General features: G+C 68.4%; 55 protein-coding genes (2 of these 55 only partly in view). 20 read left to right on the forward strand and 35 right to left on the reverse strand.

Annotation, left to right across the window (positions count from 1 at the left end):
• The 4 genes from E6A26_RS07990 to E6A26_RS08005 all read left to right on the forward strand — a co-directional run.
• Nucleotides 1-187 carry the final stretch of an NADP-dependent oxidoreductase gene (locus tag E6A26_RS07990; RefSeq protein ID WP_136610660.1) on the forward strand. It extends 731 nt beyond the left edge of the window, so only the last 187 of its 918 coding nucleotides appear in the window; its start codon lies off the left edge, out of view; it ends in the stop codon at nt 185-187.
• Between the two features lie 279 nt (nt 188-466).
• Nucleotides 467-1,444, forward strand: a complete 978-nt coding sequence (locus E6A26_RS07995; protein WP_136610661.1) for a phosphate/phosphite/phosphonate ABC transporter substrate-binding protein — start codon at nt 467-469, stop codon at nt 1,442-1,444.
• 40 nt (nt 1,445-1,484) lie between these two features.
• On the forward strand, nt 1,485-2,327 hold the full coding sequence (phnC, locus tag E6A26_RS08000; RefSeq protein ID WP_136610662.1) for a phosphonate ABC transporter ATP-binding protein: 843 nt from the start codon (nt 1,485-1,487) through the stop codon (nt 2,325-2,327).
• Nucleotides 2,324-4,060: a PhnE/PtxC family ABC transporter permease gene (locus E6A26_RS08005; RefSeq protein WP_234865206.1), complete on the forward strand. Its 1,737-nt coding sequence runs from the start codon at nt 2,324-2,326 to the stop codon at nt 4,058-4,060. Before phnC ends, E6A26_RS08005 begins: the two co-directional genes overlap by 4 nt.
• 13 nt (nt 4,061-4,073) lie before the next feature.
• On the opposite strand, the gene phnN is transcribed toward E6A26_RS08005, so the two are convergent.
• The 9 genes from phnN to phnG are packed head-to-tail and all read right to left on the reverse strand — an operon-like array spanning nt 4,074 to nt 11,238.
• Nucleotides 4,074-4,670, reverse strand: coding sequence for a phosphonate metabolism protein/1,5-bisphosphokinase (PRPP-forming) PhnN (phnN, locus tag E6A26_RS08010; protein ID WP_211129032.1), 597 nt, complete (start codon nt 4,668-4,670; stop codon nt 4,074-4,076).
• Nucleotides 4,667-5,857: an alpha-D-ribose 1-methylphosphonate 5-triphosphate diphosphatase gene (locus E6A26_RS08015; RefSeq protein WP_136610663.1), complete on the reverse strand. Its 1,191-nt coding sequence runs from the start codon at nt 5,855-5,857 to the stop codon at nt 4,667-4,669. The genes phnN and E6A26_RS08015 overlap by 4 nt, the downstream gene beginning before the upstream one ends.
• Complete coding sequence (locus E6A26_RS08020) at nt 5,854-6,651, reverse strand: DUF1045 domain-containing protein (protein WP_136610664.1); 798 nt, start codon at nt 6,649-6,651, stop codon at nt 5,854-5,856. The genes E6A26_RS08015 and E6A26_RS08020 overlap by 4 nt, the downstream gene beginning before the upstream one ends.
• On the reverse strand, nt 6,648-7,373 hold the full coding sequence (gene phnL / locus E6A26_RS08025) for a phosphonate C-P lyase system protein PhnL (protein WP_234865208.1): 726 nt from the start codon (nt 7,371-7,373) through the stop codon (nt 6,648-6,650). Before phnL ends, E6A26_RS08020 begins: the two co-directional genes overlap by 4 nt.
• Nucleotides 7,374-7,375: 2 nt before the next feature.
• A complete protein-coding gene (gene phnK, locus E6A26_RS08030; RefSeq protein WP_234865211.1) occupies nt 7,376-8,179 on the reverse strand; it encodes a phosphonate C-P lyase system protein PhnK in 804 nt (267 codons plus the stop codon).
• Nucleotides 8,176-9,054 (reverse strand): alpha-D-ribose 1-methylphosphonate 5-phosphate C-P-lyase PhnJ, encoded by an 879-nt coding sequence (locus tag E6A26_RS08035; RefSeq protein WP_136610666.1) that lies wholly within the window; start codon nt 9,052-9,054, stop codon nt 8,176-8,178. The genes phnK and E6A26_RS08035 overlap by 4 nt, the downstream gene beginning before the upstream one ends.
• The gene (locus tag E6A26_RS08040; protein WP_136610667.1) at nt 9,051-10,115 is read right to left on the reverse strand and encodes a carbon-phosphorus lyase complex subunit PhnI; all 1,065 of its coding nucleotides are present in this window, start codon (nt 10,113-10,115) and stop codon (nt 9,051-9,053) included. The genes E6A26_RS08035 and E6A26_RS08040 overlap by 4 nt, the downstream gene beginning before the upstream one ends.
• A complete protein-coding gene (gene phnH, locus E6A26_RS08045; RefSeq protein ID WP_136610668.1) occupies nt 10,100-10,747 on the reverse strand; it encodes a phosphonate C-P lyase system protein PhnH in 648 nt (215 codons plus the stop codon). Before phnH ends, E6A26_RS08040 begins: the two co-directional genes overlap by 16 nt.
• Complete coding sequence (gene phnG / locus E6A26_RS08050) at nt 10,744-11,238, reverse strand: phosphonate C-P lyase system protein PhnG (RefSeq protein ID WP_268815270.1); 495 nt, start codon at nt 11,236-11,238, stop codon at nt 10,744-10,746. Before phnG ends, phnH begins: the two co-directional genes overlap by 4 nt.
• A gap of 137 nt (nt 11,239-11,375) precedes the next feature.
• On the opposite strand from phnG, the gene phnF reads away from it, so the two are divergent.
• Nucleotides 11,376-12,116 (forward strand): phosphonate metabolism transcriptional regulator PhnF, encoded by a 741-nt coding sequence (phnF, locus tag E6A26_RS08055; RefSeq protein ID WP_136610670.1) that lies wholly within the window; start codon nt 11,376-11,378, stop codon nt 12,114-12,116.
• Between the two features lie 181 nt (nt 12,117-12,297).
• Here phnF and E6A26_RS08060 read toward each other — a convergent pair whose 3' ends face one another.
• From E6A26_RS08060 to nrdH, 5 genes are all read right to left on the reverse strand, one after another.
• The gene (locus tag E6A26_RS08060; RefSeq protein ID WP_168928700.1) at nt 12,298-13,707 is read right to left on the reverse strand and encodes an IPT/TIG domain-containing protein; all 1,410 of its coding nucleotides are present in this window, start codon (nt 13,705-13,707) and stop codon (nt 12,298-12,300) included.
• Between the two features lie 440 nt (nt 13,708-14,147).
• A complete protein-coding gene (gene nrdF / locus E6A26_RS08065) occupies nt 14,148-15,125 on the reverse strand; it encodes a class 1b ribonucleoside-diphosphate reductase subunit beta (RefSeq protein WP_136610672.1) in 978 nt (325 codons plus the stop codon).
• 37 nt (nt 15,126-15,162) lie between these two features.
• Complete coding sequence (nrdE, locus tag E6A26_RS08070; protein ID WP_136610729.1) at nt 15,163-17,289, reverse strand: class 1b ribonucleoside-diphosphate reductase subunit alpha; 2,127 nt, start codon at nt 17,287-17,289, stop codon at nt 15,163-15,165.
• 20 nt (nt 17,290-17,309) lie between these two features.
• Nucleotides 17,310-17,780: a class Ib ribonucleoside-diphosphate reductase assembly flavoprotein NrdI gene (gene nrdI / locus E6A26_RS08075; RefSeq protein WP_136610730.1), complete on the reverse strand. Its 471-nt coding sequence runs from the start codon at nt 17,778-17,780 to the stop codon at nt 17,310-17,312.
• Nucleotides 17,781-17,832: 52 nt separating this feature from the next.
• Nucleotides 17,833-18,078: a glutaredoxin-like protein NrdH gene (gene nrdH / locus E6A26_RS08080; RefSeq protein WP_136610673.1), complete on the reverse strand. Its 246-nt coding sequence runs from the start codon at nt 18,076-18,078 to the stop codon at nt 17,833-17,835.
• Between the two features lie 395 nt (nt 18,079-18,473).
• Here nrdH and E6A26_RS08085 point away from each other — a divergent pair, with 395 nt between their 5' ends.
• On the forward strand, nt 18,474-19,412 hold the full coding sequence (locus E6A26_RS08085) for a LysR family transcriptional regulator (RefSeq protein WP_136610674.1): 939 nt from the start codon (nt 18,474-18,476) through the stop codon (nt 19,410-19,412).
• On the opposite strand, the gene E6A26_RS08090 is transcribed toward E6A26_RS08085, so the two are convergent.
• Nucleotides 19,363-20,811: an aldehyde dehydrogenase family protein gene (locus tag E6A26_RS08090; RefSeq protein ID WP_234865214.1), complete on the reverse strand. Its 1,449-nt coding sequence runs from the start codon at nt 20,809-20,811 to the stop codon at nt 19,363-19,365. The genes E6A26_RS08085 and E6A26_RS08090 overlap by 50 nt on opposite strands.
• 52 nt (nt 20,812-20,863) lie before the next feature.
• Here E6A26_RS08090 and E6A26_RS08095 point away from each other — a divergent pair, with 52 nt between their 5' ends.
• Together E6A26_RS08095 and E6A26_RS08100 are read left to right on the forward strand one after the other, a co-directional pair.
• Nucleotides 20,864-21,679: a DUF72 domain-containing protein gene (locus tag E6A26_RS08095; RefSeq protein ID WP_136610676.1), complete on the forward strand. Its 816-nt coding sequence runs from the start codon at nt 20,864-20,866 to the stop codon at nt 21,677-21,679.
• A gap of 72 nt (nt 21,680-21,751) precedes the next feature.
• On the forward strand, nt 21,752-22,255 hold the full coding sequence (locus tag E6A26_RS08100) for a DUF2004 domain-containing protein (protein ID WP_136610677.1): 504 nt from the start codon (nt 21,752-21,754) through the stop codon (nt 22,253-22,255).
• A 271-nt stretch (nt 22,256-22,526) separates the two neighbouring features.
• Here E6A26_RS08100 and metE read toward each other — a convergent pair whose 3' ends face one another.
• The 3 genes from metE to E6A26_RS08115 all read right to left on the reverse strand — a co-directional run bounded on the left by metE (nt 22,527) and on the right by E6A26_RS08115 (nt 27,422).
• Entirely contained in the window at nt 22,527-24,884 is a 2,358-nt protein-coding gene (gene metE, locus E6A26_RS08105) for a 5-methyltetrahydropteroyltriglutamate--homocysteine S-methyltransferase (protein ID WP_136610678.1), read from the reverse strand.
• Between the two features lie 25 nt (nt 24,885-24,909).
• On the reverse strand, nt 24,910-25,857 hold the full coding sequence (locus E6A26_RS08110) for a methylenetetrahydrofolate reductase (RefSeq protein ID WP_136610679.1): 948 nt from the start codon (nt 25,855-25,857) through the stop codon (nt 24,910-24,912).
• Nucleotides 25,858-26,213: 356 nt separating this feature from the next.
• Nucleotides 26,214-27,422 carry an ROK family protein gene (locus E6A26_RS08115; protein ID WP_136610731.1) on the reverse strand — a complete coding sequence of 403 codons (1,209 nt, stop codon included), beginning with the start codon at nt 27,420-27,422 and terminating at the stop codon, nt 26,214-26,216.
• Between the two features lie 145 nt (nt 27,423-27,567).
• On the opposite strand from E6A26_RS08115, the gene E6A26_RS08120 reads away from it, so the two are divergent.
• Nucleotides 27,568-28,500, forward strand: coding sequence for an aminoglycoside phosphotransferase family protein (locus tag E6A26_RS08120; RefSeq protein ID WP_136610680.1), 933 nt, complete (start codon nt 27,568-27,570; stop codon nt 28,498-28,500).
• Here E6A26_RS08120 and E6A26_RS08125 read toward each other — a convergent pair.
• The 3 genes from E6A26_RS08125 to E6A26_RS08135 form a co-directional block, all read right to left on the reverse strand.
• Nucleotides 28,466-29,617, reverse strand: coding sequence for a class I SAM-dependent methyltransferase (locus tag E6A26_RS08125; RefSeq protein ID WP_136610681.1), 1,152 nt, complete (start codon nt 29,615-29,617; stop codon nt 28,466-28,468). The genes E6A26_RS08120 and E6A26_RS08125 overlap by 35 nt on opposite strands.
• Before the next feature lie 80 nt (nt 29,618-29,697).
• Nucleotides 29,698-30,807, reverse strand: a complete 1,110-nt coding sequence (locus tag E6A26_RS08130) for an AI-2E family transporter (protein ID WP_136610682.1) — start codon at nt 30,805-30,807, stop codon at nt 29,698-29,700.
• Between the two features lie 138 nt (nt 30,808-30,945).
• Complete coding sequence (locus E6A26_RS08135; protein WP_136610683.1) at nt 30,946-32,370, reverse strand: phytoene desaturase family protein; 1,425 nt, start codon at nt 32,368-32,370, stop codon at nt 30,946-30,948.
• Between the two features lie 98 nt (nt 32,371-32,468).
• Between E6A26_RS08135 and E6A26_RS08140 the strand changes: the two genes are divergently transcribed.
• Nucleotides 32,469-34,160 (forward strand): SulP family inorganic anion transporter, encoded by a 1,692-nt coding sequence (locus E6A26_RS08140; protein ID WP_136610684.1) that lies wholly within the window; start codon nt 32,469-32,471, stop codon nt 34,158-34,160.
• Between the two features lie 20 nt (nt 34,161-34,180).
• On the opposite strand, the gene E6A26_RS08145 is transcribed toward E6A26_RS08140, so the two are convergent.
• Nucleotides 34,181-34,846, reverse strand: a complete 666-nt coding sequence (locus tag E6A26_RS08145) for an alpha/beta hydrolase family protein (RefSeq protein WP_136610685.1) — start codon at nt 34,844-34,846, stop codon at nt 34,181-34,183.
• An 89-nt stretch (nt 34,847-34,935) separates the two neighbouring features.
• On the opposite strand from E6A26_RS08145, the gene E6A26_RS08150 reads away from it, so the two are divergent.
• Nucleotides 34,936-35,688 (forward strand): GntR family transcriptional regulator, encoded by a 753-nt coding sequence (locus E6A26_RS08150; protein WP_136610686.1) that lies wholly within the window; start codon nt 34,936-34,938, stop codon nt 35,686-35,688.
• Nucleotides 35,689-35,703: 15 nt separating this feature from the next.
• Here E6A26_RS08150 and E6A26_RS08155 read toward each other — a convergent pair whose 3' ends face one another.
• The gene (locus tag E6A26_RS08155; RefSeq protein WP_136610687.1) at nt 35,704-36,168 is read right to left on the reverse strand and encodes a PTS sugar transporter subunit IIA; all 465 of its coding nucleotides are present in this window, start codon (nt 36,166-36,168) and stop codon (nt 35,704-35,706) included.
• Nucleotides 36,165-36,395, reverse strand: a complete 231-nt coding sequence (locus tag E6A26_RS08160) for a glucose PTS transporter subunit EIIB (RefSeq protein ID WP_136610688.1) — start codon at nt 36,393-36,395, stop codon at nt 36,165-36,167. Before E6A26_RS08160 ends, E6A26_RS08155 begins: the two co-directional genes overlap by 4 nt.
• Nucleotides 36,396-36,741: 346 nt before the next feature.
• On the opposite strand from E6A26_RS08160, the gene E6A26_RS08165 reads away from it, so the two are divergent.
• On the forward strand, nt 36,742-37,860 hold the full coding sequence (locus tag E6A26_RS08165) for a lytic transglycosylase (RefSeq protein WP_136610689.1): 1,119 nt from the start codon (nt 36,742-36,744) through the stop codon (nt 37,858-37,860).
• 120 nt (nt 37,861-37,980) lie between these two features.
• On the opposite strand, the gene E6A26_RS08170 is transcribed toward E6A26_RS08165, so the two are convergent.
• The 7 genes from E6A26_RS08170 to E6A26_RS08195 form a co-directional block, all read right to left on the reverse strand.
• Nucleotides 37,981-38,244: a DUF4190 domain-containing protein gene (locus E6A26_RS08170; RefSeq protein ID WP_136610690.1), complete on the reverse strand. Its 264-nt coding sequence runs from the start codon at nt 38,242-38,244 to the stop codon at nt 37,981-37,983.
• 93 nt (nt 38,245-38,337) lie between these two features.
• A complete protein-coding gene (locus E6A26_RS08175) occupies nt 38,338-38,673 on the reverse strand; it encodes an STAS domain-containing protein (protein ID WP_136610691.1) in 336 nt (111 codons plus the stop codon).
• Nucleotides 38,674-38,918: 245 nt separating this feature from the next.
• Nucleotides 38,919-39,080, reverse strand: coding sequence for a hypothetical protein (locus tag E6A26_RS17585; protein ID WP_168928701.1), 162 nt, complete (start codon nt 39,078-39,080; stop codon nt 38,919-38,921).
• On the reverse strand, nt 39,080-39,778 hold the full coding sequence (locus tag E6A26_RS08180; protein WP_327407442.1) for a class E sortase: 699 nt from the start codon (nt 39,776-39,778) through the stop codon (nt 39,080-39,082). Before E6A26_RS08180 ends, E6A26_RS17585 begins: the two co-directional genes overlap by 1 nt.
• A gap of 182 nt (nt 39,779-39,960) precedes the next feature.
• Entirely contained in the window at nt 39,961-40,941 is a 981-nt protein-coding gene (locus tag E6A26_RS08185) for a class C sortase (RefSeq protein WP_136610693.1), read from the reverse strand.
• 147 nt (nt 40,942-41,088) lie between these two features.
• Entirely contained in the window at nt 41,089-42,678 is a 1,590-nt protein-coding gene (locus E6A26_RS08190; RefSeq protein ID WP_136610694.1) for a SpaH/EbpB family LPXTG-anchored major pilin, read from the reverse strand.
• Between the two features lie 85 nt (nt 42,679-42,763).
• Nucleotides 42,764-45,649, reverse strand: a complete 2,886-nt coding sequence (locus tag E6A26_RS08195) for a SpaA isopeptide-forming pilin-related protein (protein ID WP_136610695.1) — start codon at nt 45,647-45,649, stop codon at nt 42,764-42,766.
• 640 nt (nt 45,650-46,289) lie between these two features.
• Here E6A26_RS08195 and E6A26_RS08200 point away from each other — a divergent pair.
• Nucleotides 46,290-47,063, forward strand: a complete 774-nt coding sequence (locus E6A26_RS08200; RefSeq protein WP_211129034.1) for a COG4705 family protein — start codon at nt 46,290-46,292, stop codon at nt 47,061-47,063.
• Between the two features lie 114 nt (nt 47,064-47,177).
• Here E6A26_RS08200 and E6A26_RS08205 read toward each other — a convergent pair whose 3' ends face one another.
• Complete coding sequence (locus E6A26_RS08205) at nt 47,178-47,672, reverse strand: VOC family protein (protein WP_407695373.1); 495 nt, start codon at nt 47,670-47,672, stop codon at nt 47,178-47,180.
• Between the two features lie 66 nt (nt 47,673-47,738).
• Here E6A26_RS08205 and E6A26_RS08210 point away from each other — a divergent pair, with 66 nt between their 5' ends.
• Entirely contained in the window at nt 47,739-48,245 is a 507-nt protein-coding gene (locus tag E6A26_RS08210; protein WP_211129036.1) for a GNAT family N-acetyltransferase, read from the forward strand.
• Nucleotides 48,246-48,271: 26 nt separating this feature from the next.
• Here the strand turns inward: E6A26_RS08210 and E6A26_RS08215 are convergent, their stop codons facing one another.
• Complete coding sequence (locus E6A26_RS08215) at nt 48,272-49,051, reverse strand: aminoglycoside phosphotransferase family protein (RefSeq protein WP_136610698.1); 780 nt, start codon at nt 49,049-49,051, stop codon at nt 48,272-48,274.
• Between the two features lie 463 nt (nt 49,052-49,514).
• Here E6A26_RS08215 and E6A26_RS08220 point away from each other — a divergent pair, with 463 nt between their 5' ends.
• The 5 genes from E6A26_RS08220 to E6A26_RS08240 all read left to right on the forward strand — a co-directional run bounded on the left by E6A26_RS08220 (nt 49,515) and on the right by E6A26_RS08240 (nt 54,968).
• A complete protein-coding gene (locus E6A26_RS08220) occupies nt 49,515-50,378 on the forward strand; it encodes a carbohydrate ABC transporter permease (protein WP_136610699.1) in 864 nt (287 codons plus the stop codon).
• 61 nt (nt 50,379-50,439) lie between these two features.
• Nucleotides 50,440-51,765, forward strand: coding sequence for an ABC transporter substrate-binding protein (locus E6A26_RS08225; protein WP_136610700.1), 1,326 nt, complete (start codon nt 50,440-50,442; stop codon nt 51,763-51,765).
• A gap of 26 nt (nt 51,766-51,791) precedes the next feature.
• Nucleotides 51,792-52,724 (forward strand): carbohydrate ABC transporter permease, encoded by a 933-nt coding sequence (locus E6A26_RS08230; RefSeq protein ID WP_136610701.1) that lies wholly within the window; start codon nt 51,792-51,794, stop codon nt 52,722-52,724.
• A 40-nt stretch (nt 52,725-52,764) separates the two neighbouring features.
• A complete protein-coding gene (locus tag E6A26_RS08235; RefSeq protein WP_136610702.1) occupies nt 52,765-54,129 on the forward strand; it encodes an MBL fold metallo-hydrolase in 1,365 nt (454 codons plus the stop codon).
• Nucleotides 54,130-54,182: 53 nt separating this feature from the next.
• The gene (locus E6A26_RS08240; protein ID WP_136610703.1) at nt 54,183-54,968 is read left to right on the forward strand and encodes an HAD family hydrolase; all 786 of its coding nucleotides are present in this window, start codon (nt 54,183-54,185) and stop codon (nt 54,966-54,968) included.
• Between the two features lie 284 nt (nt 54,969-55,252).
• Here E6A26_RS08240 and E6A26_RS08245 read toward each other — a convergent pair whose 3' ends face one another.
• Both E6A26_RS08245 and E6A26_RS18035 read right to left on the reverse strand, forming a co-directional pair.
• A complete protein-coding gene (locus E6A26_RS08245) occupies nt 55,253-55,687 on the reverse strand; it encodes a bleomycin resistance protein (RefSeq protein ID WP_136610704.1) in 435 nt (144 codons plus the stop codon).
• 80 nt (nt 55,688-55,767) lie between these two features.
• Entirely contained in the window at nt 55,768-55,896 is a 129-nt protein-coding gene (locus E6A26_RS18035; protein ID WP_268815282.1) for a hypothetical protein, read from the reverse strand.
• Nucleotides 55,897-56,004: 108 nt separating this feature from the next.
• Between E6A26_RS18035 and E6A26_RS08250 the strand changes: the two genes are divergently transcribed.
• Nucleotides 56,005-56,603 carry the 5' portion of a hypothetical protein gene (locus tag E6A26_RS08250; RefSeq protein WP_136610705.1) on the forward strand. It continues 121 nt past the right edge of the window, so the window shows 599 of its 720 coding nt (coding positions 1-599); it begins with the start codon at nt 56,005-56,007; its stop codon lies off the right edge, out of view.

Here is a 56,603-nt window from a genome sequence, read left to right on the forward strand (position 1 = left end):
CGACGGCTTAGCGGTGGACTTCGTTGTCGAAACTGATCGCGCCGAGCTGGTCGAGATCGTGCAGCGGGTCCGTGACGGCCGACTGCGGACGAACATCGACGGCATCGCGCCCCTCGACCAGGCGGTCTCCGCCCTCAACCCCGCCGTCCGCCGCATGGGAAAGACGATCATCAGCATCCGCCCGTAACACGCGTAGAAGCTGAAGGTGGGCGGCCAGTCCCCCTTCCAACACAATGGCTCTGGATCTCCCACCACAGTTGGAGCCCCCGCTCCCCCTGAGATCGCTCGTAACGCTGTCGTCCCGATCGGCTACCGCGGGATGTATAGATGTATGGACAGGTTTACCTGTTGGTCACTCACCCGTGGCCGCGTTTTACCTCCGGTTCCTTAAGTTCGTCCTGACGCGCACCGGTATCTCACTCCCTATTCATGCACGAGTGCGCTTGAATCGAAGGGATCCATTTCAATGTTCCTGTCTCGCACCAAGCGCCTCGGCGCAGTCGCGACGTTCGTCGCATCGCTCGCGGCCGTGGCGGCCCTCGCGGGTTGTTCCTCGTCCGGCTCGACCTCGGTCTCAGACCAGGGCGCCGACAAGGGCACGTGGGCCAAGGCCGAGGGAACGATCGTCTTCGGCGCCACGCCCGATCAGGCCGGCTCGGACGCCAACGTCAAGCCGATCGAGGACTACATCGCCAAGACGACCGGCTACAAGGTCGAGTACTACCCCACGGCCGACTACACCGCCCTCATCGCCGCCGCGGTCGCCGGCAAGGTCGACGTCACGACGTCGGGCGCGCTCCAGTACGTCATGGCCATCAACAAGGGCGCGAAGCTTGACCCGGTCGCCGCCCAGCTCAACTCGCCCACCGTCAAGGACCCGGGCTACTACTCCGAGGCGATCGTCCCCGCCGGCTCGAGCATCACGAGCCTCGCCGACGCGAAGGGCAAGACGGTCTGCTTCGTCGACCCCAACTCGACCTCGGGCTTCCTCTTCGGCCTCTACCAGCTGCACAAGGCCGGCCTTGACGTCAACGCGACGGGCAAGGACGCCTCCGGCAACCCGACGTTCGCGGACTTCAAGGTGCATTTCGCGGGCGCCCACGACAAGTCGGAGCAGACGGTCGCGTCGAAGCAGTGCGACGTCGGCTTCGCGGAAGACACCATCGCTGAGGCCGGCGCCCAGAAGGGCGAGGTCAAGGTGATCGGCAAAGAGTACGTGCCGGGCGGCCCGTTCTCCGTCTCGAGCACCCTGCCGGCCGAGGCGAAGAAGAAGGTCACCGAGGCCCTGCAGGGCGCGACGCTCGACGCCGTCAAGAGCTCCGGCGTCACCCTCACCCCGGGCTTCTCCAAGGGCTACTTCGGCGTCAAGGCCGAAAATGCCGACTACTACAAGACGATCACGGACCTGTGCTCGCAGATCCCTGCGGCCAAGTGCGCGAAGTAGCGAAGTAGTCGCGGCGTAGTCGACGAGTAGGGACACAGCCATGAACAGCACGACGATCTCTCCCGTGATCCGCCTCTCCGGCGTCAGCAAGGATTTCGGTTCCACGCGGGCGCTGAGCGGCGTCGACCTCACGGTCGAACGCGGGGAGGTCGTCGTGCTGCTCGGTCTCTCGGGCTCGGGCAAGTCGACGCTGCTGCGTCACCTCGACGGGCTCGAGCTGCCGACGCGAGGCGACGTCGAGGTTCTCGGCCGCAGCCTCCCCAAGCTGAAGGCGCACGAGCTGCGCCGCGTGCGCGCCCGCGTCGCCATGATCTTCCAGCAGTTCGAGCTCGTGCCGTCGCTCACGGTGCTCGAGAACGTGCTGACCGGGGCGCTCGCCCGGCTGAAGGGCCCGCGCCTCGGGCTCTGGGCCTACCCGAAGCAGCTCAAGCTCGCCGCGCTGACCCACCTCGACCGGGTCGGCATGCTGGAGAAGGCGTACGAGCGCGCCGACCAGCTCTCGGGCGGCCAGCAGCAGCGCGTCGCGATTGCCCGCGCCCTCATGCAGAGCCCCGAGATCCTGCTCGCCGACGAGCCCGTGGCGAGCCTCGACCCCGAATCCAGCGCGCAGGTCATGCGACTCATCCGCGAGATCGCGGCCGACGACGGACTGACAGTCGTGTGCAGCCTGCACCAAGTCGACCTCGCCCTTGGCTGGGGCGACCGCATCGTCGGGCTGCGCCACGGGGAGGTCGTTCTCGACACGCCCGCCATGGGCCTCTCCAAGAGCCAGGTCATGGAGATCTACGGCCGGGTCGCCACCTCGACCGCGGAGCTGAGCGCGATCGAGAGCGAGCTCAGGGATGCGGAGTTCGCCGCACAGGCAACGGACGGCATCCGTTGACCGCGCTCGACGTCGCCGGGCCGTCCGCGGGGTCGGCGGAGGACGTCGCGGCCCGCGCTCCACGGCGCGCCTTCCCGGCGGAGCGCGCGTGCGCCGTCGTCGTCCTCGTGGCGATGCTGATCTTCTCGGTCTGGTCGCTCTCGATGCTCGACTTCTCGTGGGGGAACATCCAGTCCAGCTGGAATATCGCCGTCAAGGTGTTTTCCCGGATGGGCCCGATCAGCCTCCCTGGACCGGAGGACCTCTTCAGCCTGATCGGCATCACGTTCGGCATCGTGGTGCTGGGCACGCTCGCCGCCTCGCTCATCTCGATTCCGGTCGCCTTGCTCGCCGCGGCCAACACGACCCCGGCGCCGTGGTTGCGCCCGGTCGGACGCGCGATCGGCGTCATCACGCGCGCCGTGCCCGATGTGGTCCTAGCCCTCGCGTTCTCGCTCACTTTTGCGCTCGGGAGCCCGCTCCCCGGCATCTTCGCCCTGGGCATCCACTCGATCGGCATGATCTCGAAGCTGTTCGCCGACGCGATTGAGAATTCCGACGACGGCCCGCGCCTCGCGATCCGCGCCGCTGGCGGCTCGCGCGCGCAGGAGTTCTGGTCCGGGGTGTTCCCTCAGGTCCTGCCCTCGTGGATCGCGACCGCGCTGCATCGTTTCGACATCAACCTGCGCGGCTCGGCGATCCTCGGCTATGCGGGCGTCGGCGGCCTCGGCTACGCCATGAAGGTCGCGTTCGCGGAGTTCCCCACCGGCTACGGTCGGGGCCTCGGGATCGCGTGCGTCATCTTCGTGATGTGCGTGGTCCTCGAGATCGTCTCCTCGACGATCAGGCGCAATCTGCTCGGTGTGCAGCCCCTTGGCAGGGGACTCGGCGACCGGATCGTGCGCGCGGCGACGAAGAACCGGCCCGCCCCGGCCCAGCGAGTGGCCCCTCGCGGCGAGGTCGATGTGCACCGGATGCTGCGCCGCCCGTGGACCCGCGACCGCGTGCGCGACACGAGCTGGACCGCCACGGGCCTTCTTGTCGTCGTCGCTGCGTGGTTCCTCACTGACATCGACTTCTCCCAGGTGCAGTGGCAGTTCGTTCCCCGTACGATCGAGAGCTTCTGGCCGCCGGACCTGGGCTCGTATTCCTTCGCCGACTTCGCGCAGGCCATGCTCGTGACCATCCAAGTGGCGTTTGCCGCGGCCTTGCTTTCGCTCGTGTTCTCCCTGGTCTTCGGCTCGCTCGCGGCCCGCAACGTGGCCCCGAGCGGCGGAGTCCGGAACACGTTCCGCGTCATCCTCGTGATCTTCCGCGGCGTCCCCGAGCTCGTTCTCGCGATCTTCCTCATCATGGTGACGGGCCTCGGGAACCAGGCGGGCGTCGTTGCCCTCGCGTTCGGCGGCATTGGCCTGCTCGGGAAGCTCATCGCCGACTCGTTCGAGGAAGTGCCGAACGGCCCGGAGCGCGCCCTCACGGCCGCGGGCGCAAGCCGGGCGCAGCGCTACCTCGCCGCGACCTGGCCGCAGGGATTGCCGTCGCTCATCGGCAACTCGCTGTACCTCGTCGACACGAATATCCGCTCGGCCACGATCCTCGGCATTGTCGGCGGCAGCGGGATCGGCTTTTACCTGACGAACGCCTCGACAGTGCTCACGCTGCACGGCCAGGTCACGACACTCGTGCTCATGGTGATCGTCACGGTGCTCGCAGTCGAGGGCGTCGCCGCCTGGATGCGGCGCGTGTTCCGCTGACGGTTCGCTGCCGCTACGTGCGCGCCCGCAGGATCGCTGTGACGAGTGCCTGGCCGCCCTCGGCGAGAGTGCCGTCATTGCGGATCTCGACGTCCACCGGGTGGTGGGGCGCGGGGTCGACGCGCGCGAGGCGCTGCGCGATATCGTGCGGCGCCTCGCGTCCACGGCCGCGCAGGCGCTGCGCCCGCACGTCGTCGGAGAGCGTCACCCGCACGACGACGAACCGCTCGTAGCGCACGGCGAGCGCGCCGAGCACACCACGCGAGACGTTGGCGACGACGGCGCGGCCGGCGAGGATGTCGCCGTCGACCGCCGCCGGAATGCCGTAGCCGAGCCCGTGGGCGCGCCACCACACGGCGAAGGCGTTGCGCTCGCAGGCCTCTGCGAACTCCGCCTCGCCGATCGGCTCGTGGTCCTCGCCCGCGCCCGCCGGCCGCGTGATGACGCGGCGCGGGAAGCGCACGGCGCCCTCGTCGAGGCGCTCGCGGGCGTAGGAGAGGAGCGCGTCCTTGCCCACGCCGCTCGCGCCGACGACGGCGAGGAACGCCCCCGGGCCCACGGTGTCCACGCGGTTCTGCACGGGCAGCACCGGGCGCCGCTCGCCGCTCACGAGACCCGAGCGCCTTCGCGCCACACGGCGCGGACGACGGGCACACGGTGGCCCCGAGGCCGTTTCGGGTGCGCCGGCAGGTCGTGGGCGCGCACGCGCACCAGATCGGCGCGGCGGCCCGCTTCAATGGTGCCGCGGTCGTCGAGGCCGACGGCGCGCGCCGGGTTCGACGCGACGAGCTTGGCGCCTTCGTGCAGCGGCAACGCGCCCTCGGCCTCGAGCAGGAACACCGCCTGGAGCGGGCTCGCGGGCACGTAGTCGGACGAGAGGATGTCGAGCAGGCCGGCCTCGAGCAGTTCGGTCGCGGCCACGTTCCCGGACTGCGAGCCGCCGCGCATGATGTTCGGCGCGCCCATGACGATGAGCTGTCCGCGCTCGCGGGCGGCCTGCGCGGCGACGCGCGTCGTCGGGAACTCCGAGATGAGGACGCCGAAGCCTGCCGACTCGTCGACGTGCTCGACCGTCGCGTCGTCGTGGGCCGCCAGCGCAATGCCACGCTCCCTCGCGAGGCGCGCGATCTCGGCCCGGTTCGGCACGGAGTGCACCTCGGCGACCTTCTTGAGCTCGTCGACGTAGGGCAGGAACATCTCGTTCGTGAGCTTGCCCTTGCCGACCATGTAGGTTCGGAACGCCTCCACATTGGCGTACTGGCGCTGCCCCGGCGTGTGGTCCATGAGGGAGGCGAGCCGAACCCCGGCGACCTCGTTGAGCGACTCGAACTCGCTGACCGTGCGGGGAGCGGCGACTTCGCAGCGCACGTGGATGAAGTGCTCGGCGCGCGTCATCTCGGCCGCCGCGGCGTAGCCGATCGCCTCTGCGATCTCCCTCGCGAGCGCGGTGCTGTCGTGCTCGCGCCCGTCCATTGAGCCGATGCGCACGGCGTCGAAGACCGTCGTCACCCCGGCGCCGCTGACCTGCGCGTCATGCGCGAGCACCGCGGGCACGGGGTCCCAATGGGTGCCCGGCCGCGGCTGGATGTGCGCCTCGAGATGATCGGTGTGCAGTTCCACGAGACCCGGCATGAGGTAGTCGCCTTCGAGGTCTTCGCCGGCGCGGGCGGTGCCGACTGTGAGGGCAGTGCCGGCCTGGACATCGGCGATCACACCGTCGCGGATCAGGACGGAGCCGTGCACCACCTCGTCGGCGAGCACGAGGCGGGAGTTGCTGAGGACGGTTTCGCGGCTCATGAGGTTCTTTCTGCGAAGGCGGCGGACGCGTTGTCGAGGGCGAGTTCGGTGCTAGGGACGGCAGACGGTGGCCCAAGCGGATGCAACGAGTGAAGCTCGAACGGCGCCCCGGGCTCCGTCTCGGTGAAGATGGCGAGAGCCTCGATCGGGATCGCCTCGCCCAGGCAATCGGCGAACCACTCGCCGAGGACGGCCTCGATCTCGGCGTGGCGCCGCGGCTCGATGCAGTCGGTGAGCGTGAGGTGGAAGCGGAACTCGTCGAGCACGTACGGATAGCCCCAGCGCTCGAACAGTTCGCGCTGCCGGACACTCATCGCGCCCGGGTTGCGGCGGGCGAGCTCGGCGGCGTTTGGCGGGGCGCGGAACCCGTCGAAGGCCATGACGACGTCGGCGGCGAGCGCGTTGAGCGGCGCGGCGGGAGCGCCGGGCACGAGGGAGAAGAACTGACCGATGCGGGCCAGGGCCAGCTCGGGCAGGGACACCGAAGGACGCGCGGCGGCGAAGCGCGCGACGGCGGCCTCAAGCTCGCCGAGGGTCCGCCCGTCCGCCAGGCGGAAGGGCGCCTTGAGCGTCCCGTGGAAGCCGTAGCGGCGGGCGTCCACCGTGATCTCGTCGACGGCCTCGCGCGTCCAGCCCTCAGGCGCCGCCACGGCAACCGGCGCGCCCCCGACGCTCCGGCCGAGCCAAGCCTCCGCCCGCACCCGCAACAGCGAAGCGGCCTCCCGCAGCGGCGAGCCCGCGCCGTCGTCCGTCGTCGTCCCGGGCACCGCGTAGATGGCGACCCGCCCGTTCACGCCGTCGCCTCGAGGACCGGCGCGAAGAGCTCGACGTCGATGACCCGGTCCGCGACCCGTTCGCGCACCTCGGCGTCGTGGAAGATCCCGAGCATCGCCACTCCTCGTGCGCGCTTGTCGGCGATGAGCTCGACGACGACGTCCCGGTTCCGCGCGTCGAGGGAGGCGGTCGGCTCGTCGAGCAGCAGGAGCGGCAGTTCGGTGATGAAGCCGCGCGCGATGTTGACCCGCTGCTGCTCGCCGCCTGAGAACGTGGCGGGCGGCAGCGACCAGAGGCGCGCGGGGATTGCAAGCCGCGTCAGCAGGGCGGCGGCACGGTCGAGTGCCTCGTCGATGCTCACCCCGCGCTCCACGAGGGGCTCGGCCACCACGTGGATGGCCGGGACCCGCGGCACGCAGCGCAGGAACTGGCTCACGTAGCCCATCGCCTCCCGGCGAGCGGCGAGCACCTGCCGCGGGTCTGCGGCCGCGATGTCGACCGGTTCGCCGACGTTCACCACGACGCTCCCGCGATCGGCCGCGTAGTTCCCGTAGACCATTTTCAGGATCGAGCTCTTGCCGGCGCCCGACGTGCCGCCGAGGACAACGCATTCGCCCGCGTGCACGTCGAAGCTCACGCCGCGCAGCACGGGGAGCTGCTTTCCGTCCTGTAGATGCATGGTGAAGGTTTTGTCGACGCCGGAGACCGCGAGGGTCGCCCCGACTGGGCTGATGCGTGTCACGGTCATCCTTGCAGAATCGAGGAAACGAGAAGTTGCGTGTATGCCGCTTGCGGGTCGTCGAGCACGCGGTCTGTGAGGCCCGACTCGACCACTCGCCCGTCCTTCATGACGAGCGTGCGGTGGGAGATCAGGCGGGCGACGGCGAGGTCGTGCGTCACGATGACGACGGCGAGGCCCAGCTCGGCGACGAGGCTTCGGATCAGGTCCAGAAGGCGCGCCTGGACCGAGACGTCGAGGCCGCTCGTCGGCTCGTCCATGAAGACGAGCCGCGGCGAGACAACGAGGTTCCGAGCGATCTGCAGCCTCTGGCGCATGCCCCCTGAGAATGTCGCGGGCGCGTCGTCGATGCGGTCGGCAGGGATCTCGACGCGCGCGAGCCACTCCGCCGCGGCCGCACGGATTTTGCCGTAGTGCCGCCACCCCGTGGCCATGAGCGGCTCGCCGACATTGCCGCCGGCGCTCACATGCATGCGGAGGCCGTCGGCTGCGTTCTGGTGGACAAACCCCCACTCGGTGCGCCACAGCCTGCGCACGCGGCTTTCGCTGAGCTCGGAAAGTTCGACGACGTCGCCGTCGCCGAGGCGGTAGCGGACGCTCCCCTCACTGAGCTTGAGGCGCTGCGACAGCATGCCAAGGAGCGTCGACTTGCCCGAGCCGGACTCGCCGACGACGGCGAGCACCTCCCCTGGCCAGAGCTCGAAGCTCACGTCCCGGCAGCCGTAGCGCTCGCCGTAGCTGTGCCCCGCTCCCCGCACCTCGAGCAGAGGCCGTCGGTCGGGTTCGAAATGCAGTTGCTCGAGCGTCACGCCCGCGCCTCCTCTAGGTCGTCGATGTGGGCGGAGGCGAGGGCCGCGGCGCGCTCGCAGTGGTCGGTGTCGGAGCACGCGTACATGACGCCGCCGGCGTCGTCGGTAATGATTTCGTCGAGATACACGCCGGTTGAGCCGCAGACGGCGCAAGGCTGCTCGAAGCGCTGCGGCTCGAACGGGTGGTCTTCGAACCCGAGGCTCACGACGTCGGTATATGGCGGCACCGCGTAGATGCGCTTCTCGCGGCCCGCGCCGTACAGGTGCAGCGCAGGGCTCTGGTGGAGCTTCGGGTTGTCGAAGCTCGGCGTGGGCGAGGGGTCCATAAGGTAGCGACCGTTGACCATGACCGGATAGGCGTACGTCGTGGCGATGTGGCCGTACTTGGCGATGTCCTCGTAGAGCTTCACGTAGATCAGGCCGTACTCCTCGAGTGCGTGCATGCGGCGCGTCTCGGCCTCTCGCGGCTCGAGGAAGCGCAGCGGCTCGGGGATCGGGACCTGGTAGACCATGATCTGCCCTTCCCTCAGCACGGCCTCGGGGATGCGGTGGCGGGTCTGGATGATGGTGGCGTCCTCGGTGCACGTCGTGGTGCTCGCGCCCGTCACCTTCGCGAAGAAGGACCGGATGGAGACGGCGTTGGTCGTGTCGTCCGCGCCCTGGTCGATGACCTTGAGGACGTCGTCTCCGCCGATGATCGACGCCGTCACTTGCACCCCGCCGGTTCCCCAGCCTCGCGGCATTGGGACCTCGCGCGAGGCGAACGGCACCTGGAATCCGGGGATTGCGACCGCCTTGAGCAGTGCGCGGCGGATCATCCGCTTGGTCTGCTCGTCGAGATAGCCGACGTTGTAGCCGGGCAGCGCGGTGCTCATGCCTTCTCCTGCCGTTCCGCGTTCAGTTTCCGTACCAAGCCGAGCTCCGCCTGGAAGTCGACGTAATGCGGGAGCTTGAGGTGCTCGACGAATCCCGTGGCTTGAACGTTGTCTGAGTGCTGGATCACGAACTCCTCGTCCTGCGCGGGGGCCACGATGCGCTCGCCGAACTCGTCGGCCCTCAGGGCACGGTCGACGAGCGACATCGACATCGCCTTGCGTTCGGCCCGACCGAAGACCAGACCGTACCCGCGCGTGAACTGGGCGGGAGTCTCGGCGTTCCCCGTGAACTGATTGATCATCTGGCACTCGGTCACTTCGACGCGCCCGAGCGGCACGGCGAAACCCAGCTCGGGGGCATCGAACTCGACCTCGACCTCGCCGACGCGGATCTCCCCTGCGAACGGGTGGGTACGCCCGAAGCCGCGCTGGGTCGAATACGCGAGACCGAGAAGGAATCCCTCGTCGCCCCGGGCGAGCGCCTGGAGGCGCTCGGCCCGGCTCATCGGGAAGATGGTCGGCTCGCGGGTCAGGTCGGCGGGCTCGGGATCGTCGAAGCCCTCGGGCCGCTCGGGTTCCATGAGTGCCTCGGTGCCAAGGAGGTCGGCGACGCGCGGCATCGCCTCGTCGTCGTTCGTAGCGGCCGCTGCGGGACCCTCGCTGCCGCGATCCGCGAAGAGCCGGTGGGTGTAGTCGAAGGTCGCGCCCAGCTGCTGCCCGCCCGGCAGGTCCTTGAAGGTGGCCGAGACGCGCCGCTGGGGCGGAAGCTGCGCCGTGTCGACCGGCAGCGTGTAGCCGAAGCGGTGCAGCGTGGTGCGGTATGAGCGCACGAGCGTGACTGCCTCGAGCACATCGCCCTGCGCCTGAACGATGGCACGCGCCGCGAGCTCCGGATCGTACAGCGAGCCCTCGTTCATGACGCGAGCCACGAGCACCGCCAACTGGCCGCCGACCGCGCCGTGTTCGATGCGCGGGATCCGCTCGTCGCCGCGCCCTTCCTTCGCCAGCAGGGCGTGGGCGTTGGCGATCGCTTTCTCGCCGCCCTTCACCGCGACGTACATTGCTCGGCCTCCTGTCCGTCGGTGGGTGCAGGCGCGAGCCGCGTGGTGCGCGGCAGCGCCGAGATCTCGTCGGCGTCGACGAGCAGAAGGTCGACGCCGCGCGGGAAGACCGCGGTGTTGGCTCGCCACTGCTCGGCGAACCTGCCGTCGGCCCACGGCGCATTGAAGGTCGTGGAGCCGTTGATGCCAGGGCCTTCCGCCGTGAAGCTCCCCATGCCTTGGCACCCGCGCACGTCGAGCACCGCCGTCGTCGACAGGTGTGGCGCTTCGTCGGTGCCGAGCCGCAGCGATCCGAGCGCAGGCAGCGACGCAGGCGCCGCGAACACGAAGTCCGCGGAGGCCGCGCCGACCCGGCGCGCACCCGTGTGGAAGTCGAGCCACGCGGCGACCTCCCGGTCGTCGAGCGCGCCACCGAGCCAGACCGTGGAGTCCTCGTCGAGGACCGTGAGGGCGACGGCGGCGAGGCCGCTGCCGAGCGCGGCCGGCGGGTGGGCTGGCCCGTTGAGAGGGTAGCGCTGGGTCGGGTGGGAGAGGGCGTCGAGGATAGCGCGGAACGCCCGCTGGGCGTCTCGCGTGGCGTCGCTGAAGCCCGGGGCCGGGATCGCGGGCGCGTTGCCCGCCGTGCTCGTCACTCGTGCTCCCGGGAGACCGTGAAGAAGTCGACGAGTGTGCTGCGCGCCTCGGCGTGCCGGGCTGCGTCCCGCTCGGCCTGTTCTCGCTGCAGGGGCACAACGACCTCGGCCATGACGCGTGCTCGCTGGCCCTCGTCGCACAGGAGGCCGTCGAAGATCGCCGCGAGGCGCGCGTGCTCGAGGTCGGTTCCGAGCACGTAGGCGCTGCCCACCGCATCGGCTGCGAGCGGCTCGCCATGGAGTCGGACGGTTGCTCGCGTTACGGTCGCCTCTCCGAGGTTGAAGCGTGCGCCGCCCGCGTCGATGCGACTCCGCACCATCACCAGGCCCGCCTCGGGACCGCGGATCGGCTCGACTGCAGGCCGGGGAGTCCAGTCGGCCCAGGCTGTCCTCAGTGCGTGCGCGCTCGCTGTAGCAAGGGTCCGCATCCAGCTCTGTCGCTGCTGGGTGGCCCCACTGGGTGGCCTTGGCTCTATGGTCTGTGGCTGCACGCCGTCCTCCGAAGTTGTCTAGATCTCTAGATAACTTCACGTTACCTGCGAGCTGCGCTCCGTAAGTGAACAATCCGGGAACATGTGAGGGAACATCGGGGAAACCAATGAGACCGTTCCGATAGGGTGACTACGAGATGACAATGCAGAGCCGGTCGCCCAGCGGGTACTCCACGTGGCGGCTCATCGCCGAAGAGCTGCGCCGCCAAATCGTCGACGGAGCGAGCGCTCCCGGCACGAAGCTGCCCTCCGAGAACGATCTCGCAGAGCGCTTCGGCGTGCACCGGAACACGGTCCGGCAGGCCATCGCCGCCCTGACGGCCGAACAGCTCGTGGTCTCCCGCCGCGGCAGCGGGACCTTCGTGGCCGACCACACCGTGCTCGTGCACCGCATCGGCACGCGCACCCGACTGAGCGACAGCCTCGGGAAGAGCGGGAAGGCTTCTGCGCGGCTGCTCGACTGGGCCCTCGAGCCGGAGCCGCCTGCGCACATCGCCGAGCGCCTACAGCTGAGCGGCCGCTCGGCGCTCCGGCTCGAGTCGATCCGCTCGGTCAACGGCGTCCCGATATCACGCGTCACCCAGTGGTACGTGGCCGAGTTCGTGCCACGGCTTCCCGAGCACTTCAAAGCCGAGGGCACGATCACAGGGGCACTGCGAGCACTGGGCATCGAGGACTACGTGCGCGTGTCCACCACCGTGGGCGGCCGACATGCGACGGCGGAGGAGGCCGCCGAGCTGCTGCTCCCGGCGGGCTCGGTGGTCCTCGTGGTGCGAGCGCTCGACGCCCTGCCCGGCGGCACCCCGCTCCAACTCGGCATCACACGCTTCGCCGCCTCACGTGTCGAACTCGACGTCGAGCATTCGACCTCAGTCTGACTGACGGTCGCACTCGCGCGCATCCCCATCCTCGTCCAGCTCGATCCTCGTCCAGCTCGATCCTCGTCCAGCTCGGCGTCTTACTCCAGTTCCGCGTCGGCCTCGGTGTGGAAGCGAGAATTCCGTTGCTCGGGCTTGCGATTCCTCTGGCTCATCGAGTGCCTTTGGAATTGCGCTTGGGTCAGCGATTCTGGCGCTGGCGCGCGAACAGGACCAGCCCTGCTCCTGCGAGGAGCAGACCGAGGCCCGTGAGGGCGATGCCGAGCGGAAAGTCCTCGCCGGTCGCCGCCAGCGCCGTCGGCCCCGCCGGGGCGGCCGAGGCATTCCCGGACGGCGCCTCCTGGTAGGCATAGCCAACGGGTGCCGAGGTCCCGCCCGGGCCAGTCACGACGACGACTGCCCGGCCCGCCGCGTGCGCGGGCATCGTGAGGGAGATCGTCCGATCATTGGTCACCGTGAATGCCACCGGGGCCCCGTCGACGCTCACCTCGGTGGCGCCGGTCAGAGCGCTCCCGGTGATCACGACCGGGTTCCCGCCGTCCACCGGTCCGGTGCCCGGGTTGATCCCCGTGATGGCGGGAGCCCCGGCATACGTGTAGGCCGCGGGCGCACTGGTCCCGCCGGGGTTGGTGACGGTCACGGAGATCGGACCCGCCGCGTGCGCCGGCGTCGATACCGTGAGCGTCCCGTTCCCGTTCACCGCAAAGTGCGACGCATCGGCCGTGGCACCGGGAGCCAGGGCCGTCCCGCCCCAGTCGAGGGACGTCGCCGATCCCAGACCCGTGCCCGAAACAGTCACCGGCTGCCCACCGGCAACGGAGCCGGCGTCCGGCGCCAAAGCCAGGTTGGCAGGCGCCGCGACATACGTATAAGCAGCGGCGGCCGACCTTCCGTCGAAGGTGCTGACGACGACGTCGACGGATCCGGCCGCGTGCGGCGCCGTGACGAGCGTCAGTGTGCCGTCCCCCAAGACGAAGTGCGATCCGTCGAGGGACCCATATGTTGGCGTGTAGACCTTGCCACCGAACACGACCTTGCTCACTCCAACCCCGTTGAGGTATTGGTCCCCCGTGATGGTCACGGCCTGGCCTCCCGCGACGGGCCCTGCGCTCGGCGCCAGCCAGATCCCACCGTAGGCCACCTGGGCCTGGACCGGCAGGAAGCTGAAGCTCGCCGGTGCGGAAGTTCCCTGCGGGGTGGTCACAGTGACGCCGACAGTCGCCGCGGGATGCGCGAGGGTGACGAACGTGAGCGTTCCATCAGCGTTGGCCGCGAACTGTCCAGCGGAGGGAGCGGGTCCCGTGGCCGGGGAGTACGCCCTCCCGTCAACAGTGACCGCCGTCGCCCCTATGAGGTTGGAGCCCGAGACCGTCACGATCGTGCCGCCGGCCTCCGAGCCCCGACCAGGGCTCAGGGCCGAGACGAGCGGCGTCGCGCTTTGGACATTCGCGCCCACCTGGCCAATCGCGAGCTCGATACCGAGATTCGCTCCTATGCCTCCGGCGAACCGGGCATTCGATGACGAGTCCGCCGGGCTCGCGAAAGCGGCGACACTCGACCCGCTCAGGACGATGGCTGCGGTGGCAATCACGGCGGCCAAGCGAAGGCCATTTCGGGAGCTTGGTCTTCCATCGTGACGTCGCATGCTTCCCCCGTCTCGTGAGGGACTCCGCTTAAGCCCCGGCAAAATCTATCGCACGGGCCGGCCGACGCCGCAGATCCAGCGCAGTGCCTCGGGAATCGCGACGTTGATTGCCAGGGCCGTCACTTCAGGGATGTCGCCGTCCATGCAGGAATGATCCCACGCTGTCAGGCGCCTCCTCTCCCGCTTCGCCTGCGGCCCGACGACTGCCCGATGCGGCCGGGAGGCGCCAAGCGCGTGCCACGCCGAACGGGTACTGATGTTCATCTGTGCTCTCCTCTGTCCATCGGACAGAGGCACGAAAAGAGGCCCGGACCTGCAGAAACCTGCGGGTCCGGGCCTCCCACCAGCCCTGACGGGCCCGGGCTAGATCCGGGGGGGGCTGGGCTCTAGAACGCCCAGTCCTCGTCCTCCGTGTTCACGGCCTTGCCAATGACGTAGCTCGACCCCGACCCCGAGAAGAAGTCGTGGTTCTCGTCCGCGTTGGGCGACAGCGCCGAGAGGATCGCCGGATTCACGTCCGTCACCGACGAGGGGAACATGGCCTCGTAGCCGAGGTTCATGAGCGCCTTGTTGGCGTTGTAGTGCAGGAACTTCTTGACGTCCTCGGACAGCCCCACCGGGTCGTAGAGGTCGTGCGTGTACTGGACCTCGTTCTCGTACAGCTCGAAGAGCAGCTCGAACGTGTAGTCCTTGATCTCCTGGCGCTTCTCCTCCGAGACCTTCTCGAGGCCCTTCTGGAACTTGTAGCCGATGTAGTAGCCGTGCACGGCCTCGTCGCGGATGATGAGCCGGATGAGGTCAGCGGTGTTCGTGAGCTTGGCCCGCGAGGACCAGTACATCGGCAGGTAGAAGCCCGAGTAGAAGAGGAAGCTCTCGAGCAGGGTCGAGGCCACCTTGCGCTTGAGCGGCTCGTCGCCACGGTAGTAGTCCATGACGATGTGCGCCTTGCGCTGGAGGTTCTCGTTCTCGAGGCTCCACCGGAACGCGTCGTCGATCTCCTTGGTCGAACACAGCGTCGAGAAGATCGACGAGTAGCTCTTCGCGTGGACGGACTCCATGAACGCGATGTTCGTGTACACGGCCTCCTCATGCGGAGTGATCGCGTCCGGGATCAGGCTCACGGCGCCCACGGTCCCCTGGATCGTGTCCAGCAGCGTGAGGCCCGTGAACACGCGCATCGTGAGCTGCTGCTCCTGCGCTGTGAGGGTGTGCCACGACTGCACGTCGTTGGAGAGCGGCACCTTCTCGGGCAGCCAGAAGTTGTTCACGAGGCGGTTCCACACCTCGACGTCCTTCTCATCCTGGATGCGGTTCCAGTTGATCGCTTGGACGTGGTCGAGGAGCTTGAGCTTCTCGGGGGTCATGGGAGGTCCTTTCGAACGAAGAGAGAGAAAGCCATCACTACAGCATGCAGCTGACGCAACCCTCCACCTCCGTGCCCTCGAGCGCGAGCTGGCGGATCCGGATGTAGTACAGCGTCTTGATGCCCTTCCGCCACGCGTAGATCTGGGCCTTGTTGATGTCACGCGTCGTTGCCGTGTCCTTGAAGAACAGCGTGAGCGAGAGCCCCTGGTCCACGTGCTGGGTCGCGGCGGCGTACGTGTCGATGATCTTCTCGTAGCCGATCTCGTACGCGTCCTGGTAGTACTCCAGGTTGTCGTTCGTGAGGTAAGGCGCCGGGTAATAGACGCGCCCGATCTTGCCTTCCTTGCGGATCTCGATCTTCGACGCGACCGGGTGGATCGACGAGGTCGAGTTGTTGATGTAGCTGATCGAGCCCGTCGGCGGGACGGCCTGAAGGTTCTGGTTGTAGATGCCGTGCTCCATGACGGAGGCCTTGAGCGCGAGCCAGTCCTCCTGCGTGGGGACGTGGACGTTCGCTTCCGCGAAGATCTCGCGCACGCGGTCCGTCTTCGGCGCCCACTCCTGCTCGGTGTACTTGTCGAAGAACTCCCCCGACGCGTACTTGGAGTTCTCGAAGCCGCCGAACGCCTGCCCGTGCTCCTGCGCGAGCAGGTTGGAGGCCCGCAGCGCGTGGAACAGCACGGTGTAGAAGTAGATGTTCGTGAAGTCGAGGCCCTCTTCCGAGCCATAGTGCACCCGCTCGCGAGCGAGGTAGCCGTGCAGGTTCATCTGGCCGAGGCCGATTGCGTGCGACTTCGAGTTGCCCTCCGCCACGGAAGGCACCGACTGGATGTCGCTCATGTCGGAGACCGCCGAGAGCGCACGGATCGCCGTCTCGATGGACAGCCCGAAGTTCGAGGAGTCCATCGTCTTGGCGATGTTCATCGACCCGAGGTTGCACGAGATGTCCTTGCCGATCTCGGCGTAGGTCAGGTCCTCGCGGTAGACCGACGGCGACGAAACCTGCAGGATCTCCGAGCACAGGTTGCTCATGGTCACCTTGCCGGCCACCGGGTTGGCCCGGTTCACGGTGTCCTCGAACATGATGTACGGGTAGCCCGACTCGAACTGGATCTCGGCGAGGGTCTGGAAGAACTCGCGCGCATTGATCTTCGTCTTCTTGATGCGCGAGTCGTCGACCATCTCGTAGTACTTCTCGGTCACCGAGACGTCGGAGAACGGCATGCCGTACACACGCTCGACGTCGTACGGCGAGAACAGGTACATGTCCTCGTTGCGCTTCGCGAGCTCGAACGTGATGTCCGGGATCACGACGCCGAGGGAGAGCGTCTTGATGCGGATCTTCTCATCCGCGTTCTCACGCTTCGTGTCGAGGAAGCGGTAGATGTCCGGGTGGTGCGCGTGCAGGTACACGGCGCCGGCGCCCTGGCGCGCACCGAGCTGGTTGGCGTAGGAGAAGGAGTCCTCGAGGAGCTTCATGACCGGAATGACGCCCGAGGACTGGTTCTCGATCTGCTTGATCGGGGCACCGTGCTCACGGATGTTCGTCAGGGAGAGCGCCACCCCGCCGCCGCGCTTCGAGAGCTGGAGAGCGGAGTTGATGCCGCGGGCGATCGACTCCATGTTGTCCTCGATGCGGAGGAGGAAGCAGGAGACGAGCTCACCGCGCTGCTTCTTGCCCGCGTTGAGGAACGTCGGCGTCGCGGGCTGGAAGCGGCCGGCGATGATCTCGTCCATGATCTCGGTTGCGAGCTGCTCGTCACCGCGCGCGAGGTGGAGGGCGACCATGCACACGCGATCCTCATACCGCTCGAGGAATCGCTTGCCGTCGAAGGTCTTGAGCGTGTACGACGTGTAGAACTTGAACGCGCCGAGGAACGTCTCGAACCGGAACTTCTTCTTGTACGCGCGGCTGAACAGCTCGCGGATGAAGTTCATCGTGTACTGGTCGAGGGTCTCGCGCTCGTAGTAGTCGTTCTTGAGCAGGTACTCGAGCTTCTCATCCAGGTCGTGGAAGAACACCGTGTTGGTGTTCACGTGCTGGAGGAAGTACTGACGCGCGGCGTAGCGGTCGGCTTCGAACTGGATCTTGCCGTCCTCGCCGTACAGGTTCAGCATCGCGTTGAGCTCGTGGTAGCCCAAGCCCTTGTACTTCGCGGGCATTTCCTTGGCGTCCGCGGCCGCTACTGCGGGTTCTGCGACAGTCGTGTCCAAAATGCGTCCAATCCTTCGGCGACCCGGGCCACGTCGTCGGGCGTGCCCATGAGCTCGAATCGATAGAGATGAGGGACCTTGCACTTGACGGCGACGATGTCACCCGCGGCGCAGTAGTTGTCCCCGAAGTTCGTGTTGCCCGCACTGATGACCCCCCGGATGAGGGACCGGTTCTGCGGATCGTTGAGAAACCTGATGACCTGCTTCGGCACCGATCCGGCTCCCCCGGTCCCGCCATACGTCGGGACGATGAGCACGAACGGCTCCGTGGCCCGGAGCGGCGGTTCGTGCGGGTGGAGCGGGATGCGCGCGGCGTCGAGGCCCAGCTTGCCCACGAAGCGGTGGGTGTTGCCGGAAACAGAAGAGAAGTAGATGAGGCGGCTCGAGGTGAGGCGGGGCTCGGGCTGCGTGCCCGACGCCGCGGCACCCGCCGCGGCCATGACCAGAGAGGTCACCTCAGCACCCCCTGCGAGAGAGACGGACGACGGCGGATCAGGCCACCGAAGCGGTCGAGGCCTGGGCGAGTTCCTCGATCTTGTCGGGGCGGAAGCCCGACCAGTGACCACCGTCGGTGACGACAACGGGCGCCTGCAGGTAGCCCATGGACTTGAGACGCTCAAGCGCCTCGGGGTCCTGGCTGACGTCGACGCTCTGGTAGGCGATGCCCTTCTTGTCGAGGGCACGGTATGTCGCGTTGCACTGCACGCAAGCAGGCTTCGTGTAGACCGTGACGTTCATGGTTCCTTCCCTCCTGGAAGACTTGCTGGCTTCGGCCCGTTGTGGGCCCCCCATTTGAGCCGCAGCCTTCCCCAAGTGGATCGGACTGTCCGGCGTGCTCTCCACACTACATGTAGTGGTGGGTGCCATTGTGGACCCCAAGATGATGTCTTACAAGTATGTCATTCTTGGCGCTGACAGTCCACACTTCCTACACAGTTAACGCACCCGGACTCCCGCGAAATTCCGCCATTCGTGCCTCGTCATCCACAGGCTGTGGAACGCCGGATGCACACTCAAAAACTTTGCGTGTCGTTCATCTCACGGCGTGTCGCGCGGCGCGGCGGCACCCGCCGTGCGTGTCGTAGTCTGAGATCCCTTCCCCGAACAAGTCCGACCGCCCGAGGAGCCCGCACGTGGTGAACCCTGTCCACCTCCAGACGCTCCTCGAGGTCGTCCGCCAGGGCTCGTTCGCCTCCGCGGCCCAGCGGCTCGGCTACACAGCCTCCGCCGTCTCCCAGCAGATGGCCGCCCTTGAGCGCGAGACGGGCGTGCAGCTCTTCCTCCGCTCGGCCAAGAGCGTGACGCCTACGGAGGCCGCCGTCGTCATGACGCGCCACGCGACCAAGGTGCTCACCGACATCGACACGCTCAAGGCGGCCACGGCCCGCGCGGCTGAGGCCGCCGGCCGGCTCCTGCGCCTCGGGGTCTTCCCGAGCCTCGCCACGTACGTGCTGCCCGCCGTCGTCCGCGGCGAGCCCTGGCGCCGCCTCGGCCTCGACCTCCATGTCTCCGTCGCCGAGCCGGGCGAGACGATTCGGGGGCTGCTCGCGGGAGGGGAGCTCGACGTCGTCCTCGTCTACCAGGTCGGGCAGAGCGGGCTCGCCTGGCCGCACACCATGGACCGCCAGTGGATCGGCGACGATCCCTTCCGCGTGGTGCTCCCGGCCTCGTGGGGCATCGCCGACGGCGCGCAGGTCACGGCGTCGCAGCTGAGCGGCATGCCGTGGATCGTCCACCACCCCGGGGCGGCCGACGCGGCCGTGATCGACCGGCTGTTCGCGAGCTGCGGTCTCGAGCCGCGCGTCGTGGTCTACAGCGACGACTTCAACGCGAGCCTCGGCCTCGCCTCGGCCGGGCTCGGCGCTGCACTGATCCCGGAGCTCGCGCTCCGCTCGCGCCCCGCCGGGGTCGTGGTGGTCGACGTCCCCGAGATCCGCCTGGCCCGCAACATCTTCGCGCTCCGCCCGGGAGGCGCCGCAGACACGCAGACAGGACTCTTCCTCGACCTCGTCGCCGAGACGCTCAAGAGCCTCCCGGGCGCCCCCGGCGCCCCCGGCGCAGCGCGGCGCTGAGCCACGCGGGCACGGCGGGGAGCCGCGGCTCGATCGGCATCACGAGAGAGCGAAGGATGGCGTCCTTGACCCGGCCATGCGGCGGGTAGGCCACCGCGAGCGTGTCGGGCGAAAGCGGCTTGTCGAGCACGGCCTTGACGTGGGAGAACGTCCGGAAGGAATGCTCCTCATGGTAGGCGCCCATGCCGCTCGCCCCCACACCGCCGAACGGCAGGCCCGGCATGCCGAGGTGGGCCGCGGGAACGCCGAAGGCGAGCGCGCCCGAGCTCGTCTCCAGCTCGAACCGCCTGCGCGTCGCGGCGGACTCGCTGAAGACGTAGAGCGCGAGCGGCTTGGGCCGCCCCCGCAGATGCGCGAACGCCGCGTCCTCGTCGTCAACGGAGAGCAGCGGCAGGACCGGTCCGAAGATCTCCTCCTGCATGAGCGGCGAATCCGCCCGGGCCCGCACGAGGGTCGGCTCGATCCAGAGGCGCGCGCGGTCTGTCCGCCCGCCGCTGATCACGTCTTCGCCAGCGAGCAGGCCGAGCACGCGATCGAAGTGAGCGTGATTGACCATCCGCAGCCCTCGGCCATCGCCGAGCTGCCCCGCGATGGCCGCCTGCAGGGGCGCCAGGAGCGCGTCGATCACAGGGCGCGGCCCGAGCACGTAGTCGGGCGCGACGCACGTCTGGCCGCCGTTGAGGAACTTGCCCCACGCGATCCGTCGGGCCGCGGCGCCGGCCGGCACCGTCGCGTCGACGTAAGCCGGGGACTTGCCGCCGAGCTCGAGCGTCACCGGCGTGAGCTGACGGGCGGCGGCGGCCGCGACGGCCCGCGCCGCTGACTCCCCGCCGGTGAAGAACACGTGGTCGAGCGGCTCCGCCAAGAGCGCCTCGGCGGCTTCGCGGCCGCCCTCGACCACCCAGACGGCACCGTCGAGGTACTCGGGAACCCAACGCGAGAGCACAGCGCTGGTGCGCGGCGCGAGCTCGCTGGGCTTAATCACCACCGCATTCCCCGCCGCGAGCGCCCCGACCGCGGGGGCGAGCGCGAGCATGAGCGGGTAGTTCCACGGCCCGAGGACGAGCACGACGCCGAGCGGTTCCGCGCGCGTCCACGCCGCCGCCGGCGCGAGGGCCGCCGGAACCTCCGCGGCGCGCGGCCTGGTCCACTCGTCGAGATGGGCGAGGGCGTGCGAGACCTCCCCAGCGACGAGGCCCAATTCATGGAGCCACGCGTCGGTTCCGCTCTTGCCGAGGTCGTCGGCCAGCGCGGCTTCGAACTCGCGGCGCCGCTCCCGGAGCATGGCGCGCAGGGCCAGCAGCTGGCGCCGCCGCCACTCGAGCGGGCGCGTCAGGCCGGACGCAGCTGCCGCGCGGGCCGCGGCGACGGCGGTCTGGGCTGCCTGAACCGGAATCACCCTCACACGGTAACGCCCACCGGGTGCCGCGTCGCGGCCTACCCTTGGAAGGATGGCGAGGGCATTCGTAGGCATCTCCGGCTGGCGCTACGCGAGCTGGCGCGGCGACTTCTATCCGAAGGGACTGCGCCAGAAGGACGAGCTCCACTACGTGTCCGAGCGCCTGCCCTCGGCCGAGCTCAACGGCTCGTTCTACTCGCTCCAGCGCCCCTCCTCCTACGAGGCCTGGCGGGACGAGACGACCGAGGGCTTCGTCTTCGCCGTCAAAGGCGGCCGATTCATCACGCACATGAAGCAGCTGCGGGGCATCGAAACGCCGCTCGCGAACTTCTTCGCCTCCGGCGTCCTGGCCCTCGGAACGAAGCTCGGCCCGATCCTGTGGCAGCTGCCCGAGCGGCTCGAGTTCGATCGCGACGTCCTGACGGACTTCATCGACCTCCTCCCCCGGTCCACCGCCGATGCCGCGCGCCTCGCGGGCGGCCACGACGACAAGGTGCCGGACGAGCGGGCGGTGACGGCCGCCGTCGTCCGTTCGCCGCTCCGCCACGCGCTCGAGCCGCGCCACGAAAGCTTCGACACGCCCGAGGCACGCGCCTTCCTCGCCGAGCGCGGAGTGTCAACGGTGGTCTCGGACAGCGCTGGCAGATGGCCCACGATGCATGACGAGACGGGCGATTTCCGCTACGTCCGCCTCCACGGCGAGGCGCGGCTGTACGGCGGCGGCTACCAGCCCGAGACGCTCGACGCGTGGGCCAAGCGCGTGCGGGACTGGCTCGCCGAGGGCCTCGACACCTACGTCTACTTCGACAACGACGCCGACGGGCGGGCGCCGTACGACGCCGTCGCCCTCCTCGAGCGGCTGGGCTGACGGCTGGCGTCGGGTCACCGCTCTCGGCCCGACATGCTGGCCTGCCGAGTGGGCCCGGGCTATCGTTTAGTCATGGAGACGGCAGTCAGCCGGCATTTTGGGGAAATCGCCCTCACGCCGGCGGGGCAACGGGTCATCTCTGGCCGCTACGATCACGACGGCGTGCCGGTCGATCTCGACCTGAGCTTCGGCGAACACGACCGGATGGACGAATCGTGCATCCACAAGGTCGACTATCGCCTGCGGTTCCTCCCCGAACTCATTGAGGCCGCGCGGGAACGCATCACGCTGGACCTCGGCGACAGCGAATCGCCGGCGGTCGAATACAGGCACTTCCACTGCCAGAACCTGAACGACGGAAAGATCCGCGAGCTTTTCGGGGTCGAGACGCAGGACGCGGTCGACGACGCCGCGTTCGTCCGCGCGCTGCGCCTCACCCGGGTGGGCATCTTCCCGGGCCAGCCGGAGCGCTACTTCGTTCTCGACTTCACGCTCGGCGAGGGCTTCACCGACGAGGTGCTCGTCGCGGCGGCCGACGAGGACGGCGTGGTCGACGACGAGGTCTCCTGGGACTAGCCCGTTCCCCCACCCCTTTGGGTTGCGGAGTCCCGTCCACCGCCTTGCGGGGTCACCGGCGAAACGTTGCGGGGTCCCGTCCACCGCCTTGCAGGGTCCCGTCCACCGCATTGCGGGGTCACCGGCGAAACGTTGTGGGGTCCCGTCCACCGCCTTGCGGGGTCAATGTCACGACATTGACCCCACAACCGAGCGGACGGGACCCCACAACCGAGCGGACGGGACCCCGCAACGGTCGGGACGAGACCCCGCAACGGATGGGGCGGGGCGGTCAGGCGTTGGCCGCGAGGACTCCGCGCGCCACCTTCGTGGCCTCGACAAGGTTCCGCAGCGACTCCTCGGTCTCCGCATAGCCCCGGGTCTTGAGGCCGCAGTCCGGGTTGACCCAGAGCTGACGCGACGGGACATGGGCTACCGCCGTCGCCAGAAGCTCCTCGATCTCGCCCTGCGAGGGGACGCGCGGCGAGTGGATGTCGTACACGCCGGGACCGACGCCGCGGCCGAAGCCGTGGCTCTCGAGGTCGTTGACCACCTCCATGCGGGAGCGGGCCGCCTCGATCGAGGTCACGTCGGCGTCGAGGCCGTCGATCGCATCGATGATGACACCGAACTCGGAGTAGCAGAGGTGCGTGTGCACCTGCGTGGCGTCGGCGGCACCCGCGGTCGCGAGCCGGAACGACTTGACGGACCAGTCTAGGTACGCGGGCTGGTCGGCACGGCGCAGCGGGAGCAGCTCGCGCAGGGCCGGCTCGTCGACCTGGATGACCTTGATCCCGGCCGCCTCGAGGTCCGCGATCTCGTCGCGGAGGGCGAGGGCCACCTGGTTGGCGGTCTCGGCGAGCGGCTGATCGTTGCGGACGAAGGACCACGCGAGGATGGTCACCGGACCCGTGAGCATGCCCTTCATGGGCTTGTCCGTGAGCGACTGCGCGTACTCGGCCCACGGAACCGTGATGGGCGCGGGGCGGGACACGTCACCCCAGAGGATCGAGGGTCGCGTGCAGCGCGAGCCGTAGGACTGCACCCAGCCGTGCACCGTGACGTCGAAGCCGTCGAGGTTCTCGGCGAAGTACTGGACCATGTCGTTGCGCTCGGGCTCGCCGTGCACGAGGACGTCGAAGCCGAGCTCCTCCTGGAGGTCCACGACGCGCTTGATCTCGTCCTTCATGAGGCGCTCGTACTCGGCCTCGCCGATCACGCCCTTGTTCAGGCGGGCGCGCGCGCCGCGGACCTGTGACGTCTGGGGGAAGGATCCGATCGTTGTCGTCGGGAGCGGCGGGAGGTGCAGCTCGGCGTCCTGCGCGGCGGCGCGCGCCGCGAAGTCCGAGCGCGAGAAGTCCGCGTCCGTGAGCGCGGCGGTGCGCTCGCGCACCTCAGCGCGGCGCACGCCGGGCGCCTCGGCGCGGGAGGCGAGCACGCGCGAGGCCTCGTCGATCGCGGCCTGAGCGGACTCGGGATCAGCCAGGTAGCCGGCGAGGGTCGCGACCTCGCCGACTTTCTGGTCCGCGAACGCGAGCCAGCTGCGCAGGCCGGCGTCGAGCTGCGTCTCGTCCTCGACGTCGTGCGGGACGTGGAACGTCGAGGTCGAGGTGCCCACCGCGACGTCGAGGCCAGCGGCGCGCAGCGAGTCGAGCTTCGCCGCCGACGCCTTGAGGTCGTTGCGCCAGATGTTGTGGCCGTCCACGACGCCGGCGACGAGCGTCTTGCCCGCGAACTTCGTGGCAAACTCTGGGAGCTCCTCGGGCGAGGGCACGGCGCCCTTGAACAGGTCGATCGCGACGGCCTCGACGCCGGTCGCCGCGACGGCCGCGGCCTGCTCGCCGAGCCCGCCGTAGGGTGCCGACAGCAGGATCTGCGGGCGCCCGGCCGTTCCTACGGCCGAGGCGGTCAGCGCGGCGTAGGCGCGTTCGACGGCGGCGCTCACCTCTGCGCTGGTCGCGCCTGCGGCGCTGTCGAGGTCCGCGACGAGCGCGGGCTCGTCGAGCTGGACCCACTCGGCACCGGCGGCGCCGAGGCGCTCGAGCAGTTGGGCGTAGACCGGGAGCACGTCGTCGAGGCGGGAGAGCGGCGCGAAGCCTTCGGGGGCGTCGTCGGAGGCCTTGCTCAGGAGGAGGAACGTCACGGGACCCACGAGGTAGGGGCGGGTCACGACGCCGTTCGCCTGGGCGAAGCGGAACTCGTCGACCACGCGGTCGGAGGAGAGCGAGAACGCCGTCTCCGGGCCGATCTCGGGCACGAGGTAGTGGTAGTTCGTGTCGAACCACTTGGTCATCTCGAGCGGCTGCTGCTCGGCGTTGCCGCGGGCGAGCGTGAAGTACGCGTCGAGGCCGAGCTCGCCGTCGGCGTCGTGCAGGGCACCGAAGCGGGCCGGGACCGCGCCGAGCGCCACGGCGGTGTCGAGCACCTGGTCGTAGAACGAGAACGTACCGGGGATGGCGGACGGCTCGGTGAGGCCGAGCTCGGTGAGCCGGCGCAGGGTCGCGAGCTGGATCGTGTCGGCGGCGGCCTCGAGCTCGGCGGCGCTGCTCGTGCCTGCCCAATAGGCCTCGACGGCCTTCTTCAGCTCACGGCGGCGGCCGATGCGCGGGTAGCCGAGGATCGTGGCTGCGGGGAAGTTATTTTCGGTCATCGTTGATTCCTTCGTCGGTGACAGGTCAGGAGGGCCGGCGGTGGGCCTGGAGGGAAGGCCGGGACGGCCGCGGGAGGTTGAGCTTCGAGAGGACTTCGAGGGCGCTCTCGTGCTCGTTGAAGGTGTACAGGTGGAGGCCGGGTGCGCCCGCGTCCAGCGCCGCCTCGGCCAGTGCAACGCTCGCCTCGACGCCGATGCGGCGGGCGGCCGCGACGTCGTCCGCGGCCTCTCGCATACGGTCCAGAAGGCCCGCGTCCGGTTCGACGCCGCTCAGCTCGGAGAGCCGGAGGATGCGCCGGAGGCTCGTGAGCGGCATGATGCCCGGGATGATCGGGATCGTGACCCCAGCCCGGCGTGCGCGATGCACGAGCGCCGAGTACTGCTCGGGGTGGAAGAACACCTGCGTGATCGCGAAGTCCGCGCCGGAGCGCTGCTTCGCGAGGAGCACCTCGATGTCGTGGGCCACGCTCGGCGACTCCGGGTGCTTCACCGGGTAGGCGGCCACGCCGATCGCGACCTTGCCCGCAGCGAACTGGGCGAAGCGGCGCCGCTCGACACGCCGGATGAGCTCGATGAGGTCCTGGGCGTACCGGAGGCTGCCCTCGGGCAGCTGTCCGTCCTTCGGGCGGTCCCCGCGGAGGGCGAGGATTCCGCGGACGCCTCGGTCCAGGAGCGCGTTGACGGTCCGGCTGAGCTCATCCGGCGTCCCGCCCACGCACGTGAGGTGGGCGAGCGGGCGGAGGGTGGTCTCGAGCTGGAGCCGGTCAACGAGGTCGAGCGCCGTCTCGTGGTTCGAGCCGCTCGCGCCGTACGTCACGGACACGTAGTCGGGGTCGGTGCACTCGAGCTCGCGGATGGTCTTCCACAGGGTCGCCGACGCAGCGTCGCTGCGCGGCGGAAACAGTTCGTAGGACAGGGCGACGGGCTCGGCCGAGTGCGCCGAGGGTGCGTCGATGAGAGTAGGTGGGGACACTTGCATTCCTAGGATCCGATGCGTGCCGGCGAGGCTGAGCCGCGGCCGGAGGAAAGGGTATTAAGGAACGCAGACAAGCCAGCCCGCGGGCACCGCCGCGGCGGGCGCCCTCAAAGGACCAGCTTCCTGCGGCAAATGTCAGGCCCTCACGGGGGCACCCACATCCCCGCCTTGCGGGGATCGCTGACACGTTGCGGGAAGCAACTTGCCTTCGAGACTAAGGATCCCCGCGGGCCTCCATCAAGCGTGCAGCGCCAAACGGTGCGAATTCGACGGAATGCTACGAACAAGTACGAGCGTGACGCCGCATGACGCACAAGTGGCGCCGCGCCGTCGTCGTCCGTTCGACGCCCGGCTCAGCCCTCGAGGAGGAGCCGCTCGGCGCGCGGGGCAAGCGCGCGCTCGAGCACGAGGCACGCCGCGCCCACGGCGCCGACGTCCTCGCCGAGCCGCGTGCCGGAGAGCCCTACGCGGTGGATTCCGCGCGTCGCGAGCAGATCGTTGACCATGTCCGGCAGCACATCGAGCACGAACTGGGACACAGACTCCCAGAACGGGCCGCCGAACACCATCCGGTCCACGTCGACCAGGTTGCCCACGACAGCAGCCGCCCACGCCAAGTTGCGCGCCGCCCGCCGCATGATCGCGATGGCCGCCTCCTCGCCCTCGCCGACCATCTCGGCCAGCCTCGCGAACGCGCGCTGGAAGTCGCGCGCGGTGGGATTCTCGGGAAGCACTGGAAGGATGCCTGCCACGACGGCCTCGCTCACGATCACGGTCGGCTCGAGGGCCGTGCCGATCGTGCCGCGCATGCCGCAGCCGTCGCTGCAGACGGGACCGTCCGGATCCACGATGATGTGCCCGATCTCCCCCGCGTTGCCCGAGAACCCGCGGTAGACCTCGCCGTTGAGGACCAGCCCCACACCGAGGCCGGTGCCGAGGTAGAAGAACACGAAGCTCCCCGAGCCGCCCGGGCCGCCGGCCCAGATCTCGGCCACGGCGGCGCCCGTCACGTCCTTGTCCACGGTCGTGGGAAGTCCCGTGGCCCGGTGGACGAGCTCCTGGAGCGGCACGTCGACCCAGCCGCGCAGGAGCGGCGGGCCCACCACGGCTCCGCGGTCGAGGTCGATCGGCCCCGGCGCGGCAACGCCGAGCCCGGCCACGAGCTTGCGGTCCACGCCCGAACGCTCAATCAGCTCCTCGACGCACTCCGCGATCGCGTGGACGATCTCGTCCGGATCGTGGCTCAGGGGCGTGACAAAAGTGCGCTTCTCGACCACTGCCCCCACGAGGTCCAGGAGGACGACCGTGATGAGCGCCGGGTCGAGGTGCACACCCATCGCGTACATGCCGTGCGGGTTGAGGCGCAGGATGGTCCGCGGCTTGCCTGGACCGGTGCCCTCCTTGCCGGCCTCGACGATGAGCTTCTGGTCCAGGAGACGGCGGGAGATGTTGGAGATGGTCTGTGGCGAAAGCCCCACGATCTGGGCGAGTTCGACGCGACTGAGGCCCACCTCCGAGCGGCGGATCGCGTCAAGGATGACCGTGAGGTTGAAGTCGCCCATCCGCGGCAGATTGGTCCCGCGCCGCTGCGCTTGCTGGCGTGGCTGCTCCGTCACAGGATCCTTTCGGCAGGTACGTGATTGTCCTCTCGTTTACGTTACCCTGTTCACCCCTGACCCGTGGCTGAGCGCAAGCTGAGGAGGAACCATGTCGCGCACGCCTGAAGCCGAGGCCGTCGTCACGGCGGACCTCGTCCGTGCGCTCCTCGCCGACCAGCACCCCGACCTCGCGGGCCTCCCGCTCGTGCCCGCGGCGGAGGGCTGGGACAACGTCGTGTTCCGGCTCGGCGACGACCTCGCGGTCCGCATGCCCCGCCGGAAGCTCGCGGCCGGCCTCGTGCGGTCCGAGCTGCGCTTCGTGGGCGAGATCGCCGCGCGGACCGGCATCGCGCTGCCTGTGCCGGTCCGCAGGGGGCGTCCGGCCCGCGGCTATCCGTGGGAGTGGAGCATCTGCCGCTGGACAGAGGGCGCTCCCGGGCTGTCCGTCCCGCCCGCGGCGCGCGGCGGCGCGGCCGAGCTCGCGGGCTTCCTCGGCGCGCTCCACACCCCCGCACCCCCGGATGCGCCAGAGAACCCGTTCCGCGGACTCCACGTCGGCGCACTCGATGCGCGCGTGCGCGAGCGCCTTGCGCTCGTCGCGCACCGACAGGATCACGCGGAGCTCTCAGCCCTGTGGGCCGCGCTCTCGGGCGCGGCGCCGCACGCGGGCCCCGCGGTATGGGTCCACGGCGACCTGCATCCGGGCAACATCCTCTTCGCCGCGGACGGCTCGCTCGCCGGCGTCATCGACTTCGGCGACCTCTGCGCGGGCGATCCCGCCGTAGACCTCGCCGTCGCGTGGCAGCTCTACGAAGAGGGGCGGCGGCGCGAATTCGTGGCGGCCGTCGAGGCGGCGCTCCCCCGCGACCGCGACACGTGGCGCCGCGCGGCGGCGTGGGCGCTGCACTTCGGGCTCCTGAGCGTGGCCGTCGAGGGCAACGACCCGGCGTTCGCCGCCAACGGCGAGTTCACGCTGCGCGAGCTGCGTGCACAGTTCTCGCGCGGCCTCACGGGCGCGGGCGGCGCCTCACGGAGCGCGTGACCGTGAACTTCCGCGACGTCCCCTCGACGGACGTGCGGCCGACAGCGGCCTGCAGCTGCCGCCGATAGTCCAGATGCGCGTTGTACACCGTCCAGAGCTCGCCGCCCGGGCGCAGGATCCTCGCGGCCGCGTCGAAGAGGCGCAGCGCCGCCCCCGCGTGGACGCTCGCGCCGAGGTGGAAGGGCGGGTTGAGGAGCACGACGTCGGCCGAGCCCTCCGCGCGGAGGGAGGCGGCGTCGTCGTGCTCGACGGTGACGCGCCCGCCAAGCCCGTTGGCCTCCATCGTGGCGCGCGCCGAACGCACGGCCCACCCCGAACGATCCGTAGCCACGACCTCCGCGAGGGGATGCGCGAGTGCGTAGGCCGCGGCGAGGGCGCCAGTGCCGCAGCCGAGGTCGACGGCGGCGCCCGCCGGCATGCGCTCGACGAACCCGAGCAGGAAGCGCGTGCCGAGATCCAGCTTCGTGCCCGCGAATGCGCCGCCGTGCGCGCACAGGGTGAGGCCGACGTCGTCGTGCGTTGCGCGGACGGGGTAGGGCGGGCGCTCGGCAACCGGAAGCGGTCCCTCGGCCACGAGCAGCCGTGACTTCTGGACCGCGAGTTCGGCACGGACCTCGCCGAAGGCCGCCTGGAGGACGTCATTCATGGCGAGCGTCATGTGCTTGACGCGGCCTCCCGCGACGAGCAGTACATTCGGCGGGGCCCATCGGGCCACGGCGTCCGCGATCTCCTCGAGCTCGGCGAGCCCCTTGGGGAGCTGGAGCAGCACGAGCCGCGCGCCCCGGAGCAGCTCGGCGCAGAACTCGCCCTGGCGCTGGAGCCCCGCGAGCCCGAGCGCCTCGGCATTGCGGGCGAAGGCGGCCCGCCCGGAGGCGAGGTCCTCATAGACACGCACCCCGGTGAGCCCGGCCGCCGCGAGCCGCAGCGCGATCGCGCCGTAGCCGTCGCCGATGACCGCGATCTCGCCGCCATCCAGCCCGCGGGCCGCGGCCTCCGCGATCCCGCGGTCCCCGAGGAGCCGGTCCGTCGCGTCCCAGGCATAGAGGTTCGGGGCCTCGACATCGGGGAACCGCCGCAGGAGTTCGTACGGGAAGGGCCCGCTCGGGTCGGCATGCACCGGACTACTCTATTCGCGGCGACGCCCCCGGGCAGATCAAGCCTGGCAGATCAGGCCCTGACAAATCCGGCCCTGGCAGATCAAGCCGTGGCAGGCCCGTCCTCGACGGCTTGGCTCCCCTCCGACTCCCCGCGCCGCGTGAACGTCTTCACGACCGCCCAGCCGACGGCGGTAAAGGGCACCGCGAGGAGCGCGCCGACAATTCCCGCGAGCATGGTGCCCACGGCCAGGGAGAGCAGGATGGCCAGCCCGTGGATGGACAGGACCTTGCCCATGAGCAGCGGCTGGAGAAGGTGGTGCTCGATCTGATTCGCTGCGAGCACCACGACGAGGATCACGATCGCCGCGACGGGCCCGTTGGACAGGAGGGCCACGGCGACGGCGAGGATGCCCGCGGTGGTGGCCCCGAGGATGGGGATGAACCCGCCGATGAACACGAACACGGCCAGGGGCAGAGCCAAGGGCACTTGCATGACGACCAGCGCGACGCCGACGATCAGCGCATCGGCCGCGGCCACGAGGGCCGTCCCCCGCACGTAGGCGCCCAGCACGTGGGCGCTGCGCTCCGCGGCCGTGCGCGCCGTGGCCCGGTAGGTCCCGGGGACGAGGCGTAGGAGGAATTCGCGGATCTCGTGCCCGTCCTTGAGGAAGAAGAACAGGATGACTGCCATCAGGACCATCGCCGCGATGAACTCGCCGACGCTGCGCACCCCGGTGAGCGCCTCGGTGCCGAAGCTGCCGGACGAAAGGAAATGCTGAAGCCCGTCCCGCACGCTCGCAAGCTGCTCATCGCTGAGGCGGACCGGCCCGTTGCTGACCAGATCCTCCAGCTGGCGGATGCCGTTGGTGAATCGGGCGGCGAGCTCGTGAGACTGCGCGCGCACCAGGGCCACGCAGAACGCGATGAGGCCTCCGAAGACAGCCAGGATCGCGAGGAACGAGGCGAGCACCGCGACGGGCCTGGGCCAGCCGTGCCGGTCCAGCCACCCCACGAGCGGCGAGATCGCCGAAGCCAGAATCGACGCAATGATCACGGGGATCAGGGCGAGCGGTACGCGGGTGAGGGCCCAGCCCACACACCAGAGGAGGGCTGCGACGGCGAGGACCTGCAGCGACCGGATTGCCGCACGGCCTAGGCCGTCCGACCAGAGGCCGGCGGGGGTCGTCGTGGTGGGTGGGTGCTCGGGCATGGTTTTGTCTCCGCACAGTCGATGGACGTTGCTCCACCCTATGTGAACGAAGCCGCCCGGCGCCTCAGGCTGGGCCCAGTCGCCGTCGCCCCTTGAGCGAGACGCCGCCGAAGTCTCGGCCCGGCGAGCGGCCGGGGTTCACCGCCTCAGGTGGGCTATGGCGCGCTCGGCGGCGTGGAAGCCCGCCATCCCGTGTGCTCCCCCGCCCGGGGGCGTCGCCGCGGAGCAGAGGTACACGCCGGGGACGCCAGTCGAGTACGGATCGAGCGCGACGCGCGGCCGGAACAGGAGCTGCGCCCCGAAGTTCGCCCCCGTGCTGATGTCTCCCCCTACATAGTTGGCGTTGTGCGCCTCGGCCTGCGCAACGCTCCGCGACGCGACGGAGCGAATCCGGCCGCGGAATCCCGGCGCGAAGCGCTCGATCTGGCCCGTGATCGCCTCCGTCGCGTCGCCCGGATAGCCGTTCGGCACGTGCGCGTACGCCCACAGCGGATTGAGCCCATCCGCGGACCGCCCCGGATCGGCGACGAATTGCTGCCCCACGAGGACGAACGGCCGGGCGGGCATGTGCCCCGCGAGAACCTGTTTCTCGGCTGCGGCGGTCTCCTCGAACGTCCCGCCGAGGTGGACCGTCCCGGCGCGCCCGATGTCCGGCGCCGCCCACGGCACCTCCCCCTCGATCACGTAGTCGACTTTGAAGGCCGCGGGTCCGTGCCGATAGCGCGCATAGGAACGGGCGACGGCGGCCGGGAGCCTCCCGGCGAGGAGGCTCGCCGCAGCGCCGGGTGCCGTGCACAGAAGCAGGACATCGAAGCTGCCCGCGTCCTCCAGCGTGCGGACCCGCACCCCCGTCTCGATCACGCCTCCCAGCTCGCGGAGACGTGCAGCGAGCGCATCCGCGATGGCCTGGCTCCCGCCCTCGGCGACGGGCCAGCCCACCGCATGGGCTGCCGCGCCCAAGACGAGCCCGACGGCGCTCGAGAGGGGGGCGTCGAGCGGGGAGAACGCATGGGCCGCGACCCCGCCGAAGAGGGCGCGTGCCTCGTCGCCTCGCCAGGCCCGCGCGAGCACGCTCGCGGGAAGGGCCGCGAGCGCGCCGAACCGCGCGAACGCGATGGGGCGTCTCGGCACATGGAGCGCTGGACCGAGCAGCTCGGGGACGAGGTCGGGAAAGCTGCGCGCGATCATGCCCAGAGTCCTGTCCCACGCGCGCCCGTCGGCGCCGAGGCCGTCCGCCGTCCGGTCGACGTCGCGCCACAGCAAGGCCGAGCGACCGCCGTCGAGCGGGTGCGCGAACTGGACTTCGGGCCACCGCCAGCGCAGCCCGTGACGCTCGAGGCCAAGGCTTGCGAGGAATGGCGACGCGACGCCCATGGGATGGAACGCCGAGCACTCGTCGGTGACGACGCCGGCCCCGGCCCCTGCCGCCACGGTCGAAGACCGTGTCCCCCCGCCGATCGTGGGCTCGGCTTCGAGCACCCGAACCGAGAGGCCCTCCTGGGCAAGGCGCACGGCGGCCGCGAGCCCGTTCGGCCCGCTCCCCACCACGACGGCGCTGGTCATGGGTCCATCCTCCCACTCGCCCCACCGTCCCCACGCGGACCCACGCGGACCCTTGGGTGGGGCTGGCGCCGAGGCGTAGCGAGGCCCATCATCGCTGCATGACGTGGCTGCGGGGCTACAGTCTCGGCTCTCTCCGGCACGACGCCCTCGCCGGAGCCGCACTCGTCGGGCTCCTCATCCCGGCGGGAATGGCGTACGCGCAGGCCGCGGCGCTCGCCCCGGTCGCCGGCCTGTACGCGACCATCGTGCCGCTGCTCGTGTACGCCGCCGTCGGCCCGTCCCGGATCCTCATCCTCGGCCCCGACTCCGCGCTCGCGCCCATGATCTCCGCGGCCGTGCTCCCGCTCGCCGCCGCGGGCAGCGCGCGGGCGCTCGCCCTTGCCGGGCTCCTCGCGATCTACATCGGCGCGTTCCTGCTCCTCGGTGCCCTGCTCCGTCTCGGCGCGCTCACCGGCCTGCTCTCGGGGCCGATACGCCTCGGCTACCTCGCAGGGATCGCGCTCACCGTCGCGGCCGGCCAGCTCCCCACGCTCCTCGGGCTGGAGGGCCGAGGCCAGACGCCGTGGGAACACCTTGCGGCGACCGGGGCGGACGTGGTCCAGCGCGGCATCGGCCCCGTCCCCGTCGCGTTGGGCCTGGGATCGCTCGCGCTCATCTGGCTCCCCCGCCGGCTTCGGTGGCGAGTCCCGGGCGCGTTGTTCGCAGTCGTCGGCTCGGGGCTCGCGGTGTGGCTCGGGGGCCTCACGCACGTGGTCGCGACCGTCGGCCCGCTCCCCCAAGGCCTCCCGGCCCCGCAGTTCACGCAGCTGACACCCGCGGACGCGGCGTCCCTTCTGGCTCCCGCGGCGGGCGTGGCGCTCATGGTGTTCGCGGACACCGGCGTCCTCTCGCAGAGCCTCGCCTTGCGCGAGGGCCGCTCCGTGTCGGGAACGCGCGAGATGGCGGCACTCGGCGCCTCGAATCTCGCTGCCGGCCTCGTGAGCGGCTTCCCAGTGTCCGCGAGCTCGTCGCGGACACCGGTGGCGATCGATGCGGGCGGGCGGACGCAGCTCACGGGGGTCGTGGCAGCGCTGCTGACCGCCGCGTTCATGGCGGCAATCCCCGGCGTCACCGCCTTCCTGCCCACGGCGACACTCGCCGCCGTCGTCATCGCGGCCGCGACAGGCCTCGTCGATCTGCGCGCAATCGTCCGGCTGTGGCGGCTCAGCCGCGTCGAGTTCGGCCTCATGTTCGCGGCGTTCGCGTGCGTCACGACCATCGGGGTCCTGCAGGGCATCGTGATCGCAGTCGCGCTGTCGCTGCTCGACTTCATCCGCCGCGCGTGGGGGCCGTATCGCGCCGAGCTGGGCGATCGGCCCGACGTCCCCGGCTATCACGACATCTCGCGGCACCCCGAGGCGGAGCGGGTCCCCGGACTCATCCTCGCGCGCTTCGACGCGCCCTTGTTCTTCGCGAACGGCGCGGTCTTCAGCAGCTTCGTCCGGGAGCTGGTCGAGAACGCCCACCGACAGGTGACTCATGTGGTGATCGCCGCGGAGCCCATCACGGGGATCGACACGACGGCCCTCGACGAGGTCCTCCTCCTCGACGATTGGCTCTCCGCGCACGGGATCGACCTCGTGTTCGCCGAGCTCAAGGGCCCGGTCAAGGACCGGCTGCTTCGCTTCGGCACTCGCGGCCGCTTCGGCCCCGGCACGTTTTACCCCACCGTGAGCGCGGCCGTGCGCGACCTCCGCGCAGACGGCGGCGCGGGCGAGGCGGCGACGGACGACGGCGGCCCTCACCGCTGAGCGGTCGTCCCCGGGAGTATTCAGCGAGCCGCGCGCACGAACTCCGCCGTGGGCGCCGCGAGAGACGCGCCGATCGCGTACGGGGTCCGCTTGACGCCCTTGACGGCGAACGAGTGATCGGCCCCCTCCTGCCAGGAGAGTGTCGCGGTGGGGAGCTTCGCGACGACGCCGTCGAGGAGTTCGCGGGTGGCCAGCGTGTCCCGCGTGCCCTGCAGGAACAGCATCGGCAACGTGAGCCCGTAGAGGTGCTCGTCTCGGATCTTCGCGGGGTTCCCTGCCGGATGCAGGGGGTAGCCGAGGAACACGAGCCCGGCCGGAGCGATCGAGCCGTCCGCGACCGCCATCGAGGCCATCCGGCCACCGAAGGACTTCCCCGCCGCCCACAGCGGCTCGGGGGCCGCCCGCCGTCGTACTTCCTCGAGGACCGCGGCCCACACCGAGATGGCGCGCGGAGCCCGGTCCGGGAGCCGCTTGCCCTCCTCGATGTACGCGAAATTGAAGCGCAGCGTCGCGATGCCCAGCCCGTTGAGCGCGTCGCAGTAGCCCACCATGAACGGGTGGTCCATCCCTGCGCCCGCGCCATGGGCCACGGCGACGGTCGCGTCCGCCCCGTCGGGATGCCGGAAGACGCCCGAGACGTCGCCCGCGGGGGTGGGGATCGTGATGCGCTCGTCGTGTTCGCTCATGGGTCTATCTTGCCGTGGTCCCGGCGAGCCACAGCCCGGCCTTGGTCTGCACTGGTACGATCCAATTCAGGCCCCGAGGGAAGGCAGTCATGACGATCAGCGATTCGGCGGAGGTCCGCCGCGGCGTCGAGGCGATCGAGAACAGCCAGGTCCCCAAGCACGAGCAGCTCCACGGGATCCTCCTCAGGATGGCCAAGAACGAGCTGGATCCCGGTGAGCGTGTGCCGAGCGAGCGGACGCTCATGGACCAGTTCGGCGTCAGCCGCATCACCGTCCGCGCGGCGATCGGCCGGCTCGTCAACGAGGGTCACCTCGTGCGCGTTCCGGGCAAGGGCACCTTCGTCTCAGAGGGCGCGGTCCAGTCCACGCTGCACCTCGCCTCCTTCACCCAGGAGATGGAGGCACAGGGGCACAAGCCGAGCACCATCGTCCTCGAGGCCGTGCAGTCCACCCCGCCGCCGGCGACTGCGAAGGCGCTCGGTCTCGGGTCCGCCGAGGAGGCCTACCACATTCGCCGGCTGCGCCTTGCCGATGGGCGACCGGTGAGCGTCGACGACGCCTGGTACAACGCCTCCCTCGCCGCAGGACTCCTCGACATCGATCTGACCGGATCGATCTATCGCGCGCTGGCCTCGGACTTCGGACATCAGATCGACCGCGCGCGCCAGACGGTCCGCGCCGAGGGCGCACCGCCGGACGTCGCGGTTCTCCTCGGCGCCGAGGCAGGCTCGCCCGTGCTCGCGTTCGATCGCGTTTCGTTCTCCGGCGACCACGCGATCGAGCACGCCCGCTCCTGGTACCGCTCGGATCGCTACGCGCTCACCATGGAGGTCAGGCTCTGAGCCTCCCGTAGCCGGCTACTCGGGGCGCGCCCAGCTGAACAGCTCTGCCCCAGCCGCGACCTGTCCCTCCGCGAGGAGGCTCGCGGTATCCGCCTTCGAATCGAGGACGACGACGGGGCTCACGAGCGAGTAGCCCGCCCGCAGCGCTGCGGCCGGGTCGACCCGCATGACGAGCCCTCCGGCCTCGACCTCGTCGCCCTTGGCCGCGAGGAGCGTGAAGCCCTCACCGCCGAGCTTGACCGTGTCGATGCCGACGTGCGTGAGGATTCCACGGCCCGAAGAATCGACGACGACGAAGGCGTGCGGGAGGAGCTTGACGATCTTCCCTGCGACGGGGGAAACCACGTCGAACTCCCCGGGCTCGGGCTCGACGCCTGCCCCGGAGCCGACCATCTGGCCGGAGAACACGGGATCCGGCACCTCGCTGAGCGGCACGACGCGGCCGCTCAAGGGAGCCAGGACGACGAGCTCCGAACTCACAGGAGGTCCTCGATGTCCTCAGCAAGCGTGTCCGCCTCCGGCCCGACAATCACCTGAACGGCTGTCCCCGCGGCGAGAACCCCGTGGGCACCGGCCGACTTGAGCACATCCTCCTTGACGAGCGAGCCGTCTCTGACCTCGGTGCGGAGGCGCGTGATGCAGGCCTCGATTTCGACGATGTTGCCGGCCCCGCCAAGGCCCTCGATGATCTTCTCCGCCTTTGACATGGCATTCCTTCCTACTTGCTGCCCGCGCCGGAACAGCCTCGTTCCCGGTCGCCCGATCAGTGCGCCGACGTGACCAGTCTGGATCGAAACGTCCCGCCCGTCACGCGCGACGGCGTCAACTGGAACACTTCGACCGCACTGGTACTAACCAGACAGTACCACCTGTGATTCTCGTCGCACAAGTGCCCCTCCCCGCAGCGTCGACCGAAGGACGCGCGCCTACACGATTGCGCACCCAAGCTGTGATTGGATATGTCCAACGGTCGTAGTTCGTCGCGCCCTCGGCCGCTGCTCGCTGGGTGGCGCGCATGCACGCTCGGCAGGCCATGGGGAGGAAGGTAGCGACATGAACAAGGCACGCGGGTTGAGGGCAGCGACGGTGACCGCCTCCGCGGCAGCGCTCACCGCCGCGATCGCGGCTCCGGCTGCGGCCGCGAACTTCTACACGGTCCAGCCCGGCGACACGCTGGGCGCCATCGCCGACCGCCACGGGGTCCCGCTCGGCGATCTCTTCCGCCTCAACGGCCTGGGATGGAGCTCGATCATCTACCCCGGGCAGCAGATTCGGCTCGCGGACGACGCCGGCGCTTCCGCCTCCGCTCCCGCGGCGCCGGCCCCCGCCCCGTCCGTCACGTACACGGTCCGGAGCGGGGACAGCCTGTGGGCGATCTCCCAGCAGACCGGCGTCGGTCTCAGCGACCTCTTCCGGCTCAACGGACTCGGGCCCGCATCGACGATCTACCCCGGGCAGCAGATCATCCTCCGGCAGGCCGGCGCGCCGGCGTCGACCCCGCCCCCAGCAACGCAAGCCACGGCGCCGCGTTCGGCGGCACCGGCACCCGCACCGGCACCGCGTTCACCGGCCCCTGCTGCGGCACCGCAAGCTGCGCCACCCGCAGCGCAGAGCGCGACCGCACCGGGAGCTGCTCCGCAGGCTGCCGCCGGCAGCGATCGGCCCTCCTGGTGGAACGAGGAGACGTTCCGGCACAAGACCATGTGGGGCGTGTCCGAGAAGACGGGTCTCTCGCTCGACGAGCTGTTTGCGGGCGGTCACGGCGTGTCGACGGGGACCGAGTCGGCCGCGCAGATCCAGGCCATCGTCCGGCAGACGGCCGCCGAGATGGGGGTCCCGGCCCCGTTGGCCCTCGCCATCGCGGAGCAGGAGTCGAGCTTCAGGCAGAACGTGACCTCCCCCGCCGGAGCGATCGGGGTGATGCAGATCATGCCCGCGAACGCGAGCTGGGTCTCGAGCCTTGCGGGCCGGAATCTGGACCTGCGCAATACCGCGGACAACGTCGCCGCCGGTGTCGCGATGCTGCGCTGGCTCCTCCGCCAGGCACCCACTGAGGACATTGCCATCGCGGGCTACTACCAGGGGCTGTACGGGGTTCAGGCGTACGGCATGTACCCCGACACGAGGGCCTACGTCGCGCAGGTCAAGCAGCGCATGGCCAAGTATTCATAGACCCGACCCAGGTTCTCCGGGTCTCCGCGGCCTCAGGGCTCGGTCGCCGCGCAATGCGGTCGCCGCGCAATGCGCAGACCGGTCGCACGGCGGGCCGCCCAGCGCGTGGGCCGCTCGCGTTCACCCAAGCCGCGACGCGGCGATCGCGAAATACATGACGAGCGCGAGCCCCGTGAGGCACACCGTCACGTAGCCGACCGCGAGGGCCGCGATCGCAAGTCCGCGGCCCGAGTCCCCCGTGGCCCTGATCTGCTCGAGCGAAAGATGGCCGAGCACGATCCCCAGGAAACCGATGAAGAACGAGGCAATGAGCGCCGATAGCGCGAGGTCGTTGATGCCGCGCGACGCGGCGGGCGCACTGGCCTGCGGCTGAGTCGTCGCCATGAGAGCCTCCGGTCGAACGTGTCATGCTCGGTCGCCCACTGCTGGGTGCACGAACAAGATACCTCGACCATTGGACATGTACAACCGAGGCGACTACTCCTCGTGGACGGCCGCTGACGCGTCGCGATGAGGCACCAGCACGCGGTCCAGGCTGGTGAGCTTGAGGACGGCGCCCACCTTGTCTCCGACCTGGGCGAGCCGAAGGTCTCCCCCAGCCTCACGTGCGGCTTTGAGGCATCCCACGAGGGCTCCCAGCCCGGATGAGTCCATGAATTCCGTCTGGCGGAGATTCATGACGAGCAGCCGATGACCCGCAGCGATCGCGTCGGCGACCGCGGCCCTGAGCTGCGGCGCCCCGCCGACATTGAGCCGGCCCTCGACGACCACCTCGGCGTATCCATCGTGCTCCTCGATCGTGACCGCGATCATTGCTTTCCTCCGATGCCGGCATCCATAGCCATGACGGACGTGATACAAAATTCACACGCCAGACCGAACTAATGCTGACAGAAGTATGCACATATTCGGAGGGGTCATCCATATACCGCGCAAGATGCCGCGCCGATCCGTGCGGTTGGCACGGGGCAGCGCCGCATGTCTTGCCGGGCCCAAGCCAGAGGGCGGCCGCGAGGGTCCACCCGCTCAGGTCCGGTGGCAGATTCCGCCGGGTGGGCCTACTGGCCGTCGAGCGTGGTTCCCGAGAATGGGGTGAACTGGGCCATCCAAGGGAAGGCCCATGTGACGAGAGCGCCGAGGGCGGCCGCGACAAGGATCACCGACGTGAAGATCCGTGCCCAGAGCGGGCCGGGGAGGTGGCGGAAGATCCAGCCGTACATCAGCCCTTGCCTTCGTTGGCGGCCACGATGGCTGCGATCTCCGCTGGCGGGCCGGCATCGAGCGGCTGCCAGGACTCGAGCACGGAGTAGGCGATGAACCGCTGCCAGTCCCCGAATTTCGGGTTGCAGCTGGTCATGGTCAGCAGGGATTCGGTCGGCTGAGCGCCTGGGTGGTCGGGAACGGGCAGCACGACGGCTGTGTGGTCCGGGGTGACGATCTCGGAGTTGCGGAAGACGTAGGTGTAGTAGCCCTGGCGGGTCTGGATGTAGATCCTGTCGCCGGGGACGAGGGTGTCGATGTTGTCCAGGACCGCGCCGTGGGTCTGGCGGTGGCCAGCGACGGCGAAGTTGCCCGGCTGCCCGGGCATCTGGGTGGCGGGGTAATGGCCCAGACCGAGGGTGTCGAGCTGGGCCTGCGAGGTTCCCTGCACGAGAGGCCGCGAGTACGTCGCACCGAGCCTCGGGATGTAGGCCACCCCGAAGACCTCTCCGATGCCCGTGGGTGCGGCGGTCGCCGGAGCGGGGCCGTAGTCTCCCTTGAGCGCCGCCTTGGGGCTCAGCGGCGCGTCGAGGCCCCGCGTAAAGTCCCGGACCGCTTGGGCTTGGGTGGCGTTGGCGGACAGGTTGGTCCCCCACAGGTCCCAGGCCACGAACAGGCCCAGCACGATCCCGATGGTGATCAGGAGCTCCCCTGCCACCCTCGCCACCCCGCGGAGCACCCGGCCGCGCCCCCTGCCCTCTGCGACGGGAGCCGGGATGCGGGCCGGGTCCCCGGGGGCCGTGTCTTGGAGCCCGGGCGCGGGCGGTTTCGGAGAGGACGCCGGGTCTGTCTCTGCCGACCGTTGACGCGCCGCCACTGTGAGGCCTGCTTTTCGCGTGTTCATCTCTCCTCCGATGGTTGCGAGAGCCGGGAGATTCGTCGGCGGGGCGCACTGTCGTGGGCGGAGTCACGTTTTGCGGCGGGCATCTGGCTGCGCCGTGAGCGGCCGCCCCACCAGACGTACACGCCGATGATTGCCAGGCCGCCGAGGTACAGCACGAGCCACCACGGGAACGTCACGGCCGCCGGACCGGAGCGGGACGCGTCGACGTCGGACTTCGGCGTGGGCATGACGCGTTCGCCGGTGACGAGGATGCGGTGGGAGTTGGTGCCGAGCGGGGTGCAGGTGATGAGGGTGGCGAGGTCGCGGCCGGCTTTCGGGTGCAGCGATGCTGTGTCGGAGGGCTCGACGACCCGTGTGTCGAAGACCCGGTAGGTGAGCACACGGCCGAAGGTCGTGATCACGAAGGTGTCGCCGGCCTTTAACTGGTCGAGGTTGGTGAACATGGTCGCCTCCGCCAGGCCCCGGTGGCCGGTGATGACGGTGAGCGTCCCGTCGCCGCCGACGGGCAGGGATGTCCCCTCGAGGTGGCCCGCCCCTTTGAGGAGGACGGCGTCGCTGGTCCCGTGGTACACGGGCAGGTCCACGCCGACCTTGGGTATCTGGATGCGGGACACGACCCCCGTCGGGGTCTCCAGTTGGCTCGGGTAGTCTCCGAGGTCACCGGTAGCGCTGCCGGCCCCGATGGGTTTGCGGGTGTTCGCCTCGACTTCCGCGCCCGAGGAGAGCGCCCCGTTGTAGCGGTCGGCGGCGGCGAGCTGTTCCGCGGCGCTGGGTTCGGCGTGGTCGACAGACCCTTGGTAGTGCTCGACGACCTGGGATTGGTTCAGGGAGGAGACCCAGCTGGCGGCGCTCGGGTAAGTCAGCGTGGTGGCTCCGATCACCGCCGCCACGGCGGTGGTGATAAGCAGGCCGCTGGCCTTCCACCGTCGCGGGGCTGCAAGACGGCGGGGCTGCAAGACGGCGGGGGCATCGATCATGGCTTCTGCTTCCACTGTTGGTTCAGACAGCGAGGGTGGGCGGTCGGCAAGGGAACCGACCACCCACCCTCTCTTGGGGTCCGGCGGTCAGTCCCCCAATTAAGACCGACCGCCTCACCCGCTCCGGCTCATGCGTGCCGGGACTGCCTAGTGCTGCTCGCTGCCGCGTGCGCGGCGGCCGACGAGCACGAGGACTCCGCCGGCTGCGAGGAGTATCAGGGCGATGCCGGTGATCGTGAGGATGAGCTGCCCGTTGGCGCCGGTCAGAGGGAGACCGGGGACGAGCTGCTGGTTGTTGGTGACCGTGAAGGTCGGCGTGGTCACGGTGGATGCGGACTGGACGTTGATCGCAGTGAGCGCGGCGTTTCCTGCCGGCAGCACGTAACCGGCGGGGGCTGCCGTCTCCTGGAGGATGTAGCAGCGCTGCGTGACGTTGTTGGCGGCGCTGGACGTGTCACCGACCCATAGGCCGTTGATCGCGATCGCCCCGTTGGCGCCCGAGGTCACGACCAGCGGGCTGGTCGAGTTCGGCTGGGTGACCTGGGTGAGCCCCGTGACACCGCTCGAGGGGACGGTGCAGGTCCCCGTGGTGGTCGTCGTCTCAAATACCGAGAACGTGGCGCCCGCGAGCGTGTGCGACGGAGTGCCGGCGTCGGCCTTGGTGCCGAGCACGTTGCCCCAGCGGGTGGTAGCCGTGTTGGTCGGGGTCGGGCTGTTCGTCCCGTCCAGCTTCAGGTCGTTCAGGTTCACCGCGGCGGTGTTGTTGATAGCGCCGGTCCCGTTCACGGCCGCTTGGAAGCCCACCGAGACGGTCTGCCCTGCCGTGAGCTTCGACAGGCCTTGGGCGGTGAAGGTCACCGTGAGGGTCTGCCCCGACCAGGAGTAGGTGAGGTCACCGGGCGAGGCGAGGGCCGTCGTGCCGACCGTCACGACCGGCACATAGGTGGTGGTCGGGGTGAGGTTCGCGGGCAGCGTGTCAGTGACGATGAGCTTGGTGTACGTCTGGCCCGTGGGCAGCGACGGGAGCAGCTGCGAGATCAAGAAGTTGGCCTGCGACCCGAGCGCGTACCCGTTGGAGTCCTGGTTCTGGATCGTCTTCTGCGGCGCCGTGCCGACCGCATTCTTCGGGTAAACGTTCACGTTGTATTCCCACAGGCCCGTGTTCGCGGAGCCCGCGGTCGAATCGGCGGGGGTCGGTACGGTCACCACGAACGGCGTCGACGGTGTGATGACGTTCGACGGGGCGCTGATCTCACGGACCAGGTACGCGCCGATCGCCATGTTGGACAGGGTTGCGAGGCCGCCGCCCGCCGTCGTGATGCTCGTGCAGGTGCCGAGCGGGAAGCTCGTCGTCTTGTCCACGCCCGCCGTCGTGCCCGTAAGCGCGGTCGCTGTCTGCGCGCCGGCGATATTCTGCAGCCCGTTCACCTGCGTCCAGCCAGCGTTCGACGGGTCCGTCAATGCCGTGACGTTGTTGATCGGGCACACCTGGAACACGACGCCGTCGATCGGCGACGTCGTGGGGTTGGCCCCGGTGCCGGAGGGGTTCTGGGCACCGTTGGCCGGGTAGGCGTACTTGTGGATCGTCAGCGAGCCTGTCGTGTTGGTGACGGGTCCTGGCACGGGTGCGGCGCTGGCGGGCGTTGCTGCCAGCGCCCCCAGCACGCCGAGCGTCAGCGCGGCCGCCACGGCTAGCGTCCGGCGCGCCCGCGCCGCCGCGGTTGGTGAATTCGACATGGACTCTCTCTCTTCTTCGTGGTGGATCACGACGCGGCGCGGCGTGACGTGGTTGACCCGAGGCTCGGGTGGAGCCCGGGGCGGATCATGGGGTGTCGTTCGGGCGTCGGCGCCGCCAGAGCGGCAGCGACGCCAGCCCAAGGGCGAGTACAGTGACCAGGCCGCCGGCGATCAGGTAGGTCTCCGCGCCAATCCCGCCGGTGAGCGGGAGGGCCGGAACCGTCTGCTGGGTGTTCTTGATCGCCCCGAGATTCGCGGTCAGCGCGGTGGCCCCGATCGTCACCGTCCGCGGGGTCGTGTTCAGCACGTACCCGGCGGGGGCTTTCGTCTCGGTGAGCGTGTACGTGCCCCAGGCCAGGCCGCCGACGCTGAGGTAGCCCGCCCTGGCATCGGTGTCGTTCGTGCCGGTGCACGGGGTGGCGGCGCAGTCGGTGACCGTGACGGTCGGGCCCGAGGTGCCGGGACCCTGCAGCGTCCACACGGACCCGCCAAGATAGTCCGACGGGGCGGCCGCGTCGACCTTCTGCCAGGTGATCGTTCCCGGCGTGGGTGGAGCGGGCGGAGGGATGCAGGCAGCGTTGTCCGTGGTGGTGCCTTGTTCTTGGCCTGCCGGAAGGGACGCGGAGTTGTACAGGCCGCTTCCCTGCCCGGCACAGGCGGTGGCCTGAGTGAAGTTCGTGTAACGGAACGTGACCGTCAGCGCGTAGGTCTGCGTCTGGCCGGGGTTGATCGTGGTGCCCCCCGTGCCGATGGCGAAGGGGCCGGGCCCGGTCGCGGTGCCCGTGGCCTGCCCAGACCAGGACGCGCCCGTCACAGCAAGATTGGACGCAAACGCGGGGGTGTCGGTGATCGGCCCGTAGGTGCCCTGGCCGGTCCCCGTGTTGGCGACCGTGAGGGTGTAGTTCGCCGTGTAGTTGCCGGACGCGTCGGGACCGCTTGCGGTTCCGGCTGACTTGGCGAGGTTCAGGTTCGGGTTGGTGATCGTCACGGTGGCCTGGGCCGTGCTGCTGACCGGAGTCCCGGTAACGACCCCGACGCCACTGGCAGTGGCCGTGTTGGTGGTCGTGGTACCGAGCGTCTGCGTGCACGTGTAGGTCCAGGTCTCGCCTGGGTCGAGAATCCTGTTGTTGTTGGCGTCGCCGCTGACGTAGACGGGGTTGGGGCATTTGTCGTCTGCAAGAGCCACGTTCTTGAGCGGTTCGGTACCCGCGCCAAGCGTGACCTGGTAGGTGTAGGTCACCGGGCCGGAGACGTTGACAGTCGTCGTCGACGCGGTCTTCTTCACCGCGATGGCCGGATTGAGGATCGGGGTGACCGTCGGGTCGGAACCACCTGGCTTGGTCGGGTCATCCGTCGGGATGGGATTCGAGCCAACGTAGACGACGGTGCCCTGATTGCGCACCTCGCCGGCGGCGAGGGCGGCGGAGTTGACCTTGACCTTGAAGGCGATCGTCGCGGTGTCGCCGGCCGGAAGCACGCCCTTGAAGCTCGTGGTGCGGCCGTTGATCGGCTGAGTGGTGACATAGGGCATGGCGCCGTTGATGTCCGCGACAGCGGTGCCGTTGAGTGTGGCCGACCCCGGAACATAGTCGGTTCCTGCAGGGATCGAGTCTTGGAAGGTCATACCGGTTGCCGAGAGGCTGCCGATGTTATTGACCGTGATGGTGTAAGTGAGCGTGTCCCCCACCTTGGCTGGTCCCGGGGGCGAGACGGTCTTCTGGGCGACGATCTGCGGCTTCGGCAGTGCGCACGAGGCGAGGTCGGCGGCATTGCCGTAGGTTCCGCTGCTGTAGCTCGTCGTCTGGGTTGTTGCGCCGGTGTCCTTGTCGACCGTGTACAGGTATGAGGTAGATCCGTTGTTGGTGGTCGCGTAGAGCGTGCCGTTGGTGTCAAAGGCCAGGCCGTTGTAGAACATGTTGCCGCCCGGCGACGTCATCACTCCGACGAGAGTCGCCTGCGGGGTGCCCGTGGCCAGCTGTGCTGCCGAGATCGTGTAGAGATAGGTCGTGGGGGTGATCCCCGAGCCCGAACCGGTGGAGACGAGGACCCACATGTTGCCCAGGCCATCGAACGCAAGATCGCCTGAGGTCAGCGATGCGGGGTTAAGGGTGCCGCCATTCCCATCGGGAAAAGTGGCCGTCTTGCCCGCGGAGACTCCGCCCGCAGGGGTCCACGAGTAGAGCCTGCCGTCGTTGGCGAAGCTCCACACGGCGCCCGAGGAGTCAAAGCCCAACCGGTTGGTCTGGAACGCCGAACTGCCCGAGGCGACCAGTTCCTGGACGCCGGTGGCGAGGTTCACCCGGTACAGGTTCGACAGGAATGTGCCCCCAGACCGTGCGGTGTAGTACACATACCCCGGGTCATGGGGGTTGATGGCGATGGCGGAGGTGCTCGCGTAGGAGCTTGTCTGGCCCGGAGGACTTACCGCTGCCACTTTCTGGAGCGACGGCAGTACCGTCCCAATGCTTCCCGGAGTCGATCCGGAGGCCATCGAGCCGTACCAGATGGTGTCGCAGGTGTACGTCGGAATCTGCACGTCGACGGTCGCCATCACTGCGACATTTGATGGAGCCCCGGTGCATCCGAACAACCAGCCGCAGGCAGTGTTGAAGGTGAACGTCGCCGTGTTCGTCGTCGTCACCGTGACGGTCTGAGAACAGGTGAACGTGACGGTGGCACCGCCCGGGATGTAGTACCACGCTCCAAACAAGTCGTAACTAAGGCCCGAGCTCGACGGCGTCCCGCACTGGTCGTCGGACGCACCCACGAAGTACTCCGCGGACGAACTGTTGTTGGTCACGGTGTACGTGTAAGCCACCTGGCCACCCCCGACGGGGAGGCTGTAGGTGCTCGCGGTCTTGGTCGCGGTGATGCGCCCGTCGGTTGACGTGACGCTCCCGCCCGAGCCGCCGGCATTGGCAGACGGCGCGCTGACTGCCGCCTGAAGGGCGACGAGGAGGGGAACGACCAAGGTCACTGCCGCGAGGACTGAAGTGACGCGTCGCCAACGGCTGGATGCCGGCCGCGCCGTCGTGCGGTGCCGTCCCCCACGTCCCGTCGTCGACGAGCTGGCCTCCTTCGCCTCGCCACTACGCCACCGCAAGAGCCCCCCAAGAGTCGTTCCGTGCGCCCGACCGAATCAGGACGCGCCAAGTCCCAGAGCACACCCCCGGGACTGCGGGTCGAGAGAGTGCCGAGGAACCACATGGAAGTTCCCTCTTCTCGTCCCAGACTGGCCACAGATCCCTGAGGGGCCTGCGGCCAGTTGCCCAGTCCGATGGGGAGGATCTGGCGAGCCGATACTAAGAACGCCAGCGGTACCCGTAGGTGGCCACGGAATCGTCTGAGGGCCCAAAAACAGCGAAAAATACGTGTGAGCAGAAGAAATATCCGTGGATTGAGAAGGGCGGATGCCATGCCACCTCAGTGTTCCGATAGCCCGACCTCGGTAACAGTTCCGTGGGCTCTGAACTGGGAGTCAGACTGGTCCGGGATCGGCACGGCCCCTTCTGAGTTCGGAGCGCCCGACGTCCGTATCCGGCGCTCCAAGGCACCTCACAACTTCGCCCCTTAGGGTTCACACGGACGATCGTTGAACGAAAGGCGTGCGCGTGCGAGTCCCCCAGCGAACCCTGTATCGAAAAGTCCCCCAGATCGGGGCGCTGTTCTGGGTCATCAAGCTCCTCACGACGGCGCTCGGCGAGTCGACGAGCGACTTCCTGGTCAATGGCTTCGACCCGTACTTGGCGGTGGCAGCGACGTTCGTCCTCTTCGCTGGGGCCCTCGCGATGCAGTTCTGGACCCGTCGATACGTCCCGTGGGTCTACTGGTTCGCCATCGTCATGGTCGCCGTGTTCGGGACGATGGCGGCGGACGTCCTCCACGTGGTCCTCGGCGTCTCCTACGCCGCGTCGACAGTGGGCTTCGCGGTGGTGCTTGCCGCCATCTTCTGGATCTGGCGTCGGGTCGAGGGGACCCTCTCAATTCACAGCATCACGACCGTGCGCCGCGAGGTGTTCTACTGGGCGGCCGTCTCGGCCACCTTCGCGCTCGGCACCGCGGCCGGCGACCTCCTGGCGTACACGGCCCAGCTCGGGTTCCTCGAAGCGGGTCTCGTCTTCGCGGTCCTCTTCGCGCTGCCCGGCATCGCGTGGCGCGCCTTCAGACTCAACGCGATCTTCGCGTTCTGGGCCGCGTATGTGCTCACCCGCCCGCTCGGCGCCTCTTTCGCGGACTGGACCGGCAAAGCGCACGACGCCGGCGGGCTGGGTTGGGGCGATGGGCCAGTTGTCGCGGTGCTCGCCGTCCTGATCATCGCATTCGTGGGCTACCTCCAAGTCACTCATAAGGACGTCGACCGCACCCCGGAACCGGCGCTTTCCTAGAGCCACGCTCCGGCACTACTGAGGTCCGCCGCCGTCGAGCCCTCTCAGCAGGAAGAAGCCCGCCGTCTCACGTGGAGACAGCGGGCCTTCGAGCCTCCCTCCGACGGATCGGAGCTATTGGGGCTGGGTGACCCCGAGCAGGTTGCCCTCGCTGTCGTGGAACCAGGCGGACCGTCGTCCATCCATGTCGGCAACGCCGTCCACGGTCTTGAGCCCGGGCAGGTCGTACTCCTCGAACTGGACTCCCCTCGAGCGGAGCTCCTCGACCGTTTCCGCGACGTCCGGCGTGGAGAAGGCAATCTGGGTGTGGTCTCCGCTCGCTTTGCCCGCACTCGCGAAGAGGAGGAACCGGCTCCCCTGCCCCAGCTCGTACGTCAGGCCGTCCGACGTGTCCTCGACCGGCTCGAGGCCCAATGTCTGAGAATAGAATCGCCGCGCCCGGTCCAGATCGACCGCCGGCAAGGTCGCGTAGACCTGTGCTTGTCCAAGCCTTGTGCTGTTGGCCAAGGTGACTCGCCTCCTTCGGATGCCCCTCGACCAAGATCCCGCCTGCAGAGTACGGCCGGCCAAAACCCCGGACAAGACTAGGCGCGGTCGATTGGCTCGCAACCGTCTGACCCGGCGAGGCGACGGTGATCGACTCCCCCACCGGGGTGTCCGCGCTACATTTGTTCCGTGGTTGTACTTCTACCGCCGTCGGTTGACCTGCGCTCGGCCTGGCTGGAGGCACACGCCGAATGGGGCCCGGGCCACCACGAAGACGGGTTCGGCCTGCTTGAGACCGACGACATCCGCTCCCCCGACGGATTCCGTGCGTTTGTGGGCCGGTTGATCGCCGCGGAGTCGATGCCCGGAGCCCAGGGCGGTACGTATCGGTGGATCGCAGAAGATGGCGAGATTCTCGGTGGTGTTGCCCTGCGCTACGAGAATGCTCGAGATGTCGACGTGCTGGGCCACATAGGGTTTGGGCTTCGGCCGTCGGCAAGGGGCCGCGGCATCGCCGCCATCGCGCTGATGGAAATGCTCTCCGTGGCGAAGGCGGTCGGAATGAACCGAGTCCTGCTCGCCTGCTTCCTGGACAACCTTGCCTCAGTGAAGACCATTCAACACTGCGGGGGCATCCTGGATCGGACAGTCATGACCGACAGCGGAGAGGTTGGACGTTACCGCATCGTCCTCTGACCGCAGGAAATACGGCGCGCCCGCGGTCACACCCAAGGCCTTGCGCCACGTTCTGCGCCGGACAGGATGCCGGCTTTCGCCGCTGCGATGTAGTCGATGTCGTTCCGGTAGATGGAGACGTGCCCGGCGAGGCCATCGCTGTTTCGGCGCTCCGCTTCGGAATCGGTGAATCGGGCCAGCTCGTCGAGTCGCACCGTGACGGCCCCGAGGACGTCGGCGGCCGTGAACTCGGCGACGTAGGCATCGAGCAGAAGCTTCAACCGCCGCCCTTGCTCCGCGGCGCTGTCTCCCGGCCGGCGGTCTGGGTTCTTTGGTCCAGCGAGGGGGCAGAGCCGATAGGCAAGATAGGCAACATCCCACACGCGCGGACCGGGCGACATGAAGTCCCAATCGATCACTCCCCTAATCCGACCGTCTATGCAGGCGAAGTTGTGTGGGGCGAAGTCGTTGTGGCAGATCACCTCCGCAGGTTCGTGAGGCTGTCCCCGCCAGACGGCATCGTCCACTGCCAGTCCGACTGTCGCGTCGTGGAGCTGGCGGAGACGGGTGGCGGCGTCAATCAAGAACGAGTCCTCCCAGACCCACGCCGGAAGGGGGTAGGACGGCACGATGCCCGGCAGAAACTCCAGGTTCTCTCGGCCGACCTCGTCGATCCCATAGACCGATGGCACCCAGCTAATCCCTTTGCTGCGCAGGCCCCTGAGCACCTCGTGGACCGTGCTGGTCCACGGGCCGCCGCTTCGCCGCACCGTACCGCCGACACGGACGACCACGTTCATATTCCCGCCCGAAAGGATCTCCTCCATCGGACCAACCTACTGAGGAAACTCCTCTTCTAGCGATCTCCGCGCCACGGAGGCGACGTCCGCACCAAAGAAACGAAGCCCGGAAATCCGAGCCTCGGTTTCTCTACTCGGGATCAGGCCAGTTCCCGATCCTTCTGAATGCAACTGCCGGCGACTTGATCATAGCCAGAAAGTAGGCCTAGACAGACCGTTCTGTCCAGTGAAGCGGTGCATCCGTTCCACCCGATGCCTTCGGAACGCTGAATCCGCGCAGCTCGCGCCCACTCAGCCCGAGAACAGTCGCTTCTTGTTCCTTGACGGTTCACCGGCCAGTTTCCGTTGCGTCACGTTGTGACCGGAACGTTGGAACCTTGGTGACCCACCAAGGGCCGTAAAGGTCGTCTTGAAGTTGGGAGTTACCTTGAAGTCGATCGTTCAGGGCAGGCCCGCGGCATCCCGGGGCAGGTCCGGCCTACGGTCACCCGTGGCGTATCTGTTGATCCTCCCAGCCCTCCTGATCTTTCTGGTCTTCACCATCGGGCCGACCGTTTTCACCTTTGTCGTCAGCACGTTCAAGTGGAACTGGCTGAATCCCGATCAGAATAAGTTCGTTGGCCTGGCCAATTACCAGATGCTGGTGGACGGCTCACAGGATCCGCCGTTTGCGGCAACGTTGCTGACCTCGGGCTATTTTGTTGGTGCCATGGTGGTGGGCGGGACGGCGATCTCGCTGGCCATGGCCATGCTGCTGCGCAAGGCAGGCCGGATCAACGTCGCCGCCCGCACCGCCGTCTTCCTGGCCCACGTAACCCCCTTGGTGGCCACCTCAATTGTCTGGGTCTGGATTTTCAATCCGCGTTTCGGCCTGGCCAATCTGGTCATGAGCTGGCTCGGGATCCCCAACATCGACTGGCTCGGCAATTCCCGCTTTGCCATGCCCGCGGTGATCATCTATTCGCTGTGGCACGAAATCGGATTCACCACCGTGATTTTCCTCGGCGGCCTGACCACCATTTCGACCGAACTGGCCGAGGCCGCCCGCCTCGACGGATGCAACGCGTGGCAGGAATTTTGGAACGTCACGTTCCCGCAGCTTCGACCCGTCGTCATCTTCGTCATCGTGGTCTCCTCGGTGGCTTCACTGCAGGCTTTCACACAGTTCTTCATGATGACCGGCGGAGGCCCCGGGTTCGACACGGCAACGCTGGGCTTCCAGCTCTACCAGCAGGCATTCGTCTTCCGAAAAACCGGCTACGCCGCCGCGCTGGCCGTAGTCCTCTTCGGCATCACCGTAGCGCTCTCAATCCTGCAGCTACGGACCACTCGCTCCCTTGGACGGAACGCCTAAGGCATTCCGGCAAAAACCCTTCGCTACCACTTACCTTCGCTACCACTTATAGGAGAACAAAGTGACACGGAAGACCAACCCTACGCACATCGGCGGCCAGCGCCGGATATTTGCAACATCGCTTCTGCTTGCCGCAGGGCTCACACTCACCGGCTGCGGTGCCGGCACGAATGCCCAGTCCGGCAGCACAGTCCCGGCAGACACCGGAGCGCCCGCGACCATCACTTTCATGGAAGCGATGTCATCAGGCGCACAGAAGACCGCACTGGCCAAGATGACCAAAGACTTCATGGACAAGAACCCGAACATTAAGGTCCAGTTGCAGGACCAGCCCGATTACGGGACCCTGCAGACAAAGATCAATGCCCAGACGGCGGCAGGGACGCCCCCAACGATCGCGCAGGTGTACGGAAGCTGGGCCGATGAATTCGCGGCAAGCCAAGTAATCGTTCCCTTGGATGACTACGCGGCCAAGAGCGACCAGTACCAGAACTTCTTCGCCGGCATCAAGAAGGACATGAAGCTCGCCGACGGCAAGACCTGGATGTGGCCCTTCAACAAGTCCGTCGTGGTCCAGTATTTCAACCCCACCATGGTGCCGGCGGCACCCAAGACCTGGGACGAGTTCGCGGCAACCGCGAAGGCAGCGTCAACAGGCAACACCGTTGGCCTGTCGATCGACCCGGGCAGTTCCTCGGGTCCGGCCGGCGGCACGGCATTTTTTGAGATTCTGGCCGAATCGATGGGCGACCCGGTCTTCGCGGCCGACGGGACACCGCAGTTCACCAAGGACGGCGCGGTCAAGGCAATGGACTATCTTGTCCGGATGAAGAAGGACGGGTCCCTGGTGCTGGGGACCAACTACCCCGGCCAGGCCGCACTGGGCGGTGGCACCGGGGCCTTTGATGTTTCCAGCGTGGCCAGCTACCCGTTCAACCTGAAGGCGGTGGGCGACAAGTTCAAACTCGGCGTCGCGGCGCTGCCCTCGGGCCCCAAAGGTCCGGCCAACCAGCTGGCAGGCACCAACATCGCGCTCTTCTCCAAGAGCTCGGATGCGGAAAAGGCTGCAGCCTGGAAATACATGCAGTTCCTGACCTCCCCCGAGGAAATGGCGTACTGGTCGGCCACTACCGGCTACCTGCCCGTCAGCAAGGACGCCATGGCCCAGCCGGTGTTCAAGGACTACGCTGCCAAGACCCCCTTCGTGAGCGACGCCACCAACCAGCTTGACTCCGCCACTCCCCTGCCGCCGAAGTCCTGGGTCAACAAGGCCTCGGGCGCGCTGGCCCAAGCCATCCAGGCCGCCGTCAACGGGTCGTCCAGTTCCCGGGATGCCCTGACCGCCGCCCAGGACTCCGCCATGAAGGCCATGAAGGGTTCCCAGTAACGGCTGTGGAAACAGAAACCCCCAGCATGAGCCCCACCACGGCAACGCAAACGAATGCCCAGGCGATCCGCCGCGGCCGGCTCCTCCGGCCGCTGCGGATCGCCGGGGGGCGGACATGGCACACCCCAGGAAACCCCAACGGGCGGGTGGCGCAGCTGCTGCAGCCAGGTGCCGCCGTCGCCGTCGGACTCCTGTTCCTGGTCCCCATCCTGTGGATGCTGATCACGAGCGTCGCCTCGGACGCGGATGTCTTCACCTTCCCACCCAGGCTCTGGCCTGCCTGGGACTTTTCGAACTACGCCAAGGCTTGGGGCAAAAGCCCGTGGCTGACGTACTTCGGAAACACGGTCCTGATCGCAGGCAGCGTGGTCCTGCTGGTCCTGATCACCTCGCTGATGGCAGGATTTGCCTTCGCCCTCATGCGGTTCCGCGGCAAAGGGGTCCTCTTCCTGCTGGTCATGAGCGCCATGATGGTGCCCCAAACCGTGTTGCTCATTCCCAATTTCATCATTGCCCAGAAGCTGGGTTGGTACGACACCTACTTGATTCAGATCGTCCCCTGGGGCGCATCGGTCTTTGGGATCTTCCTGCTCCGACAGTTCTTTCTCACACTGCCCAAGGAACTTTTTGAAGCAGCCGAAATGGATGGTGCCGGCCCGCTCCGGATGCTGTTCTCGGTGGCAGCGCCGCTTGCGGCCCCCAGCCTCGTCCTGGTGGCGCTGAACTCCTTCATGGGTTCCTGGAACGCATTTGTCTGGCCCTACATCATGACCAAATCCGACGCTGTCCGGCCCATAGAAGTAGGTCTTCAAGCCTTCTACGGTACCGAGGGAACAGATTGGACAGGACTCTGCGCGGCGGTCTCCTTCACCACGCTGCCCATCATCGCGCTCTTCCTGTTCCTGCAAAAATACTTCGTCACCGGCGTCTACGGCACACAGGGCAGCGTCCGTGGCTGACGAACCACAACACGATCAACAGCCACGAACGGGGCCTGGCATGACAACAATTGAATTCTTTGGCGGGATTGGAGTGATCGGGTCGTCCAAGATCATGGTCTCCACGCCCACCGCGCGCGTGCTCTTGGACATGGGCTTGGACATCCCGTCCGACCGAGATTTGTTCCGGGCCCCGGTGCGGGAACGCCCCGGGTTCGAACTCCGCGATCGCCTCGCCGTCGGGTATGCCCCCGCCATACCCGGCGTCTATGACCCCGCCCAGCTGTCCCCTGCCGCAGACCTGGGCCAGTCCGACGACCGACAGACCGCCGTGTTCCTCTCCCATGCCCATCTGGACCACGACGGCGCCCTCGGCTTCCTCAGGCCCGACATCCCCGTGTACGCGCACCCCGACACGGTGCTGCTCGAGGCGGCCATTGCCGTGTCCGGGACCGCCGGGCCCGGGAACCAGCCGGACATGACGCCGATCACCGGGACGGTCACCGTCGGGGATATCACCGTCGAAGCTGTTCCCGTGGACCACGACATCCCCGGGGCATGCGGATTTCTGGTCACCACACCTGACGGGACGCTCGCATACACCGGGGATTTGAACTTCCACCGCGACGGCGCGATGCGCAGCCAGGGTTTCACGGACCGGGTCGCAGGCGTGGACATGCTGGTCACCGAAACCACCTTGCTCTCCTTCGATATGCCGGCCGACGCCACCGTACGGGAACCCCGAAGCGAAGCAGAGCTACTCGATCTGGCGGCAGGAGCCATGACGCGGGCGCCCGGGCTGGCCCTGGTGAGTATGTATGTCCGTGATGTGGACCGCGCCAGGCGCCTCATCGCTCATGCAAGCGCACACGGCCGTGTCCTGATCTGGCCCGGGCAGTCCGCCGCCCTGTTGCACCACTACGGTGTCGAGGACGTCGTCACGTGGGACCATTCGCGCCTGCAGACCAGCGGCCATGCCGAAGCCGTGGCACGTGCCGAAGCGGCCGGACGGGGGACCATCCGGACCGTAAGCCTGGACGCCGTCCGTGCGCGCCCGTCGTCGTACCTGGTCCAGCCGGACGTCTCAGACGTCCCCAGCCTCCTGGACCTCCCCCTCGGCGCGCCGCATCGGGGGCCGGGAACGTTCGTCCCGTTCATCCACGCCCAAGGCGAGCCCCTGGGCCCCTTCATGGCCAACTGGCACACCTACCTGGAATGGCTCGACCTGCTCGACATCTCCTTTGTCAGCATCGGCTCCACGGGTCATGCGACCGGTGAAGCGCTCCACAAGATGGTCGCGGACATCCACCCAGGCGTCGTCGTTCCCATCCACGGATTCAGGCCCGAAGCCCTCCAGGTGGACGTTCCCAGGCTCCTGCCCGAATACGGTGCCTCCTACACCCTTGACGGCCGCAAGCTTTCTTAAGGTCGTCAGCGCCGGAGTTCCGGCACATCACTCCAATGATCGAAAGTCTCCCCATGAATACCCTCCCGCAGGCTGCGCCCAGCGACGCCACTGTCTTTGACTCACCGTTGCCGCTGCTGGTTCTGGACTTCGATGGCACCATTTGCCTCGGAGACGGACCCGTACACGCCTATGCCGAAGCCGCCGCCCGCAGACTCCCGGCACCAACCGGCAGGACCTTGCTCAAGGCCTTGGACGGCTTCCTCAACAACGACACGGACGATCGGCGTTACCCTGACGGTTACGCCGCCGTCGCGGGCCTCTTCGGGCCTCACCTCCAGGCCGATCAGCTGAATGACGCCTTTACCGAAAGCCGTCAGCGCCTGGCCGCGGGCGAGGTGGCAATATCAGCCCCACCCGGCCTCGGCGACTTCCTTCACGGCCTCGCAGGCCGTGCCCTCCGGGTGGTCGTGACCAACGCTCCCGCGTCGGGCGTGAACGAAAGCCTCCATGCCCTCGGGCTCGGTGGCCACATCGATGCGGTCAGGGCAGACGCCGGCAAACCCGCCGGCTTCAGTGAGCTGCTCCCCCAGATGCTCCGAAACCGCGCACCCCACCGCCTGCTCAGCGTCGGCGACATCTGGGAAAACGACCTCCGGCTCCCCTACGAAGCCGGCTGCGCCACCGCGTACATCGACCGTCACAACCACCCAAGCGGCCCGTCCACCCTGCGCGGCCCCGACTTCCCGTCCCTCTATCCAGCGATCCAGGCCTGGGCCGAGAACCCGGAGAGGTTCCACGACCACCGCACCACCACGGACCCGCACCGCATCGTCGCGGGTTACGCCAACCACGACTGACACCCGCTGTACTGGTCAGAAAGATCCTCGAGCGCCTGACACCTCAGAGAATAGGAAACACTCATCGACACCGGTGCCGGCAGAGGTCCGGCCATTGGGACACTCTCCTTCCTGCTGCTCGGCCCAATCTCCACAGCGTCCCCCTCGTGCGTGCATGCCTGCTGGCCCGAGTCTGGAGCCGGAAACCGATCCAACCGATAGGGCCACACATTCACAGCAAGGCGTCGCGTCACGGCGGAAGGAAGGAGTTGCAGAAGCAGAGGCGACGCCCGAAAGAGGGTCGATCAGCGCGCGATGTCGCGGTGGCCACCTGAGGACTGAAAGCGTATGAGGTAGCCGTCGGGGTCGGTGCCGAGGAACTGCTGGACACCAGCTTCATGGTCGTCGATGCGGTACCACTTCGTCTCCGGCTCCACGAAGAGTTCGACGCCCATTGCACGCAGAGCTTCGGCGATCTTCATGCAGTCCGGCACGCTGACTTGGAAGTTGACGCCGCGCCCTAGCGGAGAATCCAGAGCGCCGGTGATCCAATTGCGCCCGGCGCCGATCTGCTCGAGCATCACGTGGGCGGTATTGCGAGTGATGTACGCGAAGCCTTCCTCGGGGCGCGAGTAGCGCACGGCGAACCCGCAGATCCCGACCCAGAAGGACAGGCTTCGTGTCAGATCGGAGACGAGCAGCTCAGGAACGAGCGCCGGTTCGAGGTCAGCGGGCACCATGCCATCATTGCAGCATCACGCATGCCGATCCCTCATCGTGACGCCTCGAAGAGGACCAGATCAGCCCGTCCGTCGTCTGCTCACACCCCACGGATCTCCTTGGCTCGGCCTCTGGGCTGGAACCCCAAGGCCTCGCGCATCTTGATCGAGGCCATGTTGTGCTCGTTGGCGAAGAAGCAGTCCGGGGACAACCACGAGCACTTCTTCACGATGCCGCCATAGACTCAAGATGGGCGCCCGACGGATCCCGTTTGAAGTGTGAGCGAGCGTCCCGCGTTCGACGTGTCGACGGTGGTCCGTGTGGCATCCTCGGCTCTGTGGAAGAACGAACCAAGGACAAGATCGAAGACGGGGCCGCTGCGGCGATCGAGGCAGCGGTCTCCATGGTCCCCATCGTGGGTGGCCCAGCCGCCGTGGCCGTCAATCGTGCGTTCGGATCCGCGGTTCAGCGTAGAAACGAAAGACTCTTCAAAGAGCTGTGCGACCGAGTAGATAGACTTGTCGCCCACATGGTTGTTTCGGAAGCCGATCTGTTGCTGGAGTCGGACGAATTCCAGGCCGCAGTCCATCGTGTCTTCCGTGCCGCTCAGGAGACAGCAAGGAGCGAGAAACGCACGCTACTCCAGAATGCCCTTCTCAACGGCTATCTGCGGGGAGAGGTACCCGCGGAGCGCGATGACTTCCTCGGATGCATGATCCGGTACGCGCCCGACCATGTAATAGTCCTCCAAGCGATGGAGGAGATCATGAGGGACCGGACCGAGACACTTGAACACGCTGCCCCGCAGGTTTTCCAACATCTAAATGAGGCAGTTCCGAGACCAGTCATCGATCGCTGCCTCAAGGACTTGACCGACGACGGTCTACTCGCGCTGTACGAGAACTCCAAGGTCGAGGAGCGGAAGGTGCCTAGGTT

Source organism: Sinomonas albida (genome assembly GCF_004919045.1).
Taxonomy (GTDB): Bacteria; Actinomycetota; Actinomycetes; order Actinomycetales; family Micrococcaceae; genus Sinomonas; species Sinomonas albida.

Excerpts from the sequence above, each read along its gene's own strand:
- E6A26_RS08015 (WP_136610663.1), bottom strand. The coding sequence starts at position 5,857 with ATGAGCCGCGAAACCGTCCTCAGCAACTCCCGCCTCGTGCTCGCCGAC.
- E6A26_RS07995 (WP_136610661.1), top strand. The coding sequence starts at position 467 with ATGTTCCTGTCTCGCACCAAGCGCCTCGGCGCAGTCGCGACGTTCGTC.
- E6A26_RS08150 (WP_136610686.1), top strand. The coding sequence starts at position 34,936 with ATGACGATCAGCGATTCGGCGGAGGTCCGCCGCGGCGTCGAGGCGATC.
- E6A26_RS08120 (WP_136610680.1), top strand. The coding sequence starts at position 27,568 with ATGTCGCGCACGCCTGAAGCCGAGGCCGTCGTCACGGCGGACCTCGTC.
- E6A26_RS08215 (WP_136610698.1), bottom strand. The coding sequence starts at position 49,051 with ATGGAGGAGATCCTTTCGGGCGGGAATATGAACGTGGTCGTCCGTGTC.
- E6A26_RS08135 (WP_136610683.1), bottom strand. The coding sequence starts at position 32,370 with ATGACCAGCGCCGTCGTGGTGGGGAGCGGGCCGAACGGGCTCGCGGCC.
- E6A26_RS08245 (WP_136610704.1), bottom strand. The coding sequence starts at position 55,687 with ATGGTGCCCGCTGACCTCGAACCGGCGCTCGTTCCTGAGCTGCTCGTC.
- metE (WP_136610678.1), bottom strand. The coding sequence starts at position 24,884 with ATGACCGAAAATAACTTCCCCGCAGCCACGATCCTCGGCTACCCGCGC.
- E6A26_RS08115 (WP_136610731.1), bottom strand. The coding sequence starts at position 27,422 with ATGGGCGACTTCAACCTCACGGTCATCCTTGACGCGATCCGCCGCTCG.
- E6A26_RS08185 (WP_136610693.1), bottom strand. The coding sequence starts at position 40,941 with ATGATCGATGCCCCCGCCGTCTTGCAGCCCCGCCGTCTTGCAGCCCCG.
- E6A26_RS08140 (WP_136610684.1), top strand. The coding sequence starts at position 32,469 with ATGACGTGGCTGCGGGGCTACAGTCTCGGCTCTCTCCGGCACGACGCC.
- nrdI (WP_136610730.1), bottom strand. The coding sequence starts at position 17,780 with ATGGCCGCGGCGGGTGCCGCGGCGTCGGGCACGCAGCCCGAGCCCCGC.
- E6A26_RS08240 (WP_136610703.1), top strand. The coding sequence starts at position 54,183 with ATGAATACCCTCCCGCAGGCTGCGCCCAGCGACGCCACTGTCTTTGAC.
- nrdH (WP_136610673.1), bottom strand. The coding sequence starts at position 18,078 with ATGAACGTCACGGTCTACACGAAGCCTGCTTGCGTGCAGTGCAACGCG.
- E6A26_RS08170 (WP_136610690.1), bottom strand. The coding sequence starts at position 38,244 with ATGGCGACGACTCAGCCGCAGGCCAGTGCGCCCGCCGCGTCGCGCGGC.
- E6A26_RS08190 (WP_136610694.1), bottom strand. The coding sequence starts at position 42,678 with ATGTCGAATTCACCAACCGCGGCGGCGCGGGCGCGCCGGACGCTAGCC.
- nrdE (WP_136610729.1), bottom strand. The coding sequence starts at position 17,289 with ATGCCCGCGAAGTACAAGGGCTTGGGCTACCACGAGCTCAACGCGATG.
- E6A26_RS08230 (WP_136610701.1), top strand. The coding sequence starts at position 51,792 with ATGAGCCCCACCACGGCAACGCAAACGAATGCCCAGGCGATCCGCCGC.
- nrdF (WP_136610672.1), bottom strand. The coding sequence starts at position 15,125 with ATGACCCCCGAGAAGCTCAAGCTCCTCGACCACGTCCAAGCGATCAAC.
- E6A26_RS08040 (WP_136610667.1), bottom strand. The coding sequence starts at position 10,115 with ATGTACGTCGCGGTGAAGGGCGGCGAGAAAGCGATCGCCAACGCCCAC.
- E6A26_RS08100 (WP_136610677.1), top strand. The coding sequence starts at position 21,752 with ATGGAGACGGCAGTCAGCCGGCATTTTGGGGAAATCGCCCTCACGCCG.
- E6A26_RS17585 (WP_168928701.1), bottom strand. The coding sequence starts at position 39,080 with ATGTACGGCTGGATCTTCCGCCACCTCCCCGGCCCGCTCTGGGCACGG.
- E6A26_RS08130 (WP_136610682.1), bottom strand. The coding sequence starts at position 30,807 with ATGCCCGAGCACCCACCCACCACGACGACCCCCGCCGGCCTCTGGTCG.
- phnC (WP_136610662.1), top strand. The coding sequence starts at position 1,485 with ATGAACAGCACGACGATCTCTCCCGTGATCCGCCTCTCCGGCGTCAGC.
- E6A26_RS08235 (WP_136610702.1), top strand. The coding sequence starts at position 52,765 with ATGACAACAATTGAATTCTTTGGCGGGATTGGAGTGATCGGGTCGTCC.
- E6A26_RS08165 (WP_136610689.1), top strand. The coding sequence starts at position 36,742 with ATGAACAAGGCACGCGGGTTGAGGGCAGCGACGGTGACCGCCTCCGCG.
- E6A26_RS08145 (WP_136610685.1), bottom strand. The coding sequence starts at position 34,846 with ATGAGCGAACACGACGAGCGCATCACGATCCCCACCCCCGCGGGCGAC.
- E6A26_RS08095 (WP_136610676.1), top strand. The coding sequence starts at position 20,864 with ATGGCGAGGGCATTCGTAGGCATCTCCGGCTGGCGCTACGCGAGCTGG.
- E6A26_RS08160 (WP_136610688.1), bottom strand. The coding sequence starts at position 36,395 with ATGTCAAAGGCGGAGAAGATCATCGAGGGCCTTGGCGGGGCCGGCAAC.
- E6A26_RS08035 (WP_136610666.1), bottom strand. The coding sequence starts at position 9,054 with ATGAGCACCGCGCTGCCCGGCTACAACGTCGGCTATCTCGACGAGCAG.
- phnF (WP_136610670.1), top strand. The coding sequence starts at position 11,376 with ATGACAATGCAGAGCCGGTCGCCCAGCGGGTACTCCACGTGGCGGCTC.
- E6A26_RS08175 (WP_136610691.1), bottom strand. The coding sequence starts at position 38,673 with ATGATCGCGGTCACGATCGAGGAGCACGATGGATACGCCGAGGTGGTC.